The 54737-nt window shown below is 67.3% G+C and carries 56 protein-coding genes, 1 tRNA gene and 1 pseudogene (1 of these 58 running past the window's edge); 22 read left to right on the top strand and 36 right to left on the bottom strand.

Going from position 1 to position 54737, the window contains the following annotated elements; genetic code table 11:
• The 7 genes from scpB to OCUBac02_RS12165 all read right to left on the bottom strand — a co-directional run.
• Positions 1-102, bottom strand: partial view of an SMC-Scp complex subunit ScpB gene (gene scpB / locus OCUBac02_RS12195; RefSeq protein WP_244639206.1) — the start only. The gene continues 585 nt to the left of window position 1, outside the view; the window shows 102 of its 687 coding nt (coding positions 1-102); it begins with the start codon at positions 100-102; its stop codon lies beyond the left edge, outside the window.
• 5 nt (positions 103-107) lie between these two features.
• Positions 108-938 carry a segregation and condensation protein A gene (locus OCUBac02_RS12190; RefSeq protein ID WP_173045893.1) on the bottom strand — a complete coding sequence of 277 codons (831 nt, stop codon included), beginning with the start codon at positions 936-938 and terminating at the stop codon, positions 108-110.
• Between the two features lie 190 nt (positions 939-1128).
• A complete protein-coding gene (gene nagZ, locus OCUBac02_RS12185) occupies positions 1129-2139 on the bottom strand; it encodes a beta-N-acetylhexosaminidase (protein ID WP_173045891.1) in 1011 nt (336 codons plus the stop codon).
• A gap of 235 nt (positions 2140-2374) precedes the next feature.
• A complete protein-coding gene (locus OCUBac02_RS12180) occupies positions 2375-3469 on the bottom strand; it encodes a TRAP transporter substrate-binding protein (protein ID WP_047582820.1) in 1095 nt (364 codons plus the stop codon).
• 227 nt (positions 3470-3696) lie between these two features.
• Positions 3697-5274, bottom strand: a complete 1578-nt coding sequence (locus OCUBac02_RS12175; RefSeq protein WP_173045889.1) for an SPOR domain-containing protein — start codon at positions 5272-5274, stop codon at positions 3697-3699.
• Between the two features lie 102 nt (positions 5275-5376).
• Complete coding sequence (gene argS, locus OCUBac02_RS12170; RefSeq protein WP_173049529.1) at positions 5377-7143, bottom strand: arginine--tRNA ligase; 1767 nt, start codon at positions 7141-7143, stop codon at positions 5377-5379.
• Between the two features lie 213 nt (positions 7144-7356).
• The gene (locus OCUBac02_RS12165) at positions 7357-8610 is read right to left on the bottom strand and encodes a deoxyguanosinetriphosphate triphosphohydrolase (RefSeq protein ID WP_173045887.1); all 1254 of its coding nucleotides are present in this window, start codon (positions 8608-8610) and stop codon (positions 7357-7359) included.
• 86 nt (positions 8611-8696) lie between these two features.
• Between OCUBac02_RS12165 and OCUBac02_RS12160 the strand changes: the two genes are divergently transcribed.
• Positions 8697-9047 (top strand): HesB/IscA family protein, encoded by a 351-nt coding sequence (locus tag OCUBac02_RS12160; protein ID WP_047579323.1) that lies wholly within the window; start codon positions 8697-8699, stop codon positions 9045-9047.
• A 37-nt stretch (positions 9048-9084) separates the two neighbouring features.
• Here OCUBac02_RS12160 and OCUBac02_RS12155 read toward each other — a convergent pair whose 3' ends face one another.
• Complete coding sequence (locus OCUBac02_RS12155) at positions 9085-10038, bottom strand: HD-GYP domain-containing protein (RefSeq protein ID WP_173045885.1); 954 nt, start codon at positions 10036-10038, stop codon at positions 9085-9087.
• Between the two features lie 315 nt (positions 10039-10353).
• On the bottom strand, positions 10354-10971 hold the full coding sequence (locus tag OCUBac02_RS12150) for a cold-shock protein (RefSeq protein WP_173045884.1): 618 nt from the start codon (positions 10969-10971) through the stop codon (positions 10354-10356).
• Positions 10972-11172: 201 nt separating this feature from the next.
• Here OCUBac02_RS12150 and OCUBac02_RS12145 point away from each other — a divergent pair, with 201 nt between their 5' ends.
• Positions 11173-11802 (top strand): LysE family translocator, encoded by a 630-nt coding sequence (locus OCUBac02_RS12145; RefSeq protein ID WP_173045882.1) that lies wholly within the window; start codon positions 11173-11175, stop codon positions 11800-11802.
• On the opposite strand, the gene OCUBac02_RS12140 is transcribed toward OCUBac02_RS12145, so the two are convergent.
• Positions 11799-12554: an SIR2 family NAD-dependent protein deacylase gene (locus OCUBac02_RS12140; RefSeq protein ID WP_173045880.1), complete on the bottom strand. Its 756-nt coding sequence runs from the start codon at positions 12552-12554 to the stop codon at positions 11799-11801. The genes OCUBac02_RS12145 and OCUBac02_RS12140 overlap by 4 nt on opposite strands.
• 106 nt (positions 12555-12660) lie before the next feature.
• Here OCUBac02_RS12140 and OCUBac02_RS12135 point away from each other — a divergent pair, with 106 nt between their 5' ends.
• On the top strand, positions 12661-13845 hold the full coding sequence (locus OCUBac02_RS12135) for an aminotransferase (protein WP_173045878.1): 1185 nt from the start codon (positions 12661-12663) through the stop codon (positions 13843-13845).
• Between the two features lie 133 nt (positions 13846-13978).
• On the opposite strand, the gene OCUBac02_RS12130 is transcribed toward OCUBac02_RS12135, so the two are convergent.
• Both OCUBac02_RS12130 and OCUBac02_RS12125 read right to left on the bottom strand, forming a co-directional pair.
• Entirely contained in the window at positions 13979-14371 is a 393-nt protein-coding gene (locus OCUBac02_RS12130) for a hypothetical protein (protein ID WP_173045876.1), read from the bottom strand.
• A gap of 194 nt (positions 14372-14565) precedes the next feature.
• Positions 14566-16095, bottom strand: coding sequence for a UxaA family hydrolase (locus OCUBac02_RS12125; protein ID WP_047576079.1), 1530 nt, complete (start codon positions 16093-16095; stop codon positions 14566-14568).
• 51 nt (positions 16096-16146) lie between these two features.
• Here OCUBac02_RS12125 and OCUBac02_RS27335 point away from each other — a divergent pair, with 51 nt between their 5' ends.
• Positions 16147-16611, top strand: a complete 465-nt coding sequence (locus OCUBac02_RS27335) for a DUF1330 domain-containing protein (RefSeq protein ID WP_244638893.1) — start codon at positions 16147-16149, stop codon at positions 16609-16611.
• A 60-nt stretch (positions 16612-16671) separates the two neighbouring features.
• Here OCUBac02_RS27335 and OCUBac02_RS12115 read toward each other — a convergent pair whose 3' ends face one another.
• Positions 16672-16962 (bottom strand): hypothetical protein, encoded by a 291-nt coding sequence (locus OCUBac02_RS12115; protein WP_173045874.1) that lies wholly within the window; start codon positions 16960-16962, stop codon positions 16672-16674.
• A 157-nt stretch (positions 16963-17119) separates the two neighbouring features.
• Here OCUBac02_RS12115 and OCUBac02_RS12110 point away from each other — a divergent pair, with 157 nt between their 5' ends.
• The 4 genes from OCUBac02_RS12110 (at position 17120) to OCUBac02_RS12095 (ending at position 19754) form a co-directional block, all read left to right on the top strand.
• Entirely contained in the window at positions 17120-17824 is a 705-nt protein-coding gene (locus OCUBac02_RS12110) for a L,D-transpeptidase (protein ID WP_173045872.1), read from the top strand.
• 88 nt (positions 17825-17912) lie between these two features.
• Complete coding sequence (locus OCUBac02_RS12105; RefSeq protein ID WP_173042963.1) at positions 17913-18227, top strand: hypothetical protein; 315 nt, start codon at positions 17913-17915, stop codon at positions 18225-18227.
• A gap of 177 nt (positions 18228-18404) precedes the next feature.
• The gene (locus tag OCUBac02_RS12100; protein ID WP_173045870.1) at positions 18405-19103 is read left to right on the top strand and encodes a L,D-transpeptidase; all 699 of its coding nucleotides are present in this window, start codon (positions 18405-18407) and stop codon (positions 19101-19103) included.
• 189 nt (positions 19104-19292) lie between these two features.
• Positions 19293-19754, top strand: coding sequence for a GNAT family N-acetyltransferase (locus OCUBac02_RS12095; protein WP_173045868.1), 462 nt, complete (start codon positions 19293-19295; stop codon positions 19752-19754).
• Between the two features lie 100 nt (positions 19755-19854).
• Here the strand turns inward: OCUBac02_RS12095 and OCUBac02_RS12090 are convergent, their stop codons facing one another.
• The gene (locus OCUBac02_RS12090) at positions 19855-20202 is read right to left on the bottom strand and encodes a phasin family protein (protein ID WP_047580864.1); all 348 of its coding nucleotides are present in this window, start codon (positions 20200-20202) and stop codon (positions 19855-19857) included.
• Positions 20203-20497: 295 nt separating this feature from the next.
• Between OCUBac02_RS12090 and OCUBac02_RS12085 the strand changes: the two genes are divergently transcribed.
• Positions 20498-22141 carry a D-alanyl-D-alanine carboxypeptidase gene (locus OCUBac02_RS12085; protein WP_173045866.1) on the top strand — a complete coding sequence of 548 codons (1644 nt, stop codon included), beginning with the start codon at positions 20498-20500 and terminating at the stop codon, positions 22139-22141.
• A gap of 59 nt (positions 22142-22200) precedes the next feature.
• Here the strand turns inward: OCUBac02_RS12085 and OCUBac02_RS12080 are convergent, their stop codons facing one another.
• Both OCUBac02_RS12080 and OCUBac02_RS12075 read right to left on the bottom strand, forming a co-directional pair.
• Positions 22201-22920 carry a DnaJ domain-containing protein gene (locus OCUBac02_RS12080; RefSeq protein WP_173045864.1) on the bottom strand — a complete coding sequence of 240 codons (720 nt, stop codon included), beginning with the start codon at positions 22918-22920 and terminating at the stop codon, positions 22201-22203.
• Positions 22917-23657: a VWA domain-containing protein gene (locus OCUBac02_RS12075; protein WP_173045862.1), complete on the bottom strand. Its 741-nt coding sequence runs from the start codon at positions 23655-23657 to the stop codon at positions 22917-22919. Before OCUBac02_RS12075 ends, OCUBac02_RS12080 begins: the two co-directional genes overlap by 4 nt.
• Positions 23658-23974: 317 nt before the next feature.
• Between OCUBac02_RS12075 and panC the strand changes: the two genes are divergently transcribed.
• The gene (panC, locus tag OCUBac02_RS12070; protein ID WP_173045860.1) at positions 23975-24823 is read left to right on the top strand and encodes a pantoate--beta-alanine ligase; all 849 of its coding nucleotides are present in this window, start codon (positions 23975-23977) and stop codon (positions 24821-24823) included.
• Positions 24824-24928: 105 nt separating this feature from the next.
• Here the strand turns inward: panC and OCUBac02_RS12065 are convergent, their stop codons facing one another.
• A complete protein-coding gene (locus OCUBac02_RS12065; RefSeq protein ID WP_173045858.1) occupies positions 24929-25366 on the bottom strand; it encodes a DUF1489 family protein in 438 nt (145 codons plus the stop codon).
• Positions 25367-25432: 66 nt separating this feature from the next.
• Positions 25433-25789, bottom strand: a complete 357-nt coding sequence (locus OCUBac02_RS12060) for a VOC family protein (protein WP_173045856.1) — start codon at positions 25787-25789, stop codon at positions 25433-25435.
• A gap of 33 nt (positions 25790-25822) precedes the next feature.
• Here OCUBac02_RS12060 and OCUBac02_RS12055 point away from each other — a divergent pair, with 33 nt between their 5' ends.
• Positions 25823-26590 (top strand): SDR family oxidoreductase, encoded by a 768-nt coding sequence (locus OCUBac02_RS12055; protein WP_173045854.1) that lies wholly within the window; start codon positions 25823-25825, stop codon positions 26588-26590.
• 253 nt (positions 26591-26843) lie between these two features.
• Here OCUBac02_RS12055 and OCUBac02_RS12050 read toward each other — a convergent pair whose 3' ends face one another.
• On the bottom strand, positions 26844-28829 hold the full coding sequence (locus OCUBac02_RS12050; RefSeq protein WP_173045852.1) for an acetyl-CoA carboxylase biotin carboxylase subunit: 1986 nt from the start codon (positions 28827-28829) through the stop codon (positions 26844-26846).
• A 31-nt stretch (positions 28830-28860) separates the two neighbouring features.
• Entirely contained in the window at positions 28861-29559 is a 699-nt protein-coding gene (locus tag OCUBac02_RS12045; RefSeq protein WP_244638891.1) for a cation efflux transmembrane domain-containing protein, read from the bottom strand.
• 206 nt (positions 29560-29765) lie between these two features.
• Here OCUBac02_RS12045 and OCUBac02_RS12040 point away from each other — a divergent pair, with 206 nt between their 5' ends.
• Positions 29766-31169 carry an alanine/glycine:cation symporter family protein gene (locus OCUBac02_RS12040; protein ID WP_173045850.1) on the top strand — a complete coding sequence of 468 codons (1404 nt, stop codon included), beginning with the start codon at positions 29766-29768 and terminating at the stop codon, positions 31167-31169.
• Between the two features lie 145 nt (positions 31170-31314).
• On the opposite strand, the gene OCUBac02_RS12035 is transcribed toward OCUBac02_RS12040, so the two are convergent.
• On the bottom strand, positions 31315-32076 hold the full coding sequence (locus OCUBac02_RS12035; protein ID WP_173045848.1) for an SDR family oxidoreductase: 762 nt from the start codon (positions 32074-32076) through the stop codon (positions 31315-31317).
• A gap of 153 nt (positions 32077-32229) precedes the next feature.
• Between OCUBac02_RS12035 and OCUBac02_RS12030 the strand changes: the two genes are divergently transcribed.
• Entirely contained in the window at positions 32230-33315 is a 1086-nt protein-coding gene (locus tag OCUBac02_RS12030; protein ID WP_244638888.1) for a Kelch repeat-containing protein, read from the top strand.
• 116 nt (positions 33316-33431) lie between these two features.
• Here the strand turns inward: OCUBac02_RS12030 and OCUBac02_RS12025 are convergent, their stop codons facing one another.
• The 3 genes from OCUBac02_RS12025 to lipB all read right to left on the bottom strand — a co-directional run bounded on the left by OCUBac02_RS12025 (position 33432) and on the right by lipB (position 36124).
• Positions 33432-35039: a carboxyl transferase domain-containing protein gene (locus tag OCUBac02_RS12025; protein ID WP_173045846.1), complete on the bottom strand. Its 1608-nt coding sequence runs from the start codon at positions 35037-35039 to the stop codon at positions 33432-33434.
• A 112-nt stretch (positions 35040-35151) separates the two neighbouring features.
• Positions 35152-35352, bottom strand: coding sequence for a hypothetical protein (locus OCUBac02_RS12020; protein ID WP_173045844.1), 201 nt, complete (start codon positions 35350-35352; stop codon positions 35152-35154).
• Positions 35353-35419: 67 nt separating this feature from the next.
• Positions 35420-36124, bottom strand: coding sequence for a lipoyl(octanoyl) transferase LipB (gene lipB, locus OCUBac02_RS12015; protein WP_173045843.1), 705 nt, complete (start codon positions 36122-36124; stop codon positions 35420-35422).
• 139 nt (positions 36125-36263) lie between these two features.
• On the opposite strand from lipB, the gene OCUBac02_RS12010 reads away from it, so the two are divergent.
• From OCUBac02_RS12010 to OCUBac02_RS11980, 7 genes and pseudogenes are all read left to right on the top strand, one after another.
• A complete protein-coding gene (locus OCUBac02_RS12010) occupies positions 36264-36533 on the top strand; it encodes a FliM/FliN family flagellar motor switch protein (RefSeq protein WP_047582254.1) in 270 nt (89 codons plus the stop codon).
• Between the two features lie 125 nt (positions 36534-36658).
• A tRNA-Leu gene (locus OCUBac02_RS12005) sits at positions 36659-36743 on the top strand.
• 269 nt (positions 36744-37012) lie between these two features.
• Positions 37013-37786, top strand: a pseudogene (locus tag OCUBac02_RS12000) (glycoside hydrolase family 25 protein); the annotation flags it as partial.
• Between the two features lie 338 nt (positions 37787-38124).
• The gene (locus OCUBac02_RS11995; RefSeq protein ID WP_244639170.1) at positions 38125-39093 is read left to right on the top strand and encodes a glycoside hydrolase family 25 protein; all 969 of its coding nucleotides are present in this window, start codon (positions 38125-38127) and stop codon (positions 39091-39093) included.
• Positions 39094-39187: 94 nt separating this feature from the next.
• A complete protein-coding gene (locus tag OCUBac02_RS11990; RefSeq protein ID WP_173045837.1) occupies positions 39188-40180 on the top strand; it encodes a CorA family divalent cation transporter in 993 nt (330 codons plus the stop codon).
• A 118-nt stretch (positions 40181-40298) separates the two neighbouring features.
• Positions 40299-41471, top strand: coding sequence for an isovaleryl-CoA dehydrogenase (locus OCUBac02_RS11985; RefSeq protein ID WP_173045835.1), 1173 nt, complete (start codon positions 40299-40301; stop codon positions 41469-41471).
• A gap of 125 nt (positions 41472-41596) precedes the next feature.
• Positions 41597-42115: a gamma-glutamylcyclotransferase family protein gene (locus OCUBac02_RS11980; protein WP_173045833.1), complete on the top strand. Its 519-nt coding sequence runs from the start codon at positions 41597-41599 to the stop codon at positions 42113-42115.
• Positions 42116-42236: 121 nt separating this feature from the next.
• On the opposite strand, the gene OCUBac02_RS11975 is transcribed toward OCUBac02_RS11980, so the two are convergent.
• The 3 genes from OCUBac02_RS11975 to OCUBac02_RS11965 all read right to left on the bottom strand — a co-directional run bounded on the left by OCUBac02_RS11975 (position 42237) and on the right by OCUBac02_RS11965 (position 44958).
• Positions 42237-44036 (bottom strand): ABC transporter ATP-binding protein, encoded by a 1800-nt coding sequence (locus tag OCUBac02_RS11975; protein WP_173045831.1) that lies wholly within the window; start codon positions 44034-44036, stop codon positions 42237-42239.
• Between the two features lie 324 nt (positions 44037-44360).
• Positions 44361-44534, bottom strand: coding sequence for a hypothetical protein (locus OCUBac02_RS11970; protein ID WP_156134565.1), 174 nt, complete (start codon positions 44532-44534; stop codon positions 44361-44363).
• Positions 44535-44544: 10 nt separating this feature from the next.
• On the bottom strand, positions 44545-44958 hold the full coding sequence (locus OCUBac02_RS11965) for a rhodanese-like domain-containing protein (protein WP_047575817.1): 414 nt from the start codon (positions 44956-44958) through the stop codon (positions 44545-44547).
• A 135-nt stretch (positions 44959-45093) separates the two neighbouring features.
• On the opposite strand from OCUBac02_RS11965, the gene OCUBac02_RS11960 reads away from it, so the two are divergent.
• Together OCUBac02_RS11960 and OCUBac02_RS11955 are read left to right on the top strand one after the other, a co-directional pair.
• On the top strand, positions 45094-45786 hold the full coding sequence (locus OCUBac02_RS11960) for a DUF599 domain-containing protein (protein ID WP_047575820.1): 693 nt from the start codon (positions 45094-45096) through the stop codon (positions 45784-45786).
• Positions 45783-46049 carry a DUF3253 domain-containing protein gene (locus OCUBac02_RS11955; protein WP_173045829.1) on the top strand — a complete coding sequence of 89 codons (267 nt, stop codon included), beginning with the start codon at positions 45783-45785 and terminating at the stop codon, positions 46047-46049. Before OCUBac02_RS11960 ends, OCUBac02_RS11955 begins: the two co-directional genes overlap by 4 nt.
• On the opposite strand, the gene OCUBac02_RS11950 is transcribed toward OCUBac02_RS11955, so the two are convergent.
• From OCUBac02_RS11950 to crcB, 9 genes are all read right to left on the bottom strand, one after another.
• Positions 46050-46838 carry a YdcF family protein gene (locus tag OCUBac02_RS11950; protein ID WP_047582893.1) on the bottom strand — a complete coding sequence of 263 codons (789 nt, stop codon included), beginning with the start codon at positions 46836-46838 and terminating at the stop codon, positions 46050-46052.
• Between the two features lie 223 nt (positions 46839-47061).
• Positions 47062-47568, bottom strand: a complete 507-nt coding sequence (locus tag OCUBac02_RS11945; protein ID WP_173045827.1) for a lysozyme inhibitor LprI family protein — start codon at positions 47566-47568, stop codon at positions 47062-47064.
• A 50-nt stretch (positions 47569-47618) separates the two neighbouring features.
• Complete coding sequence (locus OCUBac02_RS11940; protein WP_173045825.1) at positions 47619-48239, bottom strand: glutathione S-transferase family protein; 621 nt, start codon at positions 48237-48239, stop codon at positions 47619-47621.
• Between the two features lie 206 nt (positions 48240-48445).
• Positions 48446-50446: an acetyl-CoA carboxylase biotin carboxylase subunit gene (locus OCUBac02_RS11935; RefSeq protein ID WP_173045823.1), complete on the bottom strand. Its 2001-nt coding sequence runs from the start codon at positions 50444-50446 to the stop codon at positions 48446-48448.
• A 278-nt stretch (positions 50447-50724) separates the two neighbouring features.
• Positions 50725-51177 carry a hypothetical protein gene (locus OCUBac02_RS11930; RefSeq protein WP_173045821.1) on the bottom strand — a complete coding sequence of 151 codons (453 nt, stop codon included), beginning with the start codon at positions 51175-51177 and terminating at the stop codon, positions 50725-50727.
• A 503-nt stretch (positions 51178-51680) separates the two neighbouring features.
• A complete protein-coding gene (locus OCUBac02_RS11925; RefSeq protein WP_173045819.1) occupies positions 51681-52358 on the bottom strand; it encodes an HAD-IA family hydrolase in 678 nt (225 codons plus the stop codon).
• Positions 52359-52431: 73 nt separating this feature from the next.
• Positions 52432-52932 (bottom strand): hypothetical protein, encoded by a 501-nt coding sequence (locus OCUBac02_RS11920; RefSeq protein ID WP_173045817.1) that lies wholly within the window; start codon positions 52930-52932, stop codon positions 52432-52434.
• Positions 52933-53027: 95 nt separating this feature from the next.
• Positions 53028-54281, bottom strand: a complete 1254-nt coding sequence (locus tag OCUBac02_RS11915) for an RluA family pseudouridine synthase (RefSeq protein WP_173045815.1) — start codon at positions 54279-54281, stop codon at positions 53028-53030.
• On the bottom strand, positions 54278-54661 hold the full coding sequence (gene crcB, locus OCUBac02_RS11910; RefSeq protein ID WP_173049520.1) for a fluoride efflux transporter CrcB: 384 nt from the start codon (positions 54659-54661) through the stop codon (positions 54278-54280). Before crcB ends, OCUBac02_RS11915 begins: the two co-directional genes overlap by 4 nt.
• Positions 54662-54737: the final 76 nt, after the last annotated feature.

The following is a 54737-nucleotide window of genomic DNA, read 5'->3' as shown; positions in this document are numbered from 1 at the left end:
CGGCACGGCCGAAGCGAAGAGCAGCGCCTCGACGACGCGCAGCGCCTGCGAAAAGGCTTCGGCCCCGCCATCGGCCTCGACATCCTCGGGTCCAGCCGCCATGCCGGTCATGAGGCATCCCTGGCGGCGAAGGGCAAGCTTTCCGGCCGGGCCGAGCGGCGGCGGACCTGGATCGGCGCGAAGGCCTCCTCCTGCCTGAGGTCGAGCACCCCTTCCCGCACCATCTCCAGCATGGCCGAAAGCGCGGAGGCCTGTACCGTCGCCCGCATCTCCCGCGCCGGCAGGCCATGCGACGCCATGTACTGCGTGAGATAGCCGTCGAGCTCCGTCCAGTCGCCGGCCTCGCCGACCAGCCGCTGCAAGGCCACGCGCGCCTCGACCAGCGACCAGACGACACGATGGCCGACCGAGATATGGCCCTGCACCCGCTTCTGCCGCTGCTGGGCGTAGGCTGCGAGCAGATCGTAGAGCTCGGCCTGCCAGACCGGCCGGGCGCCGGCCACGACCTCCTCCGGCGCACCGCGGGCGAACACGTCCTGCCCCAGCCGCTCGCGCGCCGACAGCCGGTTGGCGGCGGCCCGGATCGCTTCCAGCCGGCGCAGGCGCAAGGCCAGCGCGGTCGCGAGATCGGCCGCGCTCGGCTCCTCGCCCTTGGGCGGCTCCGGCAGCAGCAGGCGCGATTTGAGATAGGCGAGCCAGGCCGCCATCACGAGATAGTCCGCGGCAAGTTCCAGCCGCAGCGCCCGCGCCTCCTCGACGAAGGCGAGATACTGCTCGGCCAACGCCAGGATCGAGATGCGGTGCAGGTCGACCTTCTGACGGCGCGCGAGATCAAGCAGCAGGTCGAGCGGCCCTTCATAGCCGTCGACATCGACGACGAGCGAAGGCTCGCCCGCGCGCTCGGCGCGGTCTTCCTCGAATGGCAATTCGGCCGTCATGTTGGCCTGGACCTCGTTTCAATCGAGCCCTGATCTCAGCCCTCATCCTGAGGAGCCGCGTCAGCGGCGTCTCGAAGGATGTTCCAGGAAGCTCCTAAACCATCTGGAGCATCCTTTGAGACGCAAGCCTGTGGCTGCTCCTCAGGATGAGGGCTGAGAATGCGGATTGGCCCGAAACAGATTCAGCCGTTCAGGCCTGCAACGCAAGCGCAGCCGCCACTTCGGCGCGGGCGGCCTCCGGATCGACCGGCTCCGGCTCGTGCCTGATGCGTCCGAGCGCTGCGTTGGCGCGGCGCGCGCGCGCGCCGGTCATCTCCGGCACGGCGCCTGCGACCGCGATCATCTCGTCCATGATGCCGTGGCAATGCAGGATCACATCGACGCCGGCGCGGATCGCGGCGCGCGACTTCGCCTCGAACGAACCGGACAGTGCCTTCATCGAGATGTCGTCGGTCATGATCAGCCCGTCGAAGCCGAGTTCGCCGCGCATGATCTCGCGCACGATCTTGCGGGAGATCGTCGCCGGATTCTTGGCGTCGAGCGCGGTGAAGACGAGATGCGCTGTCATCGCCAGCGGCATGTCGGCGAGATGCCGGAACGGCCGGAAATCATGCGCCCGGAGTTCGTCCAGCGAGGCATCGACGATCGGCAGGTCGTGATGGCTGTCGGCGCGTGCGCGGCCATGGCCGGGCATGTGCTTGACGACCGGCAGCACGCCGCCGGCGATCAGCCCCTCGGCCGCCGCCCGGCCGAGCCGCGCCACCTGGTCGGGATCATGGGCATAGGCGCGGTCGCCGATCACGTCGTGGCTGCCGGCCACCGGCACGTCGAGCACCGGCAGGCAGTCGACATCGATACCGACTTGTTTCAGGTCATGCGCCATCAGCCGGGCCGAGAGCCGGATGATCTCGCGCTGGCGGATGGGGTCGTTGATCGCGAGGAAGGCGCGCGCCGACGGGTATTTCGGCCAGTTCGGCGGCCCCATGCGCTGGACCCGCCCGCCTTCCTGATCGATGAGGATCGGCGCGTGCCAGCCGACGGTCTCGCGCATCTGGGCGGTCAGCGCCGCGACTTGCTCGGGCGACTGCGTGTTGCGCTTGAAGACGATGAAACCCCAGGGCCTGGCATCACGGAAAAAGGCCCGCTCGTCAGCAGTGAGGCTCGTGCCGAGGCAGCCGGCGATGAAGGCGCGCGATGTCATGACATCGGGTTACGACATCGCCCCGAAAAGGCAAATGCGGTTTTCGGACTAGGCTGGCGTGGGAAGGCAATGGGAAGGCACCGTCATCGCCTCACCCTCGACGTCATCACGGACAAGCCGCCTTCGGCGGCGCCGATCCGGGATCCGTGCCGGAGCGCTTCCCGCATGGTTCAGGCATGGATCCCGGGTCTCCCTACGGTCGCCCGGGATGACAGGGCTTGGCGGGAAAAGTCCCTCACTTCACCTGCTGATAGGCCTGCGCGTTGAACGCGTCGAAGGGCAGTTCGGCGATGCGGAACCAGAGCTGCTCCTTCTTCCAGTACGGCAGGAAGGAATCGTAGAAGGTCTTGAAATGGGCGTTGCTGGCGGCGAGCTCGCCATACATCGCGAAGGCCTCCTTGAATGCAGCCGTCATCACCTCCTGCGGGAATGGCCGCAGCTCGGCGCCGGTGCCGGCGAGGCGAATCAGCGCGTCCGGATTGTTGTGGTCGTACTTGGCCAGGCAGTTCATGTTGGCCTCGGCGCAGGCGGCCTCGACGATCGCCTTGTAGGAGGCCGGCAATTCGTTCCACTTGTCCTGGTTGGCGAGGAAGCTGACATTGGCGTTCCCCTCCCAGAAACCGGGATAGTAGTAGTACTTGGCGACCTTCACGAAGCCGAGCTTCTCGTCGTCATAGGGACCGGAGAACTCGACCGCATCGAGCGTGCCGCGCTCCAGCGCCGGGTAGATGTCGCCGCCGCCGATGGTCTGCGGCACGACGCCGAGGCGCGCCATGATGCGCCCGCCAAGGCCGGCGATTCGGAACTTCAGGCCTTTCAGGTCCTCGAGCGACTTGATCTCCTTGCGGAACCAGCCGCCCATCTGCGCGCCGGTATTGCCCGAGGGGATGGTGTGGATGTTGTAGCCCTTCATGAAGGCGCGGCAGAGCTCGAGCCCGCCACCCTGATAGAGCCAGGCATTCTGCTGGCGGGCATTGAAGCCGAAGGGCAGCGAGGTCTCGAAGGCGAAGGCAGGATCCTTGCCGATATAGAAGCTCGACAGGGTATGGCTGCACTCCACGGTGCCGTTCTGCACGGCGTCCAGTGCCTGCAGCGCCGGCACGATCTCGCCCGGCGCGAAGACCTGGATCTGGAAATTATTGTCCGTCGCCTCAGCCACGCGCTTCGCGACATGGGTCGAGATGCCGAACAGCGTGTCGAGGCTCTTCGGGTAGCTGGAGGTCAGGCGCCAGTTGATCTTGGGCTGTGACTGCGCGATGGCGGGCGCGGCGATGACGGCGCTTCCGGCCGCTCCGGCACCGGCGGCCTTGACGAAACTGCGGCGATCCATGGGTTACCTCCAGAAGGCCCGGGTGCTTTGCCCGGAGCAAGTTGCTGCCTTTCGCGCGCAACGCGGCAAAGGCCCGCGGGCGAGAACTCCCGCGATTCGGGCGGCAGGCTACAGCCGGGCGTCGAGCAGCGGAACCTCGGGCATCTCGCAGGCCCATGCGCTGGCATCATACGAAAACGGCGGCCCCGAGGAGCCGCCGTTCCGCAAACCGGTGATGCTTGGAAGGATCAGTTCTTCGCGATGAAGCACTGTCCGCCGGCGGCCTGGAGCTGCGAGCACATCGAGGTCGCATCCTCGCGGGAATAGGGTCCGACGCGCAGGCGGAAGACCGTCTTGCCGCCGGCAAGCTCCGTCTTGCGGACGATCGGCGACTGGCCGGTGAGGAGCTGGGGATATTTGCGCTGGAGCGCCGCGAAGGTGGCGCGGGCCTCGGCATCGCTGCCGGGCGCCCCGAGCTGCACCACGAAATCGCCGGTGCCGGCACGCAGGGCGCCGGTCGCCGGGGCGGGCGGCACCGCGGCAGGGGCCGGAGCGGCGCTGGCGAGACGCGTCGGCGCAGCCGGTGTGGTGGCGGCGGGCGGCGTCGTGGCGCGCTCCTGGACCTTGGGCGCGGCAGCCACGACCGGGGCCGGGCGCTGCGTGGCGGGATTCGTCGCCTGGCCGGCGAGCGACCGGCTCGGCGCGGAGCCGGTGGCGAACGGCTGGTAGCTGTCGACAACGACGGGATTTTGCGCCGGCGTGCCGTCCGGGCGGATCGAGACGGTGCGGACCTTGCGCGGCTCGCCCAGGCCGGGAACCGGCGGCATCGGCTGCAGTGCCGGCTCCGGCGGGATGATGCTGCGCTCGGGCGTGGTGGGGGCGGCGGCGAGCGCGTTGCCCGCGCCCGAGATCGGCCCCGGCATGACCACGCGCGGCGGCATCGAGCGGGCGGCCTGCTGCACGTCGACCGGCTGCTCCTCGTTGTTCACGACCTTGCTCTGCGCCGGCGGAGCGTCAGGGTTGCGCTCGTAGATCTGCTTGTTCTGATTGGGGATCTCGGTCCCGCCGGGATTGACCGGCTCGACCTTGACCGGGCCGGCATCGGCCGTGATCAGCGGCGGCTGGCCGTCTTTCGTCGCCGGGCCGCCTCGCAGCGTGAACGCGGCGCCGACGCCGATCAGGCCGACGGCGATCACCGCGGCGGCGGCCCAGAGCCCCTTGCGCGAGCGGCGCGGCTCCAGATCGGGCAGGTCGTCCTCGCTGTAATCCGGCATCGGCGCGCCCTGCTGGGCATGACCGTAGTCATAGGCCGGCTCTTCCGGCGCATAGGCGGCCGGAGCCTGGCGATATTGCGCGCCCTCGTCGAGATCGCGCGGCGGGGCTGCGCCCTGGATCGCGGCCGGACGGGAATAGGGCAGCGGCTCCGGCAGCTCGAAATCGGGTTCGAAATCCTGCCGGGGCGCCTGCGGCGGGGCCGGCACCGGCGCGGGAGCTTCCGCACGGCGCGGCTCGGTGCGGCGCAGCAGCGCCTCGAACTCGTCGAGGGCTCCGCGCATCTCCGCCGGCGGCTGGCTCATTTCCGAAACGGCCGGCGCGGGCTGAGGCGGCACGACCTCGAAGCTCGGCTCCTGGCGCATCGCCGGGCGCGGCGGCTGGCGCCGCTCGGCGAAGATATCCTTGAGCGGATCGTCCTGCCCGACGATGCGGGTCAGTTCCGCAAGCGGATCGGCCTGCTGCCCCGGGCGAGGCGCCTGCCCTGCCCCGCGCAGCTGACGCTCGAGATCCTCGAGATCGAGCGCGAAACGATTCCTAGCTGGCTCACTCATGGTACGATCCATTCCAGCACAAGCCGCCTCTCCCTATGGAAGAACCGGGAACTCTGTGCGGTCAACCTGACCTTGTGCGCACCGTCGGAAAAGCCTTTTCCGTCAGCGCATCTCTTCCGGCGCCGCAACTCCGGCGACAGCCAGACCGGAAGCAAGGACGCTGCGCACCGCGTGCACGAACGCCAATCTCGCCAAGGTCGACTTTCGATCAGTTTGATTAACGAACCGTAATTGCGGCGAGTCTTTGCCCTTGTTCCAGAGCGAGTGGAAGGCGCTTGCCAGCTCATGCACGAAGAAGGCGACGCGATGCGGCTCATGAGCTGCGGCAGCAGCCTCGATGATTCGCGGATAGGACGCGATCATCTTGACGATACCGGTTTCGGCCTCGTCTGTCAGGATCGAGAGATCGGCCCCGGCCAGCGCCGGCGTCGACAGATCGAGATCGGGGAAGGCCTCGCGCGCCTGCCTGAAGATCGAGGCGCAGCGCGCATGCGCGTACTGGACGTAGAAGACCGGGTTGTCCTTCGACTGCTCGACCACCTTGCCGAGGTCGAAATCCAGCGTCGCGTCGTTCTTGCGGAAGATCATCATGAAGCGCACCGCATCACGGCCGACTTCGTCGATCACCTCGCGCAGCGTCACGAAATCGCCGGAGCGCTTGGACATCCGCACCTGCTCGCCATTGCGCAGCAGGCGCACGAGCTGGCAGAGCTTGACGTCGAGCGAGCCCTGGCCGTTCGTCACCGCCTTCACCGCCGCCTGCATGCGCTTGACATAGCCGCCATGGTCGGCGCCCCAGACGTCGATCATCTCGGGGAAGCCGCGCATGAACTTGGAGCGGTGATAAGCGATGTCGTTGGCGAAATAGGTGTAGCTGCCATCCGACTTCAGCAGCGGCCGGTCGACATCGTCGCCGAACCTGGTGGCGCGGAACAGCGTCTGCTCGCGGTCCTCCCAGTCCTCGTCCTTCTGGCCCTTCGGCGGCGGCAGGCGGCCCTCATAGACGAGGTCGCGCGCCCGCAGGTCCTCGATGGTTTGGTGCACCGCGTTGGAATTGCCGTCCCGGCCCTGCAGCGAGCGCTCTGAGAAGAAGAGTTCGTGGACGACGCCGAGCGCGGCGAGATCGTCACGGATCATCGCCATCATGCCGTCGATCGCCGCCTGCCGGACGAGCGGGAGCCAGTCCCACTCGGCCTTGCCGCGCAGGGCGTCGCCATACTGTTCGGCCAGCGCCTTGCCGACCGAGACCAGATAGTCGCCGGGATAAAGCCCCTCGGGGATCGCGCCGATATCCTCGCCCAGCGCCTCGCGATAGCGCAGGAAGGCGGAACGGGCGAGCACATCGACCTGCGCGCCGGCATCGTTGATGTAGTATTCGCGGGTGACGTCATGGCCGGCGAAGGCGAGCAGGCTCGCCAGCGCATCGCCGAACACCGCGCCGCGGCCATGGCCGACATGCATCGGCCCGGTCGGGTTGGCCGAGACATACTCGACATTGACCCGGGGCTCGGGCTTCGGCGCGCCGCGCCCGTAATCCAGCCCCGCCTCGATCGCGGCCTTCAGCACTGCCGTGAACACGGCCGGCTGCAGCGTCAGGTTGATGAAGCCGGGGCCGGCGATCTCCGCCTTGCTGATCTCCGGGTCCTTGGACAGTTCCTCGACCAGCAGCGCGGCAAGCGCGCGCGGGTTGGTGCCGGCATCCTTGGCGAGCACCATCGCGGCATTGGTGGCGAGATCGCCATGGGCCGGGTCCTTGGTCGGCTCGACCACGACGCGCGCGAGATTGAGGCCGGCCGGGAGCGCGCCTCGCTCGGCCAGGCCTGAGAGCGCGGCATGAAGACGGGCGGAATAGATCTCGAACAGGTTCATCGTGGTCACATCTTGCTCGCTGAAAGCCTTCGAGCCCTCATCCTGAGGAGCGGGCCGCAGGCACGCGTCTCGAAGGATGCTCCAGTTGTTTCCGGAACCTCCTGGAGCATCCTTCGAGACGCCGCTTCGCGGCTCCTCAGGATAAGGGCTTCTCTTCAGGGTCGGGTATCCGACATCCAATAGAATAGATGTTAGACAAACGGCCGCCCGGCCCTATCGCAGCGAGGGGGTGGCGTCAAACAGGCGGCGGTGTTCGTCGAGCGCGTACCAGTCCGTCATCCCCGCGATATAGTCGGCGATACGCCGGGCGCGGCGGTGTTCGTCGAGCGGATCGCAGCCCGCCGCCCACTCCTCGGGCATCGTCGCCGGATCGGCACTGAAGCGCTGGAACAGCTCGCGCACCACCTGCGCCGCATCGGCCCGGATCGGCGCGATCCGCGGATGTCGGTACATGTTCGGATAGAGGAAGCCTTTGATGTCGCGGTCGGCCGCCTCGATCACGGGCGAGAAGGCGATGACGGGAGCATCCGCACGCCGGATCGCATCCGCATCGGCTGGCATCAAGCTCGTGAGACGCCGCTGCGATTCCGCGATCACATCCTCGACGAAGCGCGTGATAACCCGCCGCACCAGCTCGTTGGTGGCGCGCGCCCGCTCCAGCCCCGGATGGAGCCGCTCGATCTCGTCGAGCAGTTCGGCGAGGAAGGGCACGGCACGCAGCTCGGCATGGCCGAACAGCCCGGCCCGCAGGCCGTCGTCGATGTCGTGCGCGTTGTAGGCGATGTCGTCGGCCAAAGCCGCCGCCTGTGCCTCGGCCGAGGCATAGCTGTCGAGCCAGAGGTCCTGACGTTCCTGATACTCGACGATCGCGACCGGGATACCACTCTTGGCATAGCGCGCCGTCGGCCGGCCCTCGTGGTCGAGCAGCGGGCCGTTATGCTTGACGAGCCCCTCCAGCGTCTCCCAGCTCAGGTTGAGCCCGTCGAAATCGGCATAGCGCCGCTCCAGCCGGGTCACGATCCGGAGCGTCTGGGCATTGTGGTCGAAGCCGCCGAACCCGGCCATGCATTCTTCCAGCGCGTCCTCGCCGGTATGGCCGAAGGGCGTGTGGCCGAGGTCATGCGCCAGCGCCAGGGCCTCGGCCAGGTCCTCGTCGAGACCGAGCGCGCGCGCTAGCGCACGGGCGATCTGCGCCACCTCGATCGTATGGGTCAGCCGCGTCCGGTAATGGTCGCCCTCATGCGAGACGAAGACCTGCGTCTTGTGCTTCAGCCTGCGGAAGGCGGTCGAATGGATGATGCGGTCGCGGTCGCGCTGGAACTCGCCGCGCGTTGCCGAGGCCGGCTCCGCCACGAGGCGCCCCCGGCTCGTCGTCGAGCGGCAGGCATAGCGCGCGCGCCAGCGCTCTCCCGGCTCTGTGCCGGGCGCGAAGGAAAAGCCGGAAGGCGGGTTCTGTGGATGCGGCATGGCTGCCCCGTCACGCGCCCGAGCTTGTAGAGGCGCTGCCGGGCCATTACCTTTCCGGGCAACCAGGGTGCAAGGAGCATCTGACCATGTCGACCGATCTTGCGGTCAACCCGCGCGGCATCGCGGTGACCGCGAATGCCGCCAAACGGATCATCTCGGTGATGGCCAAGGAGCCGCCGGGCTCGATGCTGCGCGTCAGCGTGGCCGGCGGCGGCTGCTCCGGCTTCCAGTACATCTTCGACATCGACCGGGAGAAGGCCGCGGACGATCTCGTCATCGAGCGCGACGGCGCCACCGTCCTGATCGATGAGACCTCGCTCGACCTGCTCGAAGGCTGCACGATCGATTTCGTCGACGACCTTATCGGCCAGTCCTTCCGCATCACCAACCCGAACGCGACCAGTTCCTGCGGCTGCGGGACGTCCTTCGCCGTCTGACGCTCAGGCGAGCGAGCCGGAGTTCCCGCCCGCCCTCTCAGGCGACTTGGCCTGCCGCGCGTTTCAGTACCGGCCTGCCGTATTGGCCGAGTCGCATGATCGCGGCATCGAGCACGACCTCGCCGAAGACCCGGACGAGATCGCGGTCCAGCTTGCCGCCCATCGCGACGAGCGCCGCATAGGCCTCGCCGGGCGGTAGCGGCGGCTTGTAGCTGCGCCGCTCGATGAGGGCGGCATAAACGTCGCAGATCGTGATGATCCTGACGGGATCGGGGATGTCGCTACCGCTGAGCCCCTGCGGATAGCCCGAGCCGTCGAGATATTCGTGATGCGAGAGCACCGCGGCCAGAACCGCCGGCGCGAAACCGCCCTGCGCGACCAGCATGTCGTGGCCGATCCCCGGATGCCGGCGCATGACCTCACGCTCGGCCGCTGACAGCCCTGTGGGCTTGCGCAGGATATCCAGCGGAATCCGGGCCTTGCCGATATCGTGCAGGACGGCCGCCTCGGCGATCAGGCGCCGGTCGGCCTCGCGGAACCCGAGCCGCTGGGCGAAGGCCGCGGCCAGTCCCGAGACGAGCAGGCAATGCTGATAGGTGGCATCGTCATGCCGCCACACCATGTCGAGCCAGGCATTGAGGTCGCCGCCATCGGCCGCGCGGTTGAGGGCCGTGACGCTGTCTTCGATCGCCCGCACCGGCAATCCGGCGCCGGCCTCCGCGGCTCCCATCAGATCGGACAGCGCCGCCGAGGCAGCGACGAAGCGGCGCCCGAGCGCGGCCGCGCTGTCAGATTGGTCTGGCGGAGCCAGCAGCAACCCGATCCTCTCGAGCAGCACGACCGCCGGAACATCCGCCGGCAGGATATCGGTCGCTCCGAGCGCATTGGCCTGGATCTGGCAGCGGCTCGACATGTCGCGGAGCAGAAAAATGCGACGCGAGATCGAGAACCCCAGCGTCGCCAGCGCGGCACGCGCGGTCTCGATGCTCAAACGCTCGGAGAGATCGAGATCGACGACGAGAAGCGGATCGCCCTCCGGCGGGGCAACCAGGCCATCGCCAGGCGATAAAGCCGTGCACGGACCCCAGACCGAGAGAATCCGTTGCAGCGCCGGGCGGCGATCGTCGCGATCACTGAGCAGAAGAACGATGACGCGGCCTCCGGAGAAGCCGACATCTCAAAGCCGCGCCGATTGATGAACCGTAAACCCGGTCGCCGAGACTTAAGCCTATCGCGAAAAAAGGCAGGAAAAGGATCGCTCGGCCGAAGACCGAAATGCGGCGGCTGCCTCGGCCCCTTGTCCACCTCAGTGCGCCGCGGTCGCGGCCACGTCCTGTTCCAGATGGATTTCCGCCGCCATCAGCCCCTTCGGCCCGGGTCCATAGCGCACCAGCACCGTCTGCCCCGGCACCAGCTCGACGAGGCCGTAGCGGCGCAGCGTCTCCATATGCACGAAGATGTCGGGCGCGCCCTCTCCCTTCGAGACGAAGCCGAAGCCACGCAGGCGGTTGAACCACTTCACCACCATGCGCTCCAGCCCGCTCGTCGGCGTGATCGCGACATTGGTGCGCGCCATCGGCATTTCGGACGGGTGGCGGCCGGAGGTCGTGTCGATCGAAAGCACGCGCACCGCCTGGCGGCCCCGGGCCTTCTCGACGGCTTCGAGCACGATGCGAGCCCCTTCGGCTATCGTGTTGAATCCATCGCGCTTCAGGATCGTGACATGCAGCAGGACGTCGGCGCCGCCCGCCTCCGGCACGACGAAGCCGTAGCCCTTGGAAACATCGAACCACTTCACGTAGCCGGCGATCTCCACCGGCACTTCCGACGCGTGATTGCCTGATCCATCGAGCCGCACGACTCGATTGAGTGACTGGATGGGACCCATCGGTGGCCGCCCGCTCTCACCGAATTCGTCGGACATGTGCCGCTCACCCCCACGCGCAACGCTTGATTCGCGTTGTCACGATACCATTGCTGCCGATTCAGGATACAGCCCCGAAAAATTCGTCCACATCATCCGTCAGCCCCGACAGCAGCACAGACCGGGCCATCGGCGGACGCGCTACGGGCATCGCAAGCGACGTGGCACGATGATGGAACGCCACGTCAGCCGGATTCGCCCATGCTCGACCTGTCCACGCTCGCGCTGTTCACCGCCGCGGCGGCGGTCCTCACGGCCACGCCCGGCCCCGACATGCTGCTGATCGCCTCGCGCAGCCTGAGCCAGGGGCGGGTGGCGGGCCTCCTCACCTATGCCGGCATTGCGATCGGCAGCTATCTCCAGGCCTTCGCGGCGGCATTCGGCCTGTCCCAGCTCTTTATCCTCGTGCCCGCGGCCTATGACCTGCTGCGCTGGGCCGGCGCCGCCTATCTCGCCTATCTCGCCTGGACGACCTTGCGCACGCGGGCCCCGCTCTTCGCGCCCGGCCGCCTCGCGGCCATCCCCTTGCGCCGCATCTTCCTGCAGGGGCTCTGGACCAACCTGCTCAACCCGAAGATGGCGCTGTTCATGCTGGCGCTGCTGCCGCAGTTCCTGAAGCCGCAACTGGGCTCGATCGCGCTTCAGGTCATCGTCCTCGCGACGATCCTGAACGTCATGGGCCTGCTGGCGAACGGCATCGTCATCCTCGCGGCGAGCCGCATCGGTCAGGCTCTCGCGAACCGGCCGGCGCTGGCGCGTCTACCGCAGCGTCTGCTGGGCGCGGTCTTCGGCGGTCTCGCGATCAGGCTCGCGCTCGCCTCGCGCGACTAACGCAGCAACGCGCCCAGCACCGCCCCGCTTTCGGCACGGATGACGAGGTCGGCGATCGGGTCGAGCTCGGTGGGCTCGCGGTTGAGGATGACGAGCTTCGCCCCCTGCCGCTTGGCGATCACCGGCAGGGTCGCGGCCGGAAAGACCACCAGCGACGAGCCGACGACGAGGAACAAGTCGCACTCCAGCGCCAGGAGCTGCGCCCGCTTCATCGCCTCCTGCGGCATCGCCTGCCCGAAGGAGATCGTCGCCGATTTCACCGGGCCGCCACAGACCGTGCAGGCCGGCGGCTCGCCCGTCGCCTCGAAGACCGGGCGGATCGCCGCCAGTTCATGCCGCCAGCCGCAGGTCAGGCAGGTCGCATAGGTGCCGTTGCCATGCAGTTCGATCACCTTGTCCTCGGACACGCCGGAGGCCTGGTGCAGGCCGTCGATGTTCTGGGTGACGATGGCCGGCGAACGCCCCTCCGCCACCAGCCGGGCGAGCGCGCGATGGCCGCTATTGGGCGCCGCCTCGCGATAATGGTCGTCCATCGTGAACTTGCGGCGCCAGGCCTCGATCCGGACCTCGCGGCTCTGGACGAAGGCGTCGTAGGGAATCGGCTTGTTGACCATCCAGGGCGAGCCCGGCGTGCGGAAATCCGGCACGCCCGATTCCGTCGAGATGCCGGCGCCGGTGAAGCTGACGATGCTGTCCGCCTCGTCGAGCAGTTCCTGCAATGCGGCGATGGCATCCTCGGTCTCGTCCTGCATGAACCCGTCCGTTCGCTGGATTGGAAACGCTCCAGATATGGCGCGCGCTTGCGACGCTTCCAAGGCGATTGACGCAAAGCCACGCACGCCGCAAACCAGTGAGACCATGCCGACGACCGCCACCGCCTCGCTCAATCCCGATCTCATCGACACCGGCACGCCGCCGATCCCGGAGGCGCAGGGCTGGGCACGCGCCTATGGCGGCGCCCGCGGCCCGCTGATCGACCTTTCGCAGGCGGTTCCCGGCGCCCCGCCTCCGACAGCTCTGTTAGAGAAACTGGCGACGGCCGCGGCCGAGCCCGGCAGCACGCGCTATGGCGGCATCACCGGCGACGCGACCTTGCGCGAGGCCTATGCGGCCGACATTTCGCGCATCTACGGCACGGTCTTCAAGCCGGCCGAGGTCGCTATCACCTCAGGCTGCAACCAGGCCTATGTCGTGACGATGATGGCGCTGGCGCGGGCGGGCGACAACGTGCTGCTGCCGACGCCCTGGTATTTCAACCACGAGATGACGCTGACCATGCTCGGCGTCGAGGCCCGGCCGCTACCCTGCGCGCCGGAAGCCGGCTTCGTGCCGGATGTCGCGACGGCCGAGCCACTGATCGACGACCGCACCCGCGCCATCGTCCTCGTCACTCCCAACAACCCGACCGGCTCGGTCTATCCACCTGAGACCATCGCGGCCTTTTCCGCGCTCTGCGCAAGGCGCGGCATCTGGCTGGTGCTGGACGAGACTTATCGCGATTTCCTGCCTGGGGACGTTGTCAGGCCGCATGAAGTCTTCGCGACAACAAGCTGGCAGGATTCGGTGATCGGCCTCTACAGCTTCTCGAAAGCCTATGCGATTCCGGGCTGGCGCCTCGGCGCGATCACCGCCGGCGAACCGGCGCTCGCCCAGATCGGCAAGGTGCTCGACTGCGTCCAGATCAGCCCGGTCCGGGCCGGTCAGGCGGCGGTGACCTGGGGCATCGACGGCATTCGCGACTGGCGCGAGCGCAACCGCGCCGAGATCAACGCCCGCGCCGATCTCTTCCGCAAGGCGATGGCGCCGCTCAACGGCTGGCGCGTGCTCTCGGCCGGCGCCTATTTCGCCTATGTCGCCCATCCGTTCGCGGGCGTGAAGGCGGCCGAAGTCGCGCGCCGCCTGGTCGAGGATTGTGGCGTGCTCGCCCTGCCCGGTCCCTATTTCGGTCCCGGCCAGGAAAGCCACCTGCGCATCGCCATCGCCAATGTCGCGGCCGACAGGATCGAAGGCTTGCGCGAGCGGCTGACGGGTTTTGCGATCTGACCGACTGCTGACCACGCCGTCATGCTCGCTCTTGTGGCGAGCATCGACGTCTTGAACACGCTCCTCGACTGTTGAAGACGTGGATGGTCGGGACAAGCCCGACCATGACGGGAAAGCTCTGGCGACGCCGGCCTTACCGGAACATCTCCGCGTAACGGTCGCGATAGGCCCAGACCAGCATCGAGCCGAGCACGACGAGGATGACCGCAACCGGCAGGCCCTGCGGGTTGATCGTCGCGTGGAACAGCACGATCACCGCCATCACGGGCGCGATCAGCGCGAGGCCGAAGGCCGGCACGACGTTCGAGATCAGGCTCAGCGCGCCGGTCAGGTTGATCGCCTTGATGAAGGGCCAGATGAAGCCTGAATCCTGCAGGGCGGTCTCGAAGACGACGCCGCGCGGGCTGATCGGCGGATGGATCAGGTTTACGCCGGTGGCGAGCCACCAGAAGCCGTCCACGGCGCTGATCAGGAAGATCACCCCGAGCAGGACGCGCGGGATGGTGACGAGGAAGAAGGTCTTCATGGAGATCCGAGCCGACGAGAGGGAGGGCTCCGGCCGGGCCGGAGCCATCCTTGGTCGCCTCGGCCGCGCGGCAGGTTCAACCCGCGCGGCAGAAAATCGCGGACGGCCCTTCCGGAGACGCGATCAAACTTCGAGTCGCGCCCTTGTCATTCCGGGGCGCGCCGCAGGCGCGAACCCGGAAGGACAGGGCCTTTTCACATCGTCGCGCCGATCTGCCAGGGCACGTATTCGGCGTCGCCATAGCCGAGCTGCTCGGACTTGCTCCGCTCGCCCGAGGCGATCTTCAGGAGCGTCTCGAAGATCTCGCGGCCCTTCTGCTCCAGCGAGACGCCGTCGAGCACGTCGCCGCAATTGATGTCCATGTCGTCGATCATCTTCTCGTAGATCGGCGTGTTGGTCGCGAGCTTGACCGAAGGCGTCGGCTTGCAGCCATAGGCCGAGCCGCGCCCCGTCGTGAAGGCGAGGATGTTCGAGCCGCCGGCCACCTGCCCGGTCGCCGCGACGGGATCGTAGCCGGGCGTGTCCATGTAGACGAAGCCCTTCGCCTTCACCGGCTCGGCATAATGATAGACCGCCGAGAGCGTCTTGGTGCCGCCCTTGGCCGCCGCACCCAGCGACTTCTCCAGGATGGTGGTGAGCCCGCCCGCCTTGTTCCCCGGCGAGGGATTGTTGTTCATGCTCATCCGGGCGCGCTCGGTATAGTCCTCCCACCACTTGATGATGCCAACGAGCTTCTCGCCGACCTCGCGGGTGGCGGCACGGCGCGTCAGCAGATGCTCGGCGCCGTAGATTTCGGGCGTCTCCGAGAGGATCGCGGTGCCGCCATGCTCAACGAGGATGTCAACGGCCGCGCCCAGTGCCGGATTGGCGGTGATACCGGAATAGCCGTCCGAGCCGCCGCATTGCAGGGCCAGCATCAGCTCGGAGGCCGGCACCGTCTCGCGCACCGCCCGGTTGGCGATCGGCAGCATCACTTTCAGCGCCTCGATGCCGGCGGCGACCGCCTTCTTCGTGCCTCCGGTCTCCTGGATCGTCAGCGTCCGGAAGACGTCGCTTTCGGTGACGCCATAGGCCTCCTTCATGCGGCTGATCTGGAAGCCCTCGCAGCCCAGGCCGACGACCAGCACCGCCGCCATGTTCGGGTTGCAGGCATAGCCCCAGGTGGTGCGCTTCAGCACCTCGAAGCTCTCGCCGTTATAGTCGATGCCGCAGCCCGTGCCGTGGGTCAGCGCGATCACGCCGTCGACATTGGGATAATCCGCGAGCAGGCCCGAGCGCTTGACCTCCTCGGCCATGAAACGCGCGGCCGAGGCCGAGCAGTTCACCGAGGTCAGGATGCCCACGTAATTGCGCGTGCCGGCCTTACCATTGGCGCGGCGGAAGCCCTCGAAGGTCGCCTGCCGCTCGACCGGCAGCACGAATTCGGGCTTGGCCTCCTGCGCGAAGGCATAGTCGCGGTCGAAGGCGTGGAAGCCGGTATTGTGCTCGTGCACCCAGTCGCCCGGCACGATATCGCTGGCCGCGAAGCCGATGATCTGGCCGAACTTGCGGATCGGCTGATCCTTGGCGATCGGCGCGATCGCCATCTTGTGCCCGCGCGGGATGCGCTTCAGCGCCTCGACCCCGGCCGCGGTCACGCCGAGATCGACGGGATCGACCGCGACGACGACATTGTCGGCGGCGTTGAGCTTGAGCGTGCGGGGCGGCGCGGACTTGTCGAGCATGGCGGAAACCGGAACCTCTCGGCGCCGCGGCGTCGGCGCACACCCCTAGAGATGCGCCCAACCGACGTTGTTTTCAATCGGTTCAAATCGGGAAGCGACCATGCATCGGCTTCGGCCGCGATCTGCATTAGCCCACCTCGCGGCTTGAAGCAGATGCCGTTACGCTGGATGCGACGCGGCAAGGCATGCTGCGACATGATGATTGTCGCAACAGCGGAGGCGAAGATGGCAAAGGCGTACTGGGTGGCAGCGTATCGTTCGGTCAGCGATCCGAACGCCCTGGCGGAGTATGCCAAGCTGAGCGGTCCTGCCATCATGGCGGCGGGCGGTCGAATCCTGGCGCGTGGGACGCCGGCTCACCTCTATGAGGCCGGCCTGCAACAGCGGACGGTCGTGATCGAGTTCGATTCCGTCGAGCAAGCCAAGGCCGCGCATGACAGCGCCGCCTATCAGGAAGCGCTCAAGGCGCTCGGCAGCGCAGCAGAGCGCGATATTCGCATCATCGAAGGCGTATGATCGCGTAGGCAGAGGCACAGGCATTGCCGCGCTCGGATGCTTCGGCGCGGCGATGCGCGTTCAGCGTCGGGACTTCGCATCCCGGCGAGCAATCTCTCTTGCGACATCCAGCCATAACTTCGTGGCATCCGCGTCGTCGCGCCGGCGAGCGAGCTGGACGACATTCTGGGCAATGTCGAAAGCGCCAGAGCCGCAACGTTCGATCAGGGTCGCTGCCTCCCGCTTGACGAGCTGGCGCCGCTCCATGCCCGCTGCCAGGGCATCGGACGTCACCAGCTCGATCAGGTCGAACGCAAATCGGTAGAGGGAGAACATCGGAAGGCAATCGTTGGGGATGTCCATCTTGGACATGCCGTTGCCGCTTCGGCAAGGTCCGCAGAGGACGCAAGGTGCCACGAGCCGGTCCATCGTACCGAGGTACCGGGGTCGGGCAGCCCAAACCACCGGTTCACGCAACAGTAACCATCCAAGCCGATGTATCTCCTCGGACCTTCCCGAGAGATACCCGATGCTGACCCGCCGCTCGTTTACCTTTCCCGCCCTCTCCGTCGCGGCAGCGGGCCTGGCCGGATGCGGCTCGCGCAGCATCGTCGCCTTGCCTGAGATCGGCCAGGGCCCGCGAGGGCTCTCGACCCGCACGCTCGCCCGGCCGAACTATGCCGAGGTCTATGCAGACTATCCCGGCGAGCGCTTTCCGATCCAGGCGATCGACTACCAGCGCATCGACGCCCGCTATCTCAGGCAGACCGTCGAGTTTCCGCGCGACGAGAAGCCGGGCTCGATCGTCGTCGACCCCGCCGGCTATCACCTCTATTTCGTCGAATCCCCGCGCGTCGCGACGCGCTATGGCGTCGGCGTGGGGCGCGAGGGCTTCGGCTGGTCGGGCGCGGCCCGGATCAACATGAAGCGCGACTGGGCCGACTGGGTGCCGCCGCCGGAGATGATCGCGCGCGACCCGGCGATCAGGGCCCAGCTCGAGCAGACCCCGCGCGGGCTCGGCGTGCGCGGAGGCTCGAAAAGCCCGCTCGGCGCCCGCACCCTCTATCTCTTCGGCGAGGGACGCGACCTCGGCTACCGCATCCACGGCACCTTCGAGCCCTATACGGTCGGCACCAATGTCTCATCGGGCTGCATCCGCATGATCAACCAGGACATCGCCCATCTCTACGCGCGTGTCTCGCTCGGCACGCCCGTAACCGTGCTGCCCGTGTGAACGCCGGCAAGATGAACGCCAGCCGACCGATCGGTTCAGGTTCTGTTGAACCTTCTTGTGGTTTCATGCGCATCGAAAGGAGTTTGCCATGCGCAAGCTGTTGATTTTAGCCGGGATTGCAGTCGGGAGCGCGCTGGCCGCGCCCGCCATCGCCTCAGAGGCCCTGCCGAGGGATCTGGCCGCGCGGCTCGACAAGGCGCCGGCCGAGTATTCCTGGTCGGCTGCCGCCGAGCGGCGCCACATGATCATGGAAGAGACCATGCGGCAGCAGCGCCATGGCCGCGGCGGCTACGGCCCGCGCGGCTACGGCCCGCCGCGCGGCTATGGCTACGGTCCCGGCCCGGGCTGGGGTCCGCCGCCACCGCGCTATTATCCGCCTCCGCCGCCTCCCGGCTGGTGGTGACCCCAGGAGCGACGGGCAACCGTCGCTCTTTTCATGCGTCTGGCCCTGCCTCGCCAGAAAGCGAAGTTCGACTTGCCAGCCCGGCCCTATGGCGGCAATCTCCGCCCGGCTATGAATTCCACGATTGTAGGCCGGCACGGTTCCCCCCCGGCAGTAGCACATGGGACATCCCCGATCATGATCATCGATGCTAGGAATGGCGGCGCCGGCGCGAAGGCTTCGCTGGAACGCCGGCCCGGCCTTGTCGACCGCCGTTCGTTTCTGGTCGGCTCGGCCGTCGGCCTCGGCGCGCTCGGGCTCGGCGGCTGCGCCGGCGACGGCATGAGCCTCGCCGAGGCCCAGCAGATGTACGGGCCGGTGCCGGACAAGAAATTCGCGATTCCCGCAGCGGACGTCACCAAGGTCGACCGGAAATACTGGCGCCGCACCGTCCGCTACGAGAGCAAGGAAGAGCCCGGCACGATCATCGTCGATCCCGCCAACTACTATGTCTATCGCATCGAGGGCGACGGCAACGCCACCCGCTACGGCGCCAATGTCGGTCGCGACGGCTTCCGCTGGAGCGGCGACGCCTATGTCGGACGCAAGTCCGAATGGGCGACCTGGACCCCGCCGCCGGAAATGATCAAGCGCCAGCCCGAAGCGGCGAAATATGCCCGCGGCATGCCCGGTGGGCTCGACAATCCGCTCGGCGCCCGCACGCTGCATCTCTACCAGAACGGCAAGTACACGCTCTACACGATCTATGCCTCGAGCGACGAGGAATCGATCGGCTCCGGCATCACCAGCGGCTGCGTCGGCCTGCTCAGCCAGGACATGATCGATCTCTACGACCAGACGCCGGTCAAGACGAAGGTCGTCGTCCTGCCGGCCTGAGCCACGCGCCAGCCGTGCGGTCTGATCCAAACCCCGGCCCTCGGCCGGGGTTTTTCATGAGCGGCGGGATGGTCTGGAGCATCGGACTGAATACCGCATTCAGCCCGATGCTCCAGACCTTCGATTTTGCGTCGGCTTCGTCCGAAAGCCGCGTTTCACTTTTCGGGCCGATGCTCTATCCCTGCCGGCATGACCGCGCTCGTCATTCGCGGAGCAGAGCAGGCCGACCTGCCCGCGCTTCAGAACCTCTATCGCCATCTCCTCCCGGAGGATGAGCGCTGCCCGGATGACAGGGCCGCGGCGATTCTGGAAAGCCTGCGGCGGTTCGAAGGCAGCGCCGTCCTGATCGGCCTCCTCGGCACCGATCTGGTCGCAAGCTGCACATTGGTCGTCATCCCGAACCTGACGCGGGGCGGCACACCCTATGCGCTGATCGAGAACGTCGTCACCGATTCCGGCCATCGCAATCGCGGGCTGGGGAAAGCGATCCTGAAGGCTGCGCTCGACCGCGCCTGGGCGGCCGCATGCTACAAGGCGATGCTGATGACGGGCTCGAAGAAGCCGTCGACGCTCGCCTTCTACGAAGCTGCCGGTTTCGAACAGTCCAAGACCGGCTTTCAGGCCAGGCGGCTCCCGATCCGCGCCGAATGATGCGACGCCCACCCAATGAAAAACCCCGGCCTCACGGCCGGGGTTCGCAAACGCAACTGAACTCACCTGGCTTAGGCGGCCTGTCGGCCGCCTGCCGGGATCACGCCTTCGGGGCGGTCGGGACGGCCTTGGCAACGATGCCTTCGAACGGCTTGTAGGCGTCCTTGGCGAGAGCGGTGTAAAGCTCGCCCATCTTGGTGAGCTGGGCGACGGCGCCCTCGAACGAGGTCTTGATGAAATCGGCCTGGATCTCCAGGGCCTTGTCGAAGGTCTTCACGCCAGCGAGCTTCTCGAGCGTGGCGGTGCCGGCTTCGAAGGACTTCTTGGCATAGTCGGTGGTCTCGACGGCGATCGCCTGCACGCCCTTCGAGGTGGTGCCGAAAGCCTTCAGGGCGGCGTCGACGTTCTCTTTGGAAGCCTTCTGCATGGTCTCGAACTGCTGCATCATGGGTCGTCTCCTGGCACCGCAGTGCCTCATGGGATTTGATGGGCCTGGCTGGCCGGAATGCCGCCCCAAGGTCGTGTGAATCGAGATCACCACCGGGGACTGCCTGCATATTGTGCATTGCAACATGAATGTCAAGAGGACGCTGCATTGCACCAAACGCAGATCGTTCCATTGGCAACCGTTCAAGTTTTAACGGCTCCGTAACCGCATCCGCCTAACCTCCCTCACTGTGTCCCCTGCGCCACGATGAGCCAGGTGCGGGATCGGCCCAGGTGAGAGAGTTCGAGGCGGGTTCATGTTGTCTGGTTGCGTTGGGTTGCGGCGGTCGCGTCTGCGGGCCGTTGCCGGTCTGATCGGTGTCGTCGCCGTTGCGGCCACGGTCGCCTCCTCCCCCGCCGAGGCGCGCAAGCGCCGGCATCACGCGGGCGGGGGCTATACCCCTCCCTATGCCGCGATGGTGGTCGATGCCAGGACCGGCCGCACCTTGCATGCGGTCAACGAGGATGCCGCGCGCATACCGGCCTCGCTGACCAAGGTCATGACGCTCTACATGCTGTTCGAGCAGATGGAGCGCGGCCGCTTCACCATGGATACCGAGCTCAAGGTCTCGTCCTACGCGGCCTCGCAACCGCCAACCAAGCTCGGCCTGCGCGCCGGCTCGACCATCGCCGTAGAGGACGCGATCAAGAGCATGATCACGCTCTCGGCCAACGATTCCTCCGTCGTGGTCGCCGAGAACATCGCCGGCTCCGAGGACGCTTTCGCCGAGCAGATGACGCGCAAGGCGCGCGCGCTCGGCATGAGCTCGACCCGCTTCTACAACCCGCACGGCCTGCCCCATTCCCCGCCGAACATCACGACGGCGCGCGACCTCACCATCCTCGCCCGCGCGATCCAGGAGCGTTTCCCGAAATACTATCCGCTCTTCTCGATGCGCGCCTTCCAGTACGGCAGCCGCACGATCCGCGGCCATAACCGCCTGCTCGGCAAGGTCGAGGGCGTCGACGGCATCAAGACCGGCTACACCCGCGCCTCCGGCTTCAACCTGATGACCTCCGCCAGATCGGAAGGCCGGCATGTCGTCTCGATCGTGCTCGGCGGCCGTTCCGGCGCCTCGCGCGACAAGATCATGACCGATCTCGTGCTGGCCAGCCTGCCGCGCGCCTCGACCAGCGGCCGCGCCTCGGTGATGGTCGCCGAGGCTCCGGAGCCGGAGGAGCGGCCGCGCTCGCTGCCGGTTCAGCAGGCCGCCGCCGAGCCCGCGCCGATCCCGGTGCCGCGCCCGCGCCAGCAGGTCGAGGAGCAGCCTCTTCCGGCCGCCGCCCGCGCCTATGCTCCGATGCCGACCACCACGCCGATCGCGCCGCCGCGCCCGGTCGCTGTCGCCGGCGGCCAGCCGCTGCAGATCTCCGGCATGCGCCCGGTCGCCGCCACGACGACGCCCTCGGCCATGCGCTGGTCGATCGGTGCCCAGCCGGCCGATGCCAAGGTCCTGCGCCCTCCGGCGAATGTCGACGTCACCTCATCGATCGCCAAGGCGCCCGAGCCCGTCGCCGAGCCGGTGAAGGTGGCCGAGGCGAAGGCCGAGATTCCGGCCGCCCCGGTTGCCCGCAAGGTCGAGCCCGCTCCCGCCAAGGTTCAGGCGCAGGAGCCCGCTCCCGCCATGTCGCATCAGGCCGCGATCGTCGCGTCCGGCAAATGGGTGATCCAGCTCGGCGCCACCGATGACGAAGGCAAGGCCAAGGAAATCCTGGCCCGCGCCAAGGCCAAGGCCTCATCCTCGCTCGCCAGTGCCTCGCCCTTCACCGAGAAGGTCGCCAAGGGCGGTTCCACCCTCTTCCGCGCCCGTTTCGCCGGTTTCGACGACTCCAAGGATGCGCAGAATGCCTGCAACCAGTTGAAGCGCGGCGGCTTCGCCTGCTTCGCCACCCGCGGCTGAGCCTCGGACCAGGGAAAGGAGTTCACGACATGTCGCAGACCCACTCCCCGAGCCCTTCGCTAGCGCTGCTTCAGAAGGACGTCCTTGGCCTGGTTGACGCGAGCGGCAAGGCCGCTGGTGCCCCCGGCATCCGGGTGGATGCGCTTCATCAGGGCCCGGTGGGCTTCGCGGACCGCCTCCTCGCCCGCCCCCGGCTGAAGCCCCAGGATATCGTAGGCCTCCTGCTGCGTCATCGCGCCCGCGCCCGGCGCGCCGCGCTGCCCCGCGTCGCCATCACGCTGAGCGTCTTCACGCCAGCCGGGCGACCGGCGGTCGAGATATGCCTCTAGCAGCCGGGCTCCGTCCGGATCGCGCGTGAGGCAGTCGCGCATCAGCACGGCAAGCTCCGCCATGTCGAGGCTGTCGAGCGCCCGCCCCGCATGGGGACCGGCCGTGACGTGGCCTGCCATCGCGCCGCTATCGTGGTCCAGCTCCATCTCCAGCAGGGCCGACTTGACCTTGGAAGTCGCGCCCGGCGTCGGGCCGGAGCGGTCGGCCCAGGGAAAGCGGATACCGCCCGGCCCGGTCGCGCTCCAGCCGAGCAGCCAGGCGCCGACGCCGCCGAGGAAAATCGCCATATCCATCCGGCCGCGCACCATCAGGAGCCCGGCGATGCCGAGCGCCGCGACACCGCCACCGGTCTTGGCCAGGCGTGCCAGCACTTTGGGGTTGGCTCCGGCGAAGAGCTTCGCCAGCCACCAGACCAGGATGAGCACGGCAACGCCGTAAAGCAGACTCACCGGCGGCCTCCATCCATCGAAGCGATCAGCCCCTTCACCGCAGGGATCGAGCCCGCCAGCCTGAGCATCGCCTCGCGCCCGCCGGCCGCATAGGCGGCAGCCCCGCGAAGGAGATCGAGCAGGGAGGCCGGCGCATTCACGTCGAAACGGGCATGGGCACCGCCGGTCAATCGCGCGATCGTGGCGAAAGCGCCGCTCGCCGCCGGATCATGCCCCTCCTGGAAGACGAAGCCGCGGATGCCGCGCAGGCCGAGCTCGCCGGCGAGCGCCGCGAGCGCATCGACATCCTCCTCCATCGCATCGCCGACATAGACGAAGGCCCGCACCGGCACCGTCTTCGCCTCGTCGCGGACATGGCGCAGCACGCGCGCGATCTGGGTCTGCCCGCCCTCGCAGGCGATCTTGCGCATCAGCCCGGTCAGGCGCGCCGGCTCGCCGACCCAGCCGGAAGCGCGGCACTCACCGATCCCTCTGAAGTAGACGAGCTGCACCGCCAGCCCGCCGCTTTGCGATGTGACGTCGAACATCCGGGCCTGCAGCGAACAGGCGAGGTCCCATGTCGGCTGGCGGCTCATCGTGGCGTCGAGCGCGAAGACCAGTCGCCCCGCCTGCCCTGTCGCCAGGGGCGCGAGCTGCTTCGCCGCACCGAGAAAGCGGTCGATCTCGCCCGGCTGCGACTGCGTCGCCGGCGCGGTCGCACCTGCCTTGCCGACGGCCCGGTCCTTCCTCTCGCTCATCGGTCCCTTCGATCCGCCTGAATCATCCTTTGCCCTGATATTGGCCATGGCGGCGGCATTTGCTACCCGTGCGCCGGGCGGAGACGGCGTGTTCTCCCCGGCCCTCGCCCCGCGTGGCCGGCTGGAAATTCTCCGAGCCCTCATCCTGAGGAGCCGCGAAGCGGCGTCTCGAAGGATGCTCCAGGAGGCTCCCGAACCATCTGGCGCATCCTTCGAGACGCGCTCTGCGAGCGCTCCTCAGGATGAGGGCTGGAGGTTCCAACCGGACACGCGGGATGAGGGCCGAGGAAATCGGCGCGGGTGGGAAAGGCAAAGCGATGGCGGGAATCACGGTTTTCGAGACGGTCGCCGCAATGCGCGAGGCCGTAGCCGGCTGGCACGCCGCTGGCGACAAGGTCGCACTGGTTCCGACCATGGGCGCGCTGCACGAGGGCCATATCGCGCTCGTCAGTGAAGGCCAGCGCCATGCGAGGCGCGTCATCATCACGATCTTCGTCAACCCGACGCAGTTCGCGCCGCATGAGGATTTCAAGAAATACCCGCGCACCTTCGACGACGATTGCGCCAAGCTGGTCGCGGCCGGAGCCGATGCGGTGTTCTTCCCCTCGGTCGCGGAGATGTACCCGGCCGGCTTCGCCACCCGCGTATTGCTGCTCGGCCCGGCCGCCGTCGGGCTGGAGGACCGCTTCCGCCCGACGCATTTCGAAGGCGTCGCGACCATCTGCTGCAAGCTCTTCACGCAGTCGCGCGCAGATTTTGCGATCTTCGGCGAGAAGGACTACCAGCAGCTCAAGGTCGTGACCCGCATGGCCGCCGACCTCGATCTCGGCATCACGATCGTTCCGCTGGCGACGATCCGCGAGGCGGACGGCCTCGCGATGTCCTCGCGCAACCGGTACCTCTCGGCCGAGCATCGGGCGCTTGCGCCGCTGCTCCAGCGCGCGATGCAGGATCTCGCCGCGCGCATCCGCAACCGCGACGACCTGTTCAAGGCGATGGCCGATGCCCAGAACGAAATCATCGGCGCCGGCTTCGAGCTCGACTATCTCGAAGCGCGCCATGCCGAGACCCTGGCGCCGATCGCCTCGCTGGCGGACGGGCCGATCCGGCTGATCCTCGCCGCCCGCATCGGCAGCACGCGGTTGCTCGACAATATCCCGGTGTGAACGCGTCATTCTCCGGCGCAGCGAAGCGAAGACTCGAGATTGTCATGACGAGAAGCCGTTGGTTTCCGAGATACCCGGGTCAAGCCCGAGCGTGACGCCGCTCAGCTAAAGCAGCCCCAGCCCCGCCAGCTCACGCCGCAGCTCCTCCGGCATCTCGCCGATCTCGCCGCCATGCTCGGAGAGGTCGCGCGGCGCGTCCTTGACCTGCAGGTAACGCCAGCCCTGGAAGGGGCGGAACGGGCGCGGCTCGACCGGCACCACGATCGGCTCCATCACCAGATGGCAGCGGCCGATGCCCTCGCCATCGGTGAAGGGGCGGATATCGATCAGGCGCTGGCGCGCCGAGATCTGGCCCTTGATCACCCAGTAGAGCGAGCCGCCATCGAGGATCTCCTCGATCTTCTTCGGCACCATGCGCGTGGTGTGCAACTGCTCGGCCGGCTCGCCGCGGGCGCGCCGCTGAGCCTGGCGCTCGGCTATCCAGTCCTCGAGATCGCTGATCGATTCCGCGCCGACGCAGAGCTTGAGCAGGTGAAGGGGCATGCCCGCAAAATAGGCCTGCGCCAGCCGCCAGACCAGTCTCCGCCACGCTTCTCCACAGCCCGGCTGTCAGCTGTGATGCGCCAGCACATTGACCAGCCGGCCAAACGGATCGCGCAGGAAGAAGCGCCGGACGCCCCAGGGCTCGTCGACCGGGCCGTACACGATCGCATGATCGGCGGCACGCGCCCGATCGAGCACGGCGTCGAGATCGTCGACCTCGATCGAGAGATCGGGCATCGGCGCGCCGGAGCCGCCCTCGCTGGCGAAGCTCAGTTGCGGCGCGGCCGTTACCGCTTCGGCCGCATAGGTCTGAATCCAGCCATGATCCATGACGAGGGTGAGGCCGAAGAGATCGCCATAGAAGGCTTGCGCCAGCTTGGGTTCCGCGGTTGCGATGTTGGCGACGATTCGCTTCACGACCATTCCGACCTCCCGAACCAGACAGGGACGCTTCCCATGCGCGGACTAGCAGGCAAGGTCATTCTCGTCACCGGCTCCTCGACCGGCATCGGCTTTGCGATGGCCGAGCGCCTCGTCGACGAGGGAGCCAAGGTGCTGATCCATGGCCGCGACGCGGCGGAAGTCGATGCGGCCGTCGCGAAGCTCGGCACCGCAACGGCAGGTACGACCGGCGATCTCGCCGAGCCCGCGACCGCGCAGGCCCTCGTCGACGCCACGCTCGCCGCCTTCGGCCGCATCGACGGGCTCGTCAACAATGCCGGCATCTATCCGCGCGGCATCCTGACCGAGACCACCGCCGCCTTTTTCGACCATATATTCGCAATCAACACCCGCGCGCCCCTGCTCTGCGCCGAGGCCGCGATCCGCGCCTTCCGCGCGCAGAAATCGCCCGGCGCCATCGTCACCGTCGGCTCGATCAATGCGTATTGCGGCCTCTCGAACCTCACGGTCTATTCGATGTCGAAGGGCGCGCTGATGACGATGACGCGCAATCTCGCCAACACGCTCGGCCCCGAGCGCATCCGCGCCAACCAGCTCAATGTCGGCTGGACATGGACCGCCAACGAGGACGCGACCCAGCAGCGCGAGGGCCGCAAGCCCGGCTGGCAGAACCATCTCCCCCTGCGCGACGCGCCGACCGGCCGGATCATGCAGCCCGAGGAGATCGCCGCCCACACGGCCTTCTGGCTCTCGGAGGACAGCGCCCCGGTCTCCGGCCAGATCTACGAGGCCGAGCAGTTCCCGGTAATCGGCCGCGGATGAGCGGGAGCCCCGTCCCTGGAATCACACCGTCATTCCGGAGCATCGCGTAGCAATGAGCCCGGAAGCCAGCCCGATGTCGTTTCCGAAAAGAGCGCGGTAGCCTCGCCGTCACACGATATGCGAAACGTACTGGTTCTGAATTCCGAGCTCGGGCCTTCGGCGGCCCCGGAATGACGGCGCCCATTTCCAACCGAAGCCCGCGGCCTTGAATCAAGGTCACAGCAATCGCCCGCAAGCGATTCCGCCGACTCCGTTATTCCTTCAGCACGACCACCTTCGCGCCCTCGGCCACCTGCGCGCCCGGCTCGCCCGCGACTTCGCTGACCGTGCCGTCGCGCGGAGCGGTCAGGACGTGCTCCATCTTCATCGCCTCGACGATGGCGAGGCGCTGGCCCTTGGTCACGGCCTCGCCGGGCGCCACGAAGACCGCGACGAGCTTGCCGTGCATCGGCGCCTTGACCACGCCGCCGGACCCCGCCGCCGCGTCGAGATCGACGCCGAACGGATCGAACAGCGAGACCGCCGTCTGCCGGCCGTGATGCAGCGCGAACCAGGTGCCGCCCTCGCCCTCGGCCAGCGCGATCTCATGCTCGCCCTCGCCGATCTCGTGGCCGGGCAGGCTGACGCGCGCATCCTCGCCATGCCACTCGATCCGCGCCTCGATGCGCTCGCCATCGACCGTCAGCGGCAGGCCCAGCGGCTGGCGCGGCATCAGCGAGAAGGCGTCGGGATCGAGCCAGGGCGAGCGGGATTCGCCCTCGGCCCGGCCGGCCGCCGCGATCATGCCCGCCGCCTGCCGCTCTTCCTCCAGTTGCAGCGCTGCCGCCGCCACCGCGGCTGCATCGAGCGGCTGCGGCTCGGCGCCGAGCGCGCTGATATTGCGGTCGATGAAGCCGGTATCAAACGGCCCCTTCCGGAAGCCTTCCGCCTCGGTCAGCTTCTTCAGGAAGGCGAGATTGGTGCGCGGCCCGGCCACCACCGTCTCGCCCAAAGCTGCGCCGAGCCGGTCGAGCGCTACATCTCTCGTAGGACCATGCGCGATCACCTTGGCGATCATCGGGTCGTAGAACGGCGTCACGGTATCGCCGGCCTCGACGCCGGTATCGATGCGGATGCTCTCTCCTTCCGGGAATTGCAGCGCCCAGAGCTTCCCGGTCGAAGGCAGGAAGCCCTTCTCGGGGTCCTCGGCATAAAGCCGCGCCTCGACGGCATGACCCGTCGCCGTCACATCGGCCTGCGTAAAGCCGAGCGGCTCGCCGGCCGCAACTCTCAACTGCAGCTCGACGAGATCGAGCCCGGTGATCGCCTCCGTCACCGGATGCTCGACCTGAAGACGCGTGTTCATCTCCATGAACCAGAAACCGTCGGCCTTCAGCCCGTCGCGCCCGTCGGCGATAAACTCGACCGTGCCTGCCCCGACATAGCCCACCGCCCTGGCAGCCTCGGTCGCGGCCTTGCCCATCGCGGCGCGGACCTCGTCGCTCATGCCCGGCGCCGGCGCCTCCTCGATCACCTTCTGGTGGCGGCGCTGCAAGGAGCAGTCGCGCTCGTAGAGATGGACGACATTGCCGTGGCTGTCGCCGAAGACCTGGATTTCGACATGGCGCGGCGAAAGCACGTATTTCTCGACCAGCACGCGCGCGTCACCGAAGGCGTTCTGGGCCTCGCGCTGGGCGCTGGTGAGCGCATCGTCGAAATCCTCAGGCCGGTCGACTTTCTTCATGCCCTTGCCGCCGCCGCCGGCGACCGCCTTGATCAGCACGGGGTAGCCGATACGTCGCGCTTCCGAGCGCAGAAAATCGGCGCCCTGCTCGGAGCCGTGATAGCCCGGCACGACCGGAACATCGGCCTTCTCGACCAGCGCCTTGGCGGCGTCCTTCAGGCCCATCGCGCGAATGGCCGAGGCCGGCGGGCCGACGAAGACGATGCCGGCCTCCGCGCAGGCATCGGCGAACTCGGCGTTCTCGGAGAGGAAGCCATAGCCCGGATGAATGCAGGCGGCGCCGGCCTGCTTTGCGACGGCGAGGATCTTGTCGGCGTCGAGATAGCTCTCGCGGGCCGGGGCCGGGCCGATATGATAGGCCTCGTCCGCCATCTGCACGAACAGCGCCTCGGCATCGGCATCCGAATGGACGGCGATGGTGCGCAGGCCCAGCCGCCTGGCGGTGCGGATCACCCGGCAGGCGATCTCGCCGCGATTGGCGATCAGGATGGAGGGCAGCTTGGCGGCGATCGTCATGGCGGCGGCATCCTCAGGAGACGTGCCGCCTTTATAGCCCGCCTGCGGCGTCTGTCTGCGCCTTGTTGCGCAAACCGGTTTGGGATGCTTCCGTTTCCACGCTCCGCCGCAGCGAGCGCCAGATCGCCCAGGTCGCCTGGAAGCAGATGCCGGCGACGACGAGATCGAACAGGTATTCGGGCCAGCGCACCGGCGCGACGCGGGCGGCGAGCCCGACCAGCGCAAAGCCGGTGGTCGAGATTGTGTCGTTGCGGCTCGACAGCCAGGTCGCCTTGATCACCGGGTTCTGCTCGCGCCGGAAACGCCAGAGCGCGGCGACGACGAGGAAGGCGATGACGATGGCGCTCGCCGCGGCAAAGCCGAGCGTCCAGACCTCGATCGGCCGTGGCCGGACGATCTTGTCCCAGAGATCGTAGAGGGTGTGCAATCCGGCGACCGCCATCACCGCGCCGATTACCAGGGCCGCGAGCCGCTCGATCCGCGCGTCGCGGCCGAAGACGATCGCCGCGATCCCGTAGAGCGCGACGTCGTAGACCCAGTCGACGCCGTCCTTGAAGAGCTGCGCATTGCCGATGGCGAGCGCCCAGGCGACGGTCGCCACCGCCTGGATCAGGATACCGAGCGCGATGCCCCAGATGGTCAGCGTATAGGCGCGGGCCACCTGCCGATCCACCGGCGCGAACGGGCCGGGCTCGCCCGTGACCGTCCCTGAACTCTCGCTGCTCGTCACGGGGCGCCCTGCTTCACGCCCGCCAGTCTGGCGCGATCGCACCAAACTGCAAGCCTGCTTCCCAGCGGGGATTCGACATGATTAGCTGGGGAAACGACACGGCCGGAACATGAGCACGGCGGAACCGGCTTTCCGCGAGGGCGGCAGGACCATCAGGAGATCGAAAGCAGAATTTCAGCGCTTTTATTGGAGGAGGAAGAATTGGCATGACCACGATCATTGGTTTCCTCAACACCGTCTTCTGGGGCTATGTGCTGATCTACGGGCTGCTGGCCGTCGGCATCTTCTTCACGCTGCGCCTGAAATTCCTGCAGATCCTGCATTTCCCCGAGCTCTTTCGCTCCGTGCTGAACGCGCCCATCGAGGACAAGAGCGGCATCACCCCGTTCCAGGCGCTCTGCACCAGCCTGGCGTCGCGCGTCGGCACCGGCAATCTCGCGGGCGTCGCGGTCGCGCTGTATCTCGGAGGCCCCGGCGCGATCTTCTGGATGTGGATGGTGGCGCTTGTCGGCATGGCGACAGCCTATTCGGAAAGCACGCTCGCCCAGCTCTACAAGACCCGCGACGAGAACGGGCAATACCGCGGCGGCCCGGCCTTCTACATCGCCAGGGGCTTGAACGCGCCCTGGGCGGCGGTGCTGTTCTCGCTCTGCCTGATCCTGGTCTTCGGCCTCGTCTTCAATGCCGTGCAGGCGAACTCGATCGCCGACGCGATGCAGGGGGCATTCGGCTTCAACAAGCTCTATGTCGGCATCGCGCTCGCGGTCATCTCGGGGATCGTGATCTTCGGCGGCATCAGCACGATCGCGCGCGTCGCCGAATATGTCGTCCCGTTCATGGCCGCCGCCTATCTGCTCGTCTCGATCTACGTGCTGGTGACGCATCTGACGGAAGTGCCCGCGATGATCGCGCTGATCGTCAAGAGCGCCTTCGGCCTGGAGGCTGCGGGCGGGGGCATCGCCGCGGCGATGCTCAACGGCGTCAAGCGCGGCCTGTTCTCCAACGAGGCCGGCATGGGCTCTGCACCCAACATCGCCGCCGTCGCCACGCCGAACCCGCATCACCCGTCATCCCAGGGCTTCGTGCAGGCATTGGGCGTCTTCATCGACACGATCCTGATCTGCACCGCGACGGCGGTGATGATCCTGCTCTCGCAGAAGCTCGTTCCGGGCTCCGGCGTCACCGGCACCCCGCTCACCCAGGAGGCGATGAGCGCGCATATCGGCGAAGCCGGCCGCTATTTCATCGCCATCGCGATCTTCTTCTTCGCCTTCACCTCGATCATCGGCAACTACGCCTATGCCGAGAACGCGATGACCTATCTCGGCGCCAACGGCACGACCGGCCTCGCCATCCTCAGGCTCGGCGCGCTGGTGATGGTGATCTGGGGTGCCTATGAAAGCGTCGCCACCGTGTTCGACGCGGCCGATGCGGTGATGGGCCTGATGGCGACGATCAACCTGATCGCGATCGTGCTGCTTTCCGGAACGGTGACGAAGCTGACGGCGGACTATCTCGCTCAGCGCAGATCCGGCGTGCCGCGTTTCGACGCCGGCCAGTACCCGGAGCTGAGCGGCAAGATCGACCGCGACATCTGGGGCACGAAGTAACGGATCTGCGCCGGCGTCCCGCGACGGGGACGCCGGCTTTTGCTTAGAGTATCGGACTGAATATCGTATTCAGTCCGATACTCTAGCTCTTTGATCTTGCATCGGCTTTTCCCGAAAACCGCGTTCCACTTTTCGGGCCGATGCTCTAGCCACGACCGACGAACGGAGCCTTGGTCGCCATAACCGTGACGAAGAGCACATTGGCCTCGGGCGGCAGGCCGGCCATATGGAGCACGGTCGTCGCGACGTTCTCCACATCCATCACCGGCTCGACCTTGATCGAGCCGTCCGCCTGCGGCACGCCGGTCGTCATCCTGCGCGCCATCTCGGTCAGCGCATTGCCGATATCGACCTGGCCGACGGCGATGTCGTATTTGCGCCCGTCGAGCGCGGCCGTCTTGGTCAGACCCGAGATCGCATGCTTGGTCGCGGTATAGGCGACGGAATTCGGCCGCGGCGCATGGGCCGAGATCGAGCCGTTATTGATGATGCGCCCGCCCTGCGGCTGCTGCTCCTTCATCGCCTTGAAGGCGGCCTGCGTGCAGAGGAACGGTCCGGTCAGGTTGGTGTCGACCACCTTCTGCCAATCCTCCAGCGAGAGATCCTCCAGCAGGATGCCGCCCGGCGCATTGACGCCGGCATTGTTGAAGAGAACGTCGACCCGGCCGAAGGCGTCTTTCGTCCTGGCGAACAGGTTCTCGACCGAGGCCTTGTCGGTGACGTCGGTCGGCACCGCCAGCGCCCGGTCCTTCTCGACGCCGGAGAGCTGGATCGTCTCCTCGAGCGCATCCGCGCGGCGGCCGGCCAGTACGGTGCGATAGCCGTCCTTCAGGAAGGCGATGGCGACCGAGCGCCCCACGCCCGAGCCGGCGCCGGTGATGATCGCGACCTTGTTATGTCCCGCCATGCGTTTCCCCGTATTTCCCTAGACCTAAATCGTTTGAGATAGCGCCCGACCATAACGGGCGAAACCGCCGAGGGGAACCATCAGGCAGCGGGCACCCCATGCGCTTGCCGCCCGCCGGACCTGCCTTATCCTTGTAGTAGGGAGGACGTCGCGATGACCAGCCTGAACCGCCGCCATCTGCTTGCGGCCGGCGCAGCCGCACTCGCAAGCCCGGCGCTTGCCCAGCAGCAGGGCCACGAACATCACGGCCCGCAATACGAGCGCCTGAACCAGCCGGGCCGGATCGAGAGACCGCCGCTCGCCGCGACGCAGAACGTCTTCGATTCGCCGGCCCCGAAAGCAGCTTCCCCCGGCCGCTGGAGCGCCAAGGCGCCGCTGCCGTTGCCGCGCTCGGAAATGGCCTGGGCGACGTCCTTCGAGGACCGGATGCATGTCGTCGGCGGCTATGGCGAGCAACGCACCGACCGGGCCTACCACCATGTCTATGACGGCAAGGCCGACACATGGAACGATGGTGCGCCGCTGCCCCAGGGCGCCAACCATGTCGGCGTCGCCTTTCTCGACGGCAGGCTTTTCGCCATCGGCGGCTTCCTCGAACAGAACCGCAAGCCGCATCCGCGCTGCTTCACCTATGATCCCAGGGCCGATCGCTGGACCGAGATCGCCGCCCTGCCCCGCGCTGCCGGCTCGACCGCCGTGGTCGGCCTCGGCGGCGTGCTGCATGTCATCGGCGGCGCCGTCGGCGAGACCACCGAGACCAAGCGCTCGATCGACTGGCATCTGGTCTACGATCCCAAGGCCGACCGCTGGAGCGAGCGCAGACCGCTACCGACCGCCCGCGACCACACCGGAACGCTCGCCATCGGCAGCCTGATCCATGTCATCGGCGGGCGCGTCGATTCCTTCCACACCAACTCGAACCTGCACCATTCCTACGATCCGGCTGCGGATAAATGGACAATGCGAACCCCGGCGCCGACCGGCCGCTCCGGCCATGGCGCGGTGCTCTATCGCGGCAAGGTCTTCGTCATGGGCGGCGAAGGCACCAACCGCGTCTTCGGCCAGATGGAGGCCTATGACCCCGCCACCGACGGCTGGGAGCAATACGCGCCGATGCTGACGCCACGCCACGGGCTGGGTGCAGCCCTCGTCGGCGACGCGGTCCATGTCGCGGGCGGCGGTCCGGTCATGGGCGGGGGCGTGCAGAGCGCGGTGCACGAGGCGTTCTCGCTGGGGTGAGGCGCCCGTTCGCCATCATGCTCGGGCTTGACCCGAGCATCTCGGAAACCAGAGCCCTCTCGCCCTGAGATTCTCGGGTCGCCCTGCGGTCGCCCGAGAATGACACGCGGATGCTCTCACATCCGGAACACGCCGAACTTCGTCTCCGGCACCTCGGCATTGAGCGTCGCGGAGAAGGCCAGCGCCAGCACGCGGCGCGTTTCCGAGGGCAGGATGATGCCGTCATCCCAGAGCCGCGCCGTCGCAAAGTAGGGCGAACCTTCTTCTTCATAACGGTTGCGGATCGGCGCCTTGAAGGCTTCCTCGTCGGCTGCCGGCCAGCTTTTGCCCTCGGCCTCGATATTGTCGCGGCGCACCGTCGCCAGCACGCTGGCCGCCTGCTCTCCACCCATCACCGAGATCCGCGAATTCGGCCAGGTGAACAGGAAGCGCGGCGAATAGGCTCGCCCGCACATGCCGTAATTGCCGGCGCCGAACGAGCCGCCGACCAGCACCGTGATCTTCGGCACCCGCGCCGAGGCCACCGCCGTGACGAGCTTCGCGCCGTCCTTGGCGATGCCGCGCGTCTCGACATCGCGGCCGACCATGAAGCCGGTGATGTTCTGCAGGAAGAGCAGCGGAATCCGCCGCTGGCAACACAATTCGATGAAATGCGCGCCCTTCAGCGCGCTCTCCGAGAATAGGATGCCGTTATTGGCGATGATGCCGACCGGGATGCCGTGGATACGGGCGAACCCCGTGACCAGCGTCGTGCCGTAGAGCTTCTTGAACTCGTCGAACTCCGAGCCGTCGACGAGGCGCGCGATCACCTCGCGGATGTCGTACTGCTTCTTGAGGTCGGTCGGCACGACCGCCTCCAGCTCGGCCGGGTCATAGAGCGGCTCGACCGGCTCGGCGATGTCGATATCCGGGCGCTTGACGCTGTTGAGGTTGCCGGCGATCCGCCGGGCGATGGCGAGCGCATGGGTATCGTCGCCGGCATAATGATCCGCGACGCCCGAGAGACGCGCATGGACATCGGCGCCGCCCAGGTCCTCGGCCGAGACGACCTCGCCGGTCGCGGCCTTCACCAGCGGCGGGCCGCCTAGGAAGATCGTGCCCTGCTTCCGGACGATCACCGTCTCGTCCGACATCGCCGGGACATAGGCGCCGCCGGCGGTGCAGGAGCCCATCACCACCGCGACCTGCGGAATGCCCTCGGCCGAGAGCGTCGCCTGGTTGTAGAAGATGCGGCCGAAATGCTCGCGATCGGGGAAGACCTCGGTCTGGTGCGGCAGGTTCGCACCGCCGGAATCGACGAGGTAGATGCAGGGCAAGCGGTTCTCGCGCGCGATCTCCTGCGCCCGCAGATGCTTCTTCACCGTCATCGGATAATAGGTGCCGCCTTTGATCGTCGCATCGTTGCAAACGATCATGCATTCGCGACCGGCGACGCGGCCGATGCCGGCGATCATGCCGGCGGCATGGACATCGCCTTCATACATGCCGAAGGCGGCGAGCGAGCCGATCTCGAGGAAGGCGGAGCCCGGATCGGTCAGGCGCAGCACGCGCTCGCGGGGCAGAAGCTTGCCGCGCGCCGTGTGGCGCTCGCGGGACTTGGCATTGCCGCCGAGCGCGGCGGTGGCGCGATGCTGCTGGAGTTCGTCGCGCAATCCGGCCCAGGCTTCGGCATTGGCGCGCGTCTCGGCCGAATTCAGATCGACCTTGCTCTCGATGACAGGCACGGGCGCGCTCCTCGGTAACAATCGCTGCCGAGTTTATGGCGCGCCGCGTCGAAAACGCCAACCGGCGCGGACGCACGGACGCGGCCGTGCGAATCCGCGCCGCTGGAGCGGCTCATTCCTGCATCTTGTTGATCGAGCCGGTGACCGACGGCGCCGCGACTGCGCCGATCGCGCCGCCGGCGATGGCCCCGATCGGCCCGCCGACAAGGGCGCCGGCTCCCGCGCCGGCCGCAGCGCCGGCGATACGCTGGTCGGTCGTGTTGCAGGCCGCCAGCAGCAGGGCGAGGCCGCCCGCCAGAAAAACGCTTCGCATGGTCATCCCCATCTTCAGCCCAACCCCAAGGGCAAAAATGGCGGCGCCATGGCTAACGGCCGGTAAATCAGGCTTGGACGGTCGGGCCGAACACGCGCTCGAACGCCTCGCGCAACACCGAATCGACCTCCGGCATCGTCACCGGCAGGCCGAGATCGACCAGCGAGGTAACCCCGTGTTGGCTGACGCCGCAGGGCACGATCCCGTCGAAATGCGTCAGGTCCGGCTCGACATTCAGCGAGATGCCGTGGAACGAGACCCAGCGCCGGACGCGGATGCCGATCGCGGCGATCTTGTCCTCGGTGTCGGCACCCTTGGTGGGCCGGCGCACCCAGACGCCGACACGGTCCTCCCGTCGCTCGCCGCGCACGTTGAAATCGTCGAGCGCGCCGATCAGCCAGCCTTCCAGCGCGGCGACGAAGCGGCGCAGATCCGGCTGGCGCCGCTTCAGGTCGATCATGACATAGGCCACGCGCTGGCCCGGGCCGTGATAGGTGAACTGCCCACCCCGCCCGGAGCGGAACACCGGGAATCGCTCGGGAGCGATCAGGTCCTCGTCGCGGGCCGAGGTGCCGGCGGTATAGAGCGGCGGATGCTCGACCAGCCAGACGCGCTCGCACGCCACCCCGTCGGCGATCAGCCCGGCACGGGCCTCCATCTCGGCGACGGCCTCGTCATAACCGACGAGCCCTTCGCTCACGACCCATTCGACCGGCTCGGACGTCCCTTCCGGCAGGAAGGAGACAGCCAGTTCCTCACGCATCTTCACCATGGCTTAACCATGTTCCGTCCAAAGTTTCCGGGCTGGCGACAACATCCGGCACGGCCCTCGCAACGCCTCTTGCGCCCAAAACCGGCAGGCAGGCAAGTTTCGCTGGTCCAATTCTGAAGTAGGGTTCCGGAGACAGAACTTGAAGGCCGATCTCGATCTCGTCCCGGTGGAACTCACGGTGGTGCTCGGCCAGACCGAGATGCCGATCTACAAGCTGCTGCGCCTGGGCCGCGGCGCGATCATCGAACTCAACACCAGCGAGACCGACGAGGTCCAGATTCTCGCCAACAACCACCCCTTCGCCAAGGGAATCGTCGTGGTCAGCGGCGCACGCATCTCGGTCGAGATCACCCAGATGCTGAAGCGCCCGACGATCTACACCCTGCAGACCGTCGCCGAAGCCGCCTGAACCGGCCGATCTGGGGAAAAATCGCGCTTCTGCGTTTTTCCTTGATGACGCTCTTGTGGCGGCGGATTCGATTTGCTAGATCGGCGCCGCTCCCTGGTTGCACCGCCCGCAACCGGAACAGAGCTGCGGTCGTGGCGGAATTGGTAGACGCACTACCTTGAGGTGGTAGCGGGGAGACCCGTGGAGGTTCGAGTCCTCTCGACCGCACCAAATTCGGATGAAAATCCAGCGAAAGGCGACCCAGCGGGTCGCCTTTCGCGTTTCCGGACTTCGTCACGCCGTCATGCTCGGGCTTGCCCCGAGCATCTCATGCCGGAAGAGGCTCCTGAGCTTACCTTGCCGAAGATTCTCGGGTCTACGCTGCGCTCCGCCCGAGAATGACGCTAGCCGATTCCGCGCCGCCACCGATCGGGCTGACAGGCGGCAGAACTTTGGTAACGTAAACCGGCCATCAAGCATTCCCGGCAATTCTGCTCGACATGAACGCTCGCCGCATGCCCCGTTTCCGTGCTCTCCCCCTTCTGGCCATCGCTGCTTTCGTGGCGCTCGGCGGCTGCGTGGCGCTCGACAGCTATCCGTCGAAGGGCGATGCCCGCCCGCATCCGGGCGTCGCGGCGGCCCACAAATACCCGGTCCACGGCATCGACATCTCGCGCTGGCAGGGCGAGATCGACTGGAGCGCCGTCAAGGCGGCCGGCACCCGCTTCGTCTACATGAAGGCGACCGAAGGCGGCGACCATGTCGATCCGAACTTCCGCCGCAACTGGGAGGGCGCACGCCGCGCCGGCGTCCCGCGCGGCGCCTACCATTTCGTCTTCTGGTGCCGCCCGGCCCATGAGCAGGCGGTCTGGTTCAAGCAGCAGATCCCGAACGATCCCGACGCACTGCCGCCCGTGCTCGACGTCGAATGGAACGGCCATTCGCGGACCTGCTCGCGCAAGATCGACGCCCAGCTTGCCCGCGAGAAGATCGCGCTCATGCTGACCGAGCTCGAGCAGCTCACCGGCAAGAAGCCGGTGATCTATACCGACATCACCTTCCACCGCGAGGTATTGGAGGGGCAGTTCAACGATTACCCGTACTGGATCCGCTCGACCGCAGCGCTGCCGGAGGCGCGCTACAGCAACCGCCCCTGGGCTTTCTGGCAGTTCACCACCACCGGGCGGGTACCCGGCATCAAGGGCGATGTCGACCGCAATGCCTTCTTCGGCAGCGAAAGCCAGTTCGCCGGCTGGCTGCGCGGCGAATACGATATCGGCACGCGGCGCTGGAACCGGCAGGAGGCACCGGCACAGCCTGCCCCGATCCAGCAGGCGCCGCTGCCTGCGCCCGCCATGCCCCCTGCGCCGTCTGCCCCCGAGCCGCAGGAGCCAAGCGACGTGCCGATGGCGCGCATCCCCGGCAGCGTGCCGGCCGTCGCCTCGACCATGCGGGCCATGGACAATCAGGTCGAGCCCGTCGTCCTCGATTGAGCGAGGGCCTGAATCCGGCCGGTTAACCAAGGCTGAAATTCATTCCTCGACTGCGCTGCAATTCTAACCGGCGCTTAACCACGCTCCCCGCATCTGGACCTCTGATGCGGGAGAAACACATGCCGGCGCGCAAGCTGACCAGCGGACGGATCGGGCTGAACGCCCTCGCCTTCGCGACCCTGATGATAGGTCTCGTCGAGCCGGCGCAGGCGCTTTATCCGAAGAAGGGCGACAGCGCCCCCCATCACGGCGTCCGCGATGCGCGGCGCAAGGCGATCCAGGGCATCGACGTCTCCCGCTGGCAGGGCGAGATCGACTGGGCTCGCGTCAAGGATGCCGGCACGCGCTTCGCCTTCATCAAGGCGACCGAGGGCGGCGACCATCTCGATCCGAATTTCAGGCGCAACTGGGCCGAGGCGAAGAAGCATGGCGTCGCCCGCGGCGCCTATCACTTCGTCTGGTGGTGCCGTTCGGCCAAGGAGCAGGTCCGCTGGTTCAAGAAGCATATCCCGCGCGATCCCGACGCCTTGCCGCCGGTGCTCGATGTCGAATGGCAGAACGGCTCGCAATGCACCCGCAGGATCTCGAAGGAGCTGGCGCTCGCCAAGATCAACGAGATGCTGAAGGGCCTGCGCGAACATACCGGCAAGAAGCCGATCATCTATACCGACATCAATTTCCACGAGGATGTGCTGGAGGGCGAGCTCAACGACCATCCCTTCTGGCTGCGCTCGACGGCGGCTCCGCTGGCGAAGCGCTACGAGCGCGACCGCTGGGAGTTCTGGCAGTTCACCACGACCGGCCGCGTGCCGGGCATCACCGGGGATGTCGACCGCAACGCCTTCTTCGGCAGCGAGCGCGAGTTCGACGCCTGGCGCCACGGACGCTTCGACATCGGCTCGCGCAAATGGCATGGCGGAGAGCCGAAGGTGGCGATGCGCACGCCGCCGGCCACGCCTGCCGGCCTGCGCGCCCCCAGGGCGGCCGGCGGCGCCAGGCTCAAATTCGCGCCTCCGGGTCGCATCCCGAACGCACGCACGGCCGATAACCGTCGCGCCGACGTGACCGGCTCGATCGGGCGGGACTGACATAGCTTTGCCGGCTGTCACGCCCCTGTCATATCGACGGCGCCCTTAGGCCCCGCGCCGCCGGAGATGTCCGTGGCGACAGCGGACATCCGGCATGCTCAGCGATCTCCAGTCCCAATCCGGCATCATCTGGGCCTATCGCTTCGACGCGGACGGAAAGCCCACCCGTATCCCGCGCGACGAGATGCCGGACCTCGCGCCGGCCGAGGGTTTCATCTGGCTTCATCTCGACCTCGTCCACACGCGGGCCCAGAGCTGGATCGCCGGGCAGGACCTGCCGGACGCGACGCAGGAAGCCTTCCTCTCGCATGAGCCGCATCAGCGGCTCGACCATTCCGCCAATCTTGCCTGGGGCGTCTCGCACGACCTGATCCGCGACATCGCGGACAAGTCCGAGGATGTCGGCGCGCTGCGCTGGATCATCGGCGAGCAGTTCCTGCTGACCGGGCGACGCGAGGCGCTGCATTCGATCCGCATGACCGCGGAAGCGCTCGACCGCGGCGAGCCGGCCGCCAGCCCGGCCGGGCTCTTCGAGCAGATCATCGAATACATCATCGACGACGTCACCGATGCGGTGGTGCGTCTGGTCGACGAGACCGACAGTGTCGAGGACCATATCCTGCTCGACCGCCTGCATGACGGCCCGCAGCGCGTCGGATCGGTCCGGCGCACGGCGGTGCGGCTGCATCGCCAGCTCAGCGGCCTGCATGTCCTGTTCCGGCGCTTCGCGGAGACGCAATCGGGCCGCAGCGCGCCCGATGCCGTGAAGGCAGCGGCGACACGGCTGCTCCAGCGCGTCGACGGCCTGCATCACGATGTCCAGTCGGTGCAGGATCGGGCCAGATTGCTGCAGGACGAGATCGCCGCCCGTTCCGCCAGCCGCACCAATCGGCAGCTTTACGTGCTCTCGCTGCTGACGGCGCTCTTCCTACCCGCGACCTTCATCACCGGCCTGTTCGGCATCAATGTGAAGGGCCTGCCCTGGGTCGAATCGGATGCCGGCGCGGTCTTCGTGGCGCTGACCTGCCTCGTCGCCGCGCTGCTGACCCTCGTCCTGCTCCGGCGCCGGGGCGTGATCGGAAACTGAGACGCATCGACGCCAAGATGCGCCGGGCGTCACTGCGCACTGACGCTCTCGGCGCGGACCGCTATAAGCGAAGGTCAAGGGAGCCCCGCTCCCCAACGATGTTCCGGGAGGATCCGCCATGCTCGCCAACGCGCCGCGCCCGTTCAATTTCGACCTCGGCGAGACCGCCGACGCGATCCGCGACACCGTCCACGCCTTCGCGCAGGAGAAGATCGCCCCACGCGCCGAGGAGATCGACAGGACCAACCAGTTCCCGCGCGATCTCTGGCCGGAGATGGGTGCGCTCGGCCTGCACGGCATGACGGTCGAGGAGGAATATGGCGGCACCGGCCTCGGCTATCTCGAGCATTGCATCGCGGTCGAGGAGGTCTCGCGCGCGTCGGCCTCGGTCGGCCTGTCCTACGGCGCCCACTCGAATCTCTGCGTCAACCAGATCCGCCGCAACGGCAACGAGGCGCAGAAGCGCAAATACCTGCCGGGCCTGATCTCCGGCGAGCATGTCGGCGCGCTGGCCATGTCGGAACCGGGCTCGGGCTCCGACGTCGTCTCGATGCGCACCCGCGCCGACAGGAAGGGCGACCGCTACGTCCTCAACGGCAACAAGATGTGGATCACCAACGGCCCGATCGCCGAGACGCTGGTGGTCTACGCCAAGACCGACCCGGAGGCCGGCCCGCGCGGCATCACAGCCTTCCTGATCGAGAAGGGCATGAAGGGTTTCTCGACCCATCAGAAGCTCGACAAGCTCGGCATGCGCGGTTCCGACACCTGCGAACTCGTCTTCCAGGATTGCGAGGTCCCGGAGGAGAACGTGCTGGGCCAGGTCGGGCGCGGCGTCAACGTGCTGATGTCCGGCCTCGACTACGAGCGCGTCGTGCTGGCGGCCGGCCCCCTCGGCATCATGCAGGCGGCGCTCGACGTGGTCATGCCCTATGTCCACGAGCGCAAGCAGTTCGGCCAGTCGATCGGCGAGTTCCAGCTCGTCCAGGGCAAGGTCGCCGACATGTATGTCGCGATGAATTCCTGCCGGGCCTATGTCTATGCCGTCGCCAAGGCCTGCGACCGCGGCGAGACCACCCGCGAGGACGCGGCCGGCGCGATCCTGATCGCGGCCGAGAAGGCGACGCAGGTCGCGCTCGACGCGATCCAGCTCCTCGGTGGCAACGGCTATATCAATGATTACCCGACAGGCCGCCTGCTGCGCGACGCCAAGCTCTACGAGATCGGCGCCGGCACCAGCGAGATCAGGCGCATGCTGATCGGCCGGGAGCTGTTCAACAAGACGAAGTGAGGCGCAGCACGGCGTCATGCTCGCCCTTGTGGCGAGCATCCACGTCTTGACCCAGGCCCTCGAAACGCGAAGACGTGGATGGTCGGGACAAGCCCGACCATGACGGAAAGCGTGCGACCCCAGCCATGCCCCTTTACTTCGCCTACGGCCTCAACATGGACCCGGCCGGGATGGCCGAGCGCTGCCCGAAGGCGCAGCCGCTCGGCCCGGCCCGCCTGCCGCGCCACCGCTTCATCGTCACGCGCGACGGCTATGCCTCGGTGATCCGCGATCCCCGCGAGGAGGTCCATGGCGTGCTCTGGGACTGCTCGCTCAGCGACATGCGCGTCCTCGACAAGTTCGAGGAACTGGCCAGCGGACTCTATGTGAAGATCAGCCAGCCGGTGATCGTGCCGGGCGGCGCCAAGCGTGCGCTGATCTATATCGGCCGCTCCGGCGATCCCGGGCGGCCGAAGCCAGGCTACATGGAAACAGTCATCGCCGGCGCAAAACATTTCGGCCTGCCAGAGACTTACGTTGCCGGCTTGAATCGATTTCTGACCAAGCCGACTCTCGATCTGAAGGCCTTGAATCAGGACGAGAACGCGCCGCTGCCGCCCGGCCCGGTGAGGGGCGTGCGGCCGAGAGCGCTGGCGCCGAAATAGATCCTCGCCGTCATGCTCGCCCTTGTGGCGAGCATCCACCTCTTGCCCCACCCCTCGAAAGGCGAAGACGTGGATGGTCGGGACAAGCCCGACCATGACGTTGCGGGTCGGCCAGCGGCGCCTACGCCGCCAGCCCCTTGGCCAGCTCGCTGACCTGCTTCTCGAACAGCGCGCGATAGGCGCCGTCCGGACGGGTCAGCAGGGCCTCGTGCGGGCCCTCCTCGATCACCCGGCCGCGATCGAAGACCAGGATTCGGTCCATGGCCCTGACCGTCGAGAGACGATGCGCGATCACGATCGTCGTGCGGCCTTCCATCAGGCGCTCGATCGCCTGCTGGATCAGCGCCTCCGATTCCGAATCGAGGCTCGAAGTCGCCTCGTCCAGGATCAGGATCGGCGCATCGGCCAGGAAGGCGCGGGCCAGCGCGACACGCTGGCGCTCGCCGCCCGAGAGCTTGATGCCGCGCTCGCCCACGAGCGTGGCGTAGCCCTTGGGCAGGCGCATGATGAACTCATGCGCATTGGCGAGCTTCGCCGCCTGCTCGACCTGCGCCAGGCTCGCGCCCGGCCGGCCATAGGCGATGTTCTCCGCCAGTGAGCGGTGGAACAGCACCGGCTCCTGCTGCACGATCGCGATCTGCTGGCGCAGGGACGCCTGCGTGACGCCGGCGATATCCTGCCCGTCGATCGCGATGCGGCCCCCGGTGACGTCGTAGAGACGCTGCACCAGCTTGACGAAGGTCGTCTTGCCGGAGCCCGAGCGGCCGACCAGGCCGACCTTCTCACCGCCACGGATGGCCAGCGAGAAATCGCGGTAGAGCGGATCGTGATGGCCTCCATAGTGGAAGGTCACGTCCTCGAAGGTGATCTCGCCCGCGGTCACGCCCATATCCACCGCGCCCTTTCGGTCCGGGACGCCATAGGGAAGGTCGTGCATCCAGACGAGCTCCTCCATGTCGTTGACCGAGCGCTGCAGATTGTGGACGTGCTGGCCGACATCGCGCAGATAGCCATGCACCACCGCATAGGCCGTCAGCACGAAGGCGACGTCGCCGGGAGAAGCCTGCCCGTTCGCCCAGAGCCAGATCACGAGCCCGATCACCGCCGCGCGCAGCGCCAGCAGCACGACGTTCTGGCCGGTGCCCGACCAGGTGCCGCGCAACCAGGCGCGCCGCGTCCGCAGGCTCCACTTGGAGACGACCGTCGCCAGCCGCAGATCCTCGCGGGCCTCGCCGCCATAAGCCTTCACCACCGGGTTGCAGGTGATGGCATCGGCCAGCGCACCGCCCAGGCGCGTATCCCAAGCGTTGCCGAGCCGTGCCGCCGGCGCGACGAAGCGCAGCGAGAGCGCCAGCGTCAGCCCGATATAGACGAGCGCGCCCAGCGCGACGACGAGGCCCATCGCCGGCCAGTGCCAGGCCAGCACCGCCGTCATGCCGAGCAGGATGACCAGCGAGGGCAGAAGTGCGATCAGGACCGTGTCGGTCAGCAGGTCGAGCGCCCACATGCCGCGCGTGATCTTGCGCACCGTCGAGCCCGCGAAGTTGTTCGCGTGCCAGTCGGTCGAGAAGCGCTGCAGGCGCGCGAAAGCCTCCTGCGAGACGTCGCTCATCGTGCGCAGCGTCATCACGGTCAACCCGACAAAGGCGAAATGCCGCCCGAGCACCATGATGGCGGCGAGCACCATCATTGCGCCGAGCGCCCAGAGCGCCGCCTCCGTACCGCCCGCACCGGCACCGCCCGACACCGCATCGACGAGGCGACCGGCATAGACCGGCGTGAACAGCTCGGCGAGCGTGGCGGCGATGGTGACGCCGGCCACCCAGGCGACCTGCGCCGGCTGGCGCGCCCAATGCTTGAACGTGAAGCCGAGAACGGCCCGGAACGGCTCGCGCCGCCCGGTTTGAGTATCGTGAGACATAGCGTCATTCGGCGCCGAGACGGCCGCCGACTCCGAAATCATGCGAAGACGACGGCGCGCGCCGGCTTCGGCAATGAAAGATAGAAGTTGGAAAAAGGCTCAGGAGACTGCCCGGAGGCGGGCCTCGTGCGAGACCGGCCTAGTGCCGGGTTGGTCGCATGGGAGTGGCTGCGGTGTTGATGAATGTCATTCAGCCCTCCCTTTCTTGAGTTGGAGCCAAGGCGAGGAAAGATGCCTGATGTTTAAGCAGCGCGCAAGCCTGCCTCTCATGCAATGGCTGCACGAGGCGTCTTCGTCCAATTCAAGGCAGGGTTGTGCGCCAGCTCACCAGAACAGCGCCACGAGCCGAACCGCGATCACCAGCAGGAATGCGGCGATGATCGTGCCCAGCACCTGCTGGCGCTTGGCATGGTTGGGCCAGCGCCGCGCGAGCAGCCTGCCCAGCGGCTTGCGGAACACGAAAGCCGCGACCAGCAGAACGATGACGTAATGGGACAAGCTGCGAGCCTCAGCCCTTCTTCTCAGCCGAGGCCGTATCGATCGGCGCGCCGGCCTTCTTCCACGCGCTGAACCCGCCCGCCACATGCGCAACCGGCTTCAGCCCCATCTCCTGCGCGGCCTGCGCGGCCAGGGCCGAGCGCCAGCCACCGCCGCAGAAGAACACGAAACGCTTGTCCTGGCTGAAGACCGGCTTGGCATAGGGGCTTTCCGGGTCGATCCAGAACTCCAGCATGCCGCGCGGACAGTGGAAGGCGCCGGGCATCCGCCCTTCCCGCTCCAGCTCGCGCGGGTCGCGCAGGTCGACGAAGACCACGCCGTCGCTGCCGTGCAGCGCCTGCGCCTGCTCGACCGACAGGGTCTCGATCAGGCTCTCGGCCTCCGCGACCAATGCCTTGTAGCCCTTGGTTATGGTCTGCGGCATGGCGAACGCCCTCTCCGATTCCGGCCGCACCGTGGCCGCTCCCCGCCGCAGCGTCAATGCCATCGGGCTTGTCGCCCGTACGGCTTCGTCACAAGCTGCTTGCCACTCCGGCTCCCGAAATGGCAGAGCGGCAGCATGCTCGGCTTCAGCAATCTGGACCTCATCGCGCTCGCGTTCTTCGCGACCTCCTGGGTCGGCTATCACTATGCCGTCGAACTCGGCCCGCATGCCGCCAGGACGCTGAACATGCGGATGAACCTGCGCCGCGCCCGCTGGATCCGCGAGGCAGCGGGGCGCGAGGTCCGGATCGTCGACACGCAGGTCATGGGCGGATTGCAGAACGGCACCGCCTTCTTCGCCTCGACCTCGCTGATCGCGATCGGCGGCACGCTCACCCTGCTGAACTCGACCGAGCGCGTGGTCGCGATCTTCAGCGACCTGCCCTTCGTGCCGGTGACGCTGCGCTCGGTCTGGGAGATGAAGGTGATCGGCCTCACCGGCGTCTTCGGCTATGCCTTCTTCAAGTTCGCCTGGGCCTACCGGCTGTTCAACTACTGCGTCATCCTCCTCGGCGCCTTGCCGCCCTTCGACAGCAAGGACGAGAAGGCGATGGCGCACGCCGTGCACGAAACCGTCGAGATGAATATCGCCGCCGGCCGGCATTTCAACCGCGGCCAGCGCGCCTTCTTCTTCGCGCTCGCCTATCTCGGCTGGTTCCTCGGCCCGATCACCTTCATCGGCTTCACCGGCGCGGTCCTAATCGCGATGTATCGCCGCCAATATGCCTCCGACGCCGCCCGCGTCTTCACCTATCCGAGTGGACCATGACCACCGAACACGAGGCGATCGAGAGCATGATCCTCGATCTGCTCGCGAAGCGCGAGGCGGGCCTGACGATCTCACCGATGGATGTCGCCCGCCGCCTCGGCGGCGACCATCCGGACGGCTGGGGGCCCTTGATGCAGCCGGTGCGGCGCGCCGCCGTGAAGCTGATGAAGGAGGGCCGGCTCGTCATCACCCGCAAGGGCCGGCCGGTCGATCCCGACGATTTCCGCGGCGTCTATCGGCTGGTGTTGCCGGCAGCGTCTTGACTACGGCGCCGGGAAGAGCTCGTCCGTATAGCCCGCGAGCCGGTAGGCAACGAGGCCGACCCATTCCTTGAAGCCGTTATCGGCGATTTCGAGCGCGCGCGGGGCACGGCTATAGGGCCGGATGAAATCGCCGGGCTCGCCGCTCGACCAGAAATCGACCGGGAAGGCCTCCACTGCGAAGCCGGCCTTGCGGAAGACGCCGATCGAGCGCGGCATGTGCCAGGCCGAGGTCACCAGCAGCCAGCGCTCGCCGGGCTTGGGATCGACGAGCCTGCGGGTAAAGGCAGCGTTCTCGCGCGTGTTGCGCGACTTGTCCTCCAGGATGAGCCGGGCGGGGTCGAGCCCGAGCCCTTCGAACAGCAGCTTCGCGCCGTCCGCCTCGGTGACGGTCGCTTCCGAGATCAAATTGGCGGCGCCGCCGGTGAAGACGATTTTCGCCTGCGGATGCAGGCGTGCCAGTTCCACCGCCTTGGTCATGCGCGCCGCCGAGGAATTCATCGCGACATCGCCGCGCGCCATGCCGACGGCGCCACCCAGCACGACGATCCCGGTCACCGGTCCCTTGCGGGCATCCTGCTGCGGAAAACGATCCTCCAGCGGCCTGAGCACGATGCGCGGCAGCGGGCTGAAGGCCATCAGGCCGAGAGCGATCAGCGCCATCAGCCCGATCCAGCGCGCCGGCCGGGCGAAGCGCGTGAAGGCGAGCAAGGCCGAAAGCCCCGCGAGCAGGATCGCGAAATTGACCGGCGACAGGACGAACCAGACGACCTTTGAGAGAACGAAGAACATCGAGGCTCGCAAGCACAGGGCGGGACGGCGATTGGCTCGCTTTAGCCGAGATCGTGATTTGATGACATCGGCACGACGGTTTTGTCGCCGTCATTCTCGGGCGCAGCGAAGCGCAGACCCGAGAATCTCAGGCGAGAAGGGACGTCTCCCCGGCCAGAGATGGTCGGGTCAAGCCCGAGCATGACGCGGCGGGACGCTCGCAAGCCCTGTGCGTCGCCCCGTTTCACCGAATGATCCGCGGCGGCGATTGCGGGCGTCGCCCGGCAGCCTGCGGCAGGACTTTCGCGAGCTCGATCGCGCGACCGGCGACCTCGCGCAATTCGCAGCCGGCCTGTCGCCCGGCCTGCAGGGCCTCGCGCTGGGTCGCGCCGTAGAAGGCGCATTTCTGGGTGACATAGCTCTCCCAGGCGAGTTGCAGCGCCGCGAGGCGGCTGCGCTGGCCGGCGTCGAGCCGGCGGCCCGTCATCTGCAGGGCGATCGTCAGACGCTGACGCCAGGCGGCCTCCTCACGCCGGGCACAGCCGGCTTCCGCGCCGCGCGGATCGTTGCTGGCGGCGCGCACGCAGGCCACCGCCACCGCGCCGATGCAGGCCGAGGGCGAAGAGCCGCTGTCGCGCAGGCAACCGGACAGGACCGCGAGGTCGGTCCGCAGCGTCGGCGAGGTCTGCGCGACCGCCGGAGCCGTCGCTGCGAGGCTGCACAGAAGCAGGATCGTCCGAAAAGCGCTCATGTCGTCATCATGCCTGCGGCAGCGCCTCGATCAAGCGCCGCGTTGCGACATCACGCGATCGGCAACGGCAAGGCGGCCTGCGCCGCCGGCCTTGCGAAGAGCATATCGTACCAGCGCTGCACGCGCGGCCGCGCGATCCGCTCCACCGGCATGTTGAGCCAGCGGTGCACGCCGCAGCCGACCGCGATATCGGCCATGCCGAAGCGCTCGCCCGCCAGGAACGGCCGGTCCGCCAGTTGCGCCTCGAGGATCGTCATCAGCGTCTCGGCCCGCGCCACGCCCTCGGCGATCACCTTCGGATCGGTGAAGGCCGGCACCTTGCGCACCACGCCCCAGAGCACCGGAGCCAGCGCCGGCTGCAACTCGGACTGCATCCAGTCGATCCAGCGATCGGCCAGCGCGCGCCGCGCCGGGTCCTCCTCCCAGAGAACGCCGGAGGCATAGCGGGCGGCGAGATAGCGCAGGATGCTGCTCGATTCCCATAAGACGAGATCGCCGTCGCGCAGCACCGGGATCTGCCGGTTCGGGTTCATCGCGGCGAATTCCGGCGTGTCCAGCCCGCCGAACGGCCCGCCGACATCGATGCGCTCGAAAGCCTGCCCGGCTTCACCGGCGGCCCAGACCACCTTCTGGACGTTGATCGAGCTCAACCGCCCCCAGATCGTCAGCATGACAGGCTCCTCAACCACCTCGCCCACAGCAGAAGGCAGACGAAACTCCATGACTCGCAGCCCTCACCCTGAGGAGCCGCGGCACGCGGCGTCTCGAAGGATGCTCCAGAGAGCGCAGGAGCCTCCTGGATCATCCTTCGCGACGCAGCCCTCGGCTGCTCCTCAGGATGAGGGCTCGCGTGGTTCTCGAGCGGTCGCTCGGGCGCTCACGCGAATTCCATGATGACGGCATCGACAGCGAGCGAATCGCCCTCCTTCGCCAGAATCTTGGCGATGGTGACATCCTTCTCGGCGCGCAGCACGTTCTCCATCTTCATCGCCTCGACCATGGCGAGCGGCTCGCCGGCCTTGACCTCCTGCCGGACCGTGACCGCGATCGACTTGACCAGCCCGGGCATCGGGCAGAGCAGGAACTTGCCCGTATCGGCCGCGACCTTCTCCGGCATCAGCGCGGCAAGCTCCGCCTCGCGCTGCGTATAGACATGGGCATTGGCATAGGCGCCGGCATGGCCGAGCGCGACACCGTTCAGGATCGGCCGGACCTGCGCCGCGACCTTCACCCCGTCGAGCGTGCCGTGCCAGACCGGCTCGCCCGGCACCCAGTCGCTGACGACGCTGACGCTGCGCCCCGCGAATGCGATGCTGACCGCCTCGCCCTGCTCCGTCACCTCGCCTTCGAAGCGCTCAGCTCCGAGCTGAACGACGCGCTGCCGGTCGAAGGAGACCTTGCGCCAGCCTTCCATCTGCGCCGAGACGTTGCGCTTGCGCTGGTTCATGCGGTGATCGCAAGCGATGGCGATCGCCGCCATGCGCTGTGCCGTCTCACCCTTCGGCACCGGCAGCGAGAAGCCCTCCGGGAACTCCTCGGCGATGAAGCCGGTCGAGAGATTGCCGGCGATCCAGCGCGGATGCTGCATCACCGCCGCGACGAAGGGGATGTTGTGGCGGATGCCGTCGATGGCGAAGGCATCGAGCGCGCGCGCCTGCGCCTTGATCGCCGCCTCGCGCGTCGGCGCATGGGTGACGAGCTTGGCGATCATCGGATCGTAATAGATCGAGATCTCGCCGCCTTCGAAGACGCCGGTATCGTTGCGCACCATCGCCTCGCCGTCCGGCCCCTCGCTCGGCGGCCGATAGGTCACCAACCGGCCGGTTGAAGGCAGGAAGTTGCGGGTCGGGTCCTCGGCATAGACTCTGGACTCGACCGCCCAGCCGTCGAGCTTCACGTCGGCCTGCGCGATCGCGAGCTTCTCGCCATAGGCGACCCGGATCATCTGCTCGACGAGGTCGATGCCGGTGATCATCTCGGTCACCGGATGCTCGACCTGGAGACGGGTGTTCATCTCGAGGAAGTAGAAGGACCTGTCCTGCCCGGCGACGAACTCGACCGTGCCGGCCGAGTCGTAATTCACGGCCTTGGCCAGCGCGACCGCCTGCTCGCCCATCTTCCTGCGAGTCGCCTCGTCGAGCAGCGGCGACGGCGCCTCCTCCAGAACCTTCTGGTTGCGGCGCTGGATCGAGCATTCGCGCTCGCCGAGATAGATGACGTTGCCGTGCTTGTCGCCGAGAACCTGGATCTCGATATGGCGGGGATCGACGATGAACTTCTCGACGAAGACGCGGTCGTCGCCGAAGGAGGACGCCGCTTCCGACTTGGCGCGGGCGAAGCCTTCCGCGACCTCTCCGGCCGAATGGGCGATGCGCATGCCCTTGCCGCCGCCGCCGGCCGAGGCCTTGATCATCACGGGATAGCCGATCTCGTCGGCGATGGTCACGGCATGTTCGGGGCTCTCGATGATGCCGAGGAAGCCGGGAACCGTCGAAACCTTGGCGGCGGCAGCCGCCTTCTTCGATTCGATCTTGTCGCCCATCGCGGCGATGGCGCCCGGATTGGGGCCGATGAAGACGATGCCGTTATCCTTGAGCGCCTGAGCGAAGGCCTCGCGCTCGGACAGGAAGCCATAGCCGGGATGCACGGCCTCGGCGCCCGTTGCTTTACAGGCAGCGATGATCTTGTCGATCAGCAGATAGGACTGGGCGGCGGGAGCGGCGCCGATATGCACGGCCTCGTCGGCCATCTCGACATGCAGCGCATCGCGATCCGCGTCGGAATAGACGGCGACCGTCCTGATGCCCATCCGCCGCGCGGTCTTGATGACCCGGCAGGCGATCTCGCCGCGGTTCGCGATCAGGATCTTCGAGAACATGCGCGGCCACTCCCGGCTTCGGACCAGATTGCAATAGCCGGGGTCTATGGGATGCCGCAACTGCCGTCCACCGATGCGAAAGTCGGCTATCGGCCAAGCCGTTGTGCAAGGATGCACAGGTCCGGGCGCCGCGCTCCTGGCGGGGGCGTCTGCCAACGCCGCCATGCCCGGGCCTGACCCGGGCATCTCTCGCAGGGAAGGCCTTCCTCTCCCAATCGTTCGTCAGGCCCAGGCTGGGCCAGCGCTTTCTCAGGTCAAGCCCGAGAATGACGCCCGGCTCAGCTCGCGAGCAGGACGACGCGCGGGGAGCCGCCGACACCGGACCGGGCCACGTCCTTCGCCGCGCCCTTGGCGAAAGCGAAGGCGAGCAGGGTCTCGTCGCAATGGTCCGCTTCACGGACGATCTCGTTGGCGATGCGCTGGGCGGTTGCGGTCGGCCCCTCGCCAGCCGAGAGCGTCGTGACCAGCCAATGCGCCTTGTCGCGATCGATCACGCCGGTCGGACGGTTCTCCCAGACGGCGAAGTCGACGACCAGCGTCACGAGGTAATCCGCATAGGCCTTGCAGTTGAGCGGCACGGCCCGGTCGAGCGCGATGAGAACATCGACGATATCCCGCGTGATGACGATATCGCTCAAGATGTTACGCTGAAGCATCTTGACGTCTTCTTCGTCGATCGCGCGACGGTTCATCACGCGATCGACGAATTCACGAAGCTCATGATCCATCATGTTTGAACCCCTGTCCGGCGTTGTTTTGTGCCGGTACGTCCCTGTTGTGGGAACACCATGCACCTCGCCTCGGCATCAGGTGGTTAACGCGCAAATCTGAACGGTTATTCAGGTTAAACGGAACTGAGTCGGATTGGTTGCGAGGATGTTACTGCGGTGAGCGCGGACACCTCGAACTCCGGCTTTCAGCCCGCACTGCGGCAAGGGCGCCGGATGAGCGCCGCTGCCTGAGATCATGCGAGCGAGCACGGGCAAGGTCCGAAGGGATAAAGGCACTTCCTGGGCAGCCCGGCCAGGCGATCAATCGTTCCGACGCGAAACCACCCTTGTCATTCCGGGGCTTCGCGTCAGCGAAGAACCCGGAACCCACGACCGGGCGAGCCGCTTGCAGCCGAACACCTGCATGTCTCACCCCGACATAGGTTCCGGGTTCGCGCCGCTGGCGCGCCTCGGAATGACAAGAGCGCACATCGAAGAAACATCGGGCCGCTTTCGACCGCGCCCTACGCCGCGACCGCCTTCGGCAGACCCAGCGCCGACGGCAGTTCCGGGAACTCCCGCAGGACATGCCGGGCGCCGAGCGAGACGAGCTTCTCGACCGGCTGGAACCCCCAGGACACCGCGACGGGCACGACGCCGGCAGCCACCGCCATCTCGATATCGAAGGAGCTGTCGCCGACCATCGCCGTGCGCGCCGGCAGCGCTCCCGTTTCCGCCATCGCCCGCTCGATCATGCCGGGATGCGGCTTCGAGGGCGCGTCGTCAGCCGATTGCACGGTGTCGAACAGCCCTTGCCAGCCGTGCCGGGCGACGATGAACTCGGCGCCCTTGCGCAACTTGCCGGTGGCGATGCCGAGCTTCAGCCCGCCATGATGCTTCAGCTCAGCCAGCGTCTCGGCCACGCCCGCGAAAAGCGGCTCGTCCAGCGACGGGTCGGTCTCGGCCTGCACCCGCATCGCGCTGAAGACCTGTCGATAGGTCTCGGTCAGCACGTCATCGGGCGCGTCGAGACCGGCGAGCTGCGCCATCGCGATGTCCAGCGTCAATCCGACGATGCCGAGACCGGCTTCGCGGCCGGGATGCACCCGCCCGCAGCGCCTGAAGGTCTCGTATTGCGCGCCGAGGATGATCGCCTCTGAATTGATCAGCGTGCCGTCGAGATCGAAGATGATGAGGTCCATGCCGGCGCTTTAGCCCGGATCGCCGCTGCGATCCATTGCAAGTCCGGCATGGCATCGTCCCATCGCGATGGGCTCAGCCTTTGGCCTCGCGGGCGCAGGCATCGACCGCCTTGCGCAGATCGGCGCCGTCGAGCCCCTTGGCCCGCGCCTCCTTGCGGCATTCGGAGCGCTGGGCGAGGTCCGGCCGCTTGCCGTTGAAGCAGGCGGTCAATGCCGCGATCCGCTCGGAGCCTTCGAGCTTGCGCCCGTCGATCTCCGCCTTGCAGGCGGCCCGCGCGGCGACCGCGGTGGGCTTGCCGTCGCGGGTCAGGCCGTCGCGGGCATAGAGCTGCACGCCCGGGAACTTGCCCTGCATGCAGATGCGCATCGCGGCGCGCAGGTCGTCGCCGGTCAACGCGATATTCTCGGACAGGCAATCCTGCCTGGCCCTGGCCCGCTCGGCCCGTGGGATCGGCTCATCAGCCGATGCCGCAGCAGGCGCGGCCACAGGCGCCTTGGCCGGCGCGGTGCTCTGTGCCTGGGCGGCGCCGCCAAGGCCGAGAACGAAGGCGGTAACGATCAAAACCGAACGCATGGTCAGCCCCTCCGATGACGAGAACATCACTAGAACAGAAAGCGTTTTGTTCCGCAACTGTTCTCTTACGTTTCGTCACCACACGAGGCGAGGCCTCACTCGTCCGGGGCCTCGACGATCGGATCGTAGGGCGCGTCGTCGAAGCCGAGCAGGTTCCAGCTCTGGCGCATATGCGGCGGCAGCGGCGCGCTGACGTCGATCGTGCCCTTGCCGCGCGGATGCGGCAGCACGATCCGCCGCGCCAGCAGGTGCAGCTTGTTCTGGATGCCGCCGGGCAGTTCCCAGTTCTGGATGTTGAAATATTTGGGATCGCCGATGATCGGATGGCCGATATGCGTGGTGTGGGCGCGCAGTTGATGCGTGCGCCCGGTCACCGGCTTCAGCGAGAGCCAGGCGAGCTTCTGCGCCGCCGTTTCGACCACCGCATAATAGGTCACGGCATGCATCGCGCCGTCCTCGCCATGCTGGGCGACGGCCATGCGCTGGTCGCCGTCATAGGCCTCCTCGCGGGCGAGATAGGTCGAGATCCGGCCCTGGCGCACGCGCGGCACGCCGACGACCAGTGCCCAATAGACCTTGCGGGCCGAGCGCGAGCGGAAGGTCTTGGCCAGCGTCGCCGCCGCAAAGCGCGATTTCGCGATGACGAGACAACCGGCCGTGTCCTTGTCGAGCCGGTGGACGAGGCGCGGCTTCTGCCCGTCCTTGCCGGTCAGGGCCTCCAGCATCTTGTCGACATGCTTCGTCGTGCCCGAGCCGCCCTGCACGGCAAGCCCCGCCGGCTTGTTGAGGACCATGACGTCGTCATCCTCATAGAGCGTGATCGAGCGCAGGAAGCCGATCGTGTCGGCATCGGCCTTGGCCGAGCGCGGCCGCTCGGCCTGCTCCTCCAGCCGCAGCGGCGGGATGCGCACGGTCTGGCCTTCGCTGAGCCGGTCCTTGCTGTCGGCGCGCTTGCCGTCGACGCGCAACTCGCCCTTCCGGACGATGCGCTGGATATGGCTGAAGGAGAGCTGCGGGAAACGCGCCTCGAGGAAGCGGTCGATCCGCATCTCGTTCTCGTCCGGCGTCACCACGAGCTGCTGCACCCCGGTCGAGAGCACCTGCGCCGTCTCGGCCTTCACCTGCGCGCGGGTCGCCTTTGGAGCCTCTTCCACCGGACGCGGGCGGGGCGCGCGCTGCACACGCTCCTCGCCGCCGGCCGGGCGGGCCGCGGCGCGGCGCCGGGCGTCGTGGCTCGGCCGCTTGCCGCGCGGAGCACCTGCCGCGGGTGGTTTGCCGCCACGCGACGAGCCTCCGGTGCCCTTGTTTCCGGGGCCCTTGCCGCCGGGGCCTCTGCCGCCCGTCTTCATGACATGCTCCGCATCACGGCAAGGCCGCCGACCAGCGCCGCCAGCGACAGCACGACCGAGCCGATCACATAGGTGACCGCCAGCATCGTCTCGCCCCGCTCCCAGAGCAGGACGGCATCGAGCGAGAAGGCGGAAAAGGTGGTGAAGCCACCGAGAATGCCCGTCGCCAGGAAGAGGCGCAGGTCCTGCGGCACGCCCTCCCCGGCGCGGAAGGCGAACCAGCCGGCGACCAGCCCCATCAGGGCCGAGCCGATGATGTTGACGGTTATGGTCCCGTAGGGAAAGCCCATGCCGAACCAGCGCGGCGAAACGGTATTGATACCGTGGCGCAGCGCGCCGCCGATGCCGGCGCCCAAAAAAACGAAAACGGTGGAGATCATCGCTGTGGAATAGAGCGCGCTGCCGCCTTGCACAAACGAAATCCGCCGCAATTGCACGGCTCGTTGCGGCCGGACG

The sequence above is a fragment of the Bosea sp. ANAM02 genome, from assembly GCF_011764485.1.
In the GTDB taxonomy this organism is placed as follows: Bacteria; Pseudomonadota; Alphaproteobacteria; order Rhizobiales; family Beijerinckiaceae; genus Allobosea.
Note: the sequence above shows the minus strand (reverse complement) of the source record. Positions and strands in the feature narration are given on the sequence as shown.

Bases quoted from the DNA above. Each gene is read 5' to 3' on its own strand.
- OCUBac02_RS12160 (WP_047579323.1), top strand. From the start codon at position 8,697: ATGTCGACCGATCTTGCGGTCAACCCGCGCGGCATCGCGGTGACCGCG.
- OCUBac02_RS12140 (WP_173045880.1), bottom strand. From the start codon at position 12,554: ATGCAGGACGAGACCGAGGATGCCATCGCCGCATTGCAGGAACTGCTC.
- OCUBac02_RS11960 (WP_047575820.1), top strand. From the start codon at position 45,094: ATGCTCGGCTTCAGCAATCTGGACCTCATCGCGCTCGCGTTCTTCGCG.
- OCUBac02_RS12050 (WP_173045852.1), bottom strand. From the start codon at position 28,829: ATGACGATCGCCGCCAAGCTGCCCTCCATCCTGATCGCCAATCGCGGC.
- OCUBac02_RS12175 (WP_173045889.1), bottom strand. From the start codon at position 5,274: ATGAGTGAGCCAGCTAGGAATCGTTTCGCGCTCGATCTCGAGGATCTC.
- OCUBac02_RS12100 (WP_173045870.1), top strand. From the start codon at position 18,405: ATGATCATCGATGCTAGGAATGGCGGCGCCGGCGCGAAGGCTTCGCTG.
- OCUBac02_RS12030 (WP_244638888.1), top strand. From the start codon at position 32,230: ATGACCAGCCTGAACCGCCGCCATCTGCTTGCGGCCGGCGCAGCCGCA.
- OCUBac02_RS11940 (WP_173045825.1), bottom strand. From the start codon at position 48,239: ATGCTGACGATCTGGGGGCGGTTGAGCTCGATCAACGTCCAGAAGGTG.
- OCUBac02_RS12190 (WP_173045893.1), bottom strand. From the start codon at position 938: ATGACGGCCGAATTGCCATTCGAGGAAGACCGCGCCGAGCGCGCGGGC.
- panC (WP_173045860.1), top strand. From the start codon at position 23,975: ATGGCGGGAATCACGGTTTTCGAGACGGTCGCCGCAATGCGCGAGGCC.
- OCUBac02_RS12150 (WP_173045884.1), bottom strand. From the start codon at position 10,971: ATGTCCGACGAATTCGGTGAGAGCGGGCGGCCACCGATGGGTCCCATC.
- OCUBac02_RS12180 (WP_047582820.1), bottom strand. From the start codon at position 3,469: ATGGATCGCCGCAGTTTCGTCAAGGCCGCCGGTGCCGGAGCGGCCGGA.
- OCUBac02_RS12115 (WP_173045874.1), bottom strand. From the start codon at position 16,962: ATGTCCAAGATGGACATCCCCAACGATTGCCTTCCGATGTTCTCCCTC.
- lipB (WP_173045843.1), bottom strand. From the start codon at position 36,124: ATGGTGAAGATGCGTGAGGAACTGGCTGTCTCCTTCCTGCCGGAAGGG.
- OCUBac02_RS11930 (WP_173045821.1), bottom strand. From the start codon at position 51,177: ATGATGGATCATGAGCTTCGTGAATTCGTCGATCGCGTGATGAACCGT.
- nagZ (WP_173045891.1), bottom strand. From the start codon at position 2,139: ATGACATCGCGCGCCTTCATCGCCGGCTGCCTCGGCACGAGCCTCACT.
- OCUBac02_RS11915 (WP_173045815.1), bottom strand. From the start codon at position 54,281: ATGAAGACGGGCGGCAGAGGCCCCGGCGGCAAGGGCCCCGGAAACAAG.
- OCUBac02_RS11945 (WP_173045827.1), bottom strand. From the start codon at position 47,568: ATGAGCGCTTTTCGGACGATCCTGCTTCTGTGCAGCCTCGCAGCGACG.
- OCUBac02_RS12065 (WP_173045858.1), bottom strand. From the start codon at position 25,366: ATGCCCCTTCACCTGCTCAAGCTCTGCGTCGGCGCGGAATCGATCAGC.
- OCUBac02_RS12110 (WP_173045872.1), top strand. From the start codon at position 17,120: ATGCTGACCCGCCGCTCGTTTACCTTTCCCGCCCTCTCCGTCGCGGCA.
- crcB (WP_173049520.1), bottom strand. From the start codon at position 54,661: ATGATCTCCACCGTTTTCGTTTTTTTGGGCGCCGGCATCGGCGGCGCG.
- OCUBac02_RS11920 (WP_173045817.1), bottom strand. From the start codon at position 52,932: ATGCGTTCGGTTTTGATCGTTACCGCCTTCGTTCTCGGCCTTGGCGGC.
- OCUBac02_RS12165 (WP_173045887.1), bottom strand. From the start codon at position 8,610: ATGCCGCATCCACAGAACCCGCCTTCCGGCTTTTCCTTCGCGCCCGGC.
- OCUBac02_RS12060 (WP_173045856.1), bottom strand. From the start codon at position 25,789: ATGGTCGTGAAGCGAATCGTCGCCAACATCGCAACCGCGGAACCCAAG.
- OCUBac02_RS27335 (WP_244638893.1), top strand. From the start codon at position 16,147: ATGCGCCCAACCGACGTTGTTTTCAATCGGTTCAAATCGGGAAGCGAC.
- OCUBac02_RS12105 (WP_173042963.1), top strand. From the start codon at position 17,913: ATGCGCAAGCTGTTGATTTTAGCCGGGATTGCAGTCGGGAGCGCGCTG.
- OCUBac02_RS11985 (WP_173045835.1), top strand. From the start codon at position 40,299: ATGCTCGCCAACGCGCCGCGCCCGTTCAATTTCGACCTCGGCGAGACC.
- OCUBac02_RS11925 (WP_173045819.1), bottom strand. From the start codon at position 52,358: ATGGACCTCATCATCTTCGATCTCGACGGCACGCTGATCAATTCAGAG.
- OCUBac02_RS12055 (WP_173045854.1), top strand. From the start codon at position 25,823: ATGCGCGGACTAGCAGGCAAGGTCATTCTCGTCACCGGCTCCTCGACC.
- OCUBac02_RS12020 (WP_173045844.1), bottom strand. From the start codon at position 35,352: ATGCGAAGCGTTTTTCTGGCGGGCGGCCTCGCCCTGCTGCTGGCGGCC.
- OCUBac02_RS12135 (WP_173045878.1), top strand. From the start codon at position 12,661: ATGCCGACGACCGCCACCGCCTCGCTCAATCCCGATCTCATCGACACC.
- OCUBac02_RS12085 (WP_173045866.1), top strand. From the start codon at position 20,498: ATGTTGTCTGGTTGCGTTGGGTTGCGGCGGTCGCGTCTGCGGGCCGTT.
- OCUBac02_RS12145 (WP_173045882.1), top strand. From the start codon at position 11,173: ATGCTCGACCTGTCCACGCTCGCGCTGTTCACCGCCGCGGCGGCGGTC.
- OCUBac02_RS11965 (WP_047575817.1), bottom strand. From the start codon at position 44,958: ATGCCGCAGACCATAACCAAGGGCTACAAGGCATTGGTCGCGGAGGCC.
- OCUBac02_RS12125 (WP_047576079.1), bottom strand. From the start codon at position 16,095: ATGCTCGACAAGTCCGCGCCGCCCCGCACGCTCAAGCTCAACGCCGCC.
- OCUBac02_RS11990 (WP_173045837.1), top strand. From the start codon at position 39,188: ATGCTCAGCGATCTCCAGTCCCAATCCGGCATCATCTGGGCCTATCGC.
- OCUBac02_RS11995 (WP_244639170.1), top strand. From the start codon at position 38,125: ATGCCGGCGCGCAAGCTGACCAGCGGACGGATCGGGCTGAACGCCCTC.
- OCUBac02_RS12095 (WP_173045868.1), top strand. From the start codon at position 19,293: ATGACCGCGCTCGTCATTCGCGGAGCAGAGCAGGCCGACCTGCCCGCG.
- OCUBac02_RS12090 (WP_047580864.1), bottom strand. From the start codon at position 20,202: ATGATGCAGCAGTTCGAGACCATGCAGAAGGCTTCCAAAGAGAACGTC.
- OCUBac02_RS12040 (WP_173045850.1), top strand. From the start codon at position 29,766: ATGACCACGATCATTGGTTTCCTCAACACCGTCTTCTGGGGCTATGTG.
- OCUBac02_RS12035 (WP_173045848.1), bottom strand. From the start codon at position 32,076: ATGGCGGGACATAACAAGGTCGCGATCATCACCGGCGCCGGCTCGGGC.
- OCUBac02_RS11935 (WP_173045823.1), bottom strand. From the start codon at position 50,446: ATGTTCTCGAAGATCCTGATCGCGAACCGCGGCGAGATCGCCTGCCGG.
- OCUBac02_RS11975 (WP_173045831.1), bottom strand. From the start codon at position 44,036: ATGTCTCACGATACTCAAACCGGGCGGCGCGAGCCGTTCCGGGCCGTT.
- OCUBac02_RS11980 (WP_173045833.1), top strand. From the start codon at position 41,597: ATGCCCCTTTACTTCGCCTACGGCCTCAACATGGACCCGGCCGGGATG.
- OCUBac02_RS11955 (WP_173045829.1), top strand. From the start codon at position 45,783: ATGACCACCGAACACGAGGCGATCGAGAGCATGATCCTCGATCTGCTC.
- OCUBac02_RS12075 (WP_173045862.1), bottom strand. From the start codon at position 23,657: ATGAGCGAGAGGAAGGACCGGGCCGTCGGCAAGGCAGGTGCGACCGCG.
- OCUBac02_RS12130 (WP_173045876.1), bottom strand. From the start codon at position 14,371: ATGAAGACCTTCTTCCTCGTCACCATCCCGCGCGTCCTGCTCGGGGTG.
- argS (WP_173049529.1), bottom strand. From the start codon at position 7,143: ATGAACCTGTTCGAGATCTATTCCGCCCGTCTTCATGCCGCGCTCTCA.
- OCUBac02_RS11950 (WP_047582893.1), bottom strand. From the start codon at position 46,838: ATGTTCTTCGTTCTCTCAAAGGTCGTCTGGTTCGTCCTGTCGCCGGTC.